47 protein-coding genes and 1 riboswitch (1 of these 48 only partly in view) are annotated in these 57671 nt (G+C 66.6%); of the genes, 23 read left to right on the top strand and 24 right to left on the bottom strand.

Annotated elements, in window-relative coordinates:
- Window positions 1-10 precede the first annotated feature (10 nt).
- The 6 genes from cysD to DVT68_RS06330 all read left to right on the top strand — a co-directional run bounded on the left by cysD (window position 11) and on the right by DVT68_RS06330 (window position 7170).
- Window positions 11-913 (top strand): sulfate adenylyltransferase subunit CysD, encoded by a 903-nt coding sequence (gene cysD / locus DVT68_RS06355; protein WP_114824143.1) that lies wholly within the window; start codon window positions 11-13, stop codon window positions 911-913.
- Window positions 913-2802: a sulfate adenylyltransferase subunit CysN gene (gene cysN, locus DVT68_RS06350; protein ID WP_114824142.1), complete on the top strand. Its 1890-nt coding sequence runs from the start codon at window positions 913-915 to the stop codon at window positions 2800-2802. The genes cysD and cysN overlap by 1 nt, the downstream gene beginning before the upstream one ends.
- A gap of 212 nt (window positions 2803-3014) precedes the next feature.
- On the top strand, window positions 3015-4115 hold the full coding sequence (gcvT, locus tag DVT68_RS06345) for a glycine cleavage system aminomethyltransferase GcvT (RefSeq protein WP_114824141.1): 1101 nt from the start codon (window positions 3015-3017) through the stop codon (window positions 4113-4115).
- A gap of 102 nt (window positions 4116-4217) precedes the next feature.
- Window positions 4218-4613, top strand: coding sequence for a glycine cleavage system protein GcvH (gene gcvH, locus DVT68_RS06340; protein WP_114824140.1), 396 nt, complete (start codon window positions 4218-4220; stop codon window positions 4611-4613).
- 607 nt (window positions 4614-5220) lie between these two features.
- Window positions 5221-5796, top strand: coding sequence for a met regulon transcriptional regulator MetJ (gene metJ, locus DVT68_RS20795; RefSeq protein ID WP_114824139.1), 576 nt, complete (start codon window positions 5221-5223; stop codon window positions 5794-5796).
- A 333-nt stretch (window positions 5797-6129) separates the two neighbouring features.
- Window positions 6130-7170, top strand: coding sequence for an energy transducer TonB (locus DVT68_RS06330; protein ID WP_114824138.1), 1041 nt, complete (start codon window positions 6130-6132; stop codon window positions 7168-7170).
- A 129-nt stretch (window positions 7171-7299) separates the two neighbouring features.
- Here DVT68_RS06330 and DVT68_RS06325 read toward each other — a convergent pair whose 3' ends face one another.
- Together DVT68_RS06325 and DVT68_RS06320 are read right to left on the bottom strand one after the other, a co-directional pair.
- Window positions 7300-8619 carry a serine hydrolase domain-containing protein gene (locus DVT68_RS06325; RefSeq protein ID WP_114824137.1) on the bottom strand — a complete coding sequence of 440 codons (1320 nt, stop codon included), beginning with the start codon at window positions 8617-8619 and terminating at the stop codon, window positions 7300-7302.
- Window positions 8620-8738: 119 nt separating this feature from the next.
- Window positions 8739-10376: a GMC family oxidoreductase gene (locus tag DVT68_RS06320; RefSeq protein WP_233523362.1), complete on the bottom strand. Its 1638-nt coding sequence runs from the start codon at window positions 10374-10376 to the stop codon at window positions 8739-8741.
- A gap of 66 nt (window positions 10377-10442) precedes the next feature.
- On the opposite strand from DVT68_RS06320, the gene DVT68_RS06315 reads away from it, so the two are divergent.
- Window positions 10443-11756 (top strand): NTP/NDP exchange transporter, encoded by a 1314-nt coding sequence (locus DVT68_RS06315; RefSeq protein WP_267897408.1) that lies wholly within the window; start codon window positions 10443-10445, stop codon window positions 11754-11756.
- Between the two features lie 7 nt (window positions 11757-11763).
- On the opposite strand, the gene DVT68_RS06310 is transcribed toward DVT68_RS06315, so the two are convergent.
- From DVT68_RS06310 to mtgA, 3 genes are all read right to left on the bottom strand, one after another.
- Window positions 11764-12192, bottom strand: coding sequence for a CBS domain-containing protein (locus tag DVT68_RS06310; RefSeq protein ID WP_114824135.1), 429 nt, complete (start codon window positions 12190-12192; stop codon window positions 11764-11766).
- Window positions 12193-12288: 96 nt separating this feature from the next.
- Complete coding sequence (locus DVT68_RS06305) at window positions 12289-13242, bottom strand: glycosyltransferase family 2 protein (RefSeq protein WP_199535963.1); 954 nt, start codon at window positions 13240-13242, stop codon at window positions 12289-12291.
- Between the two features lie 65 nt (window positions 13243-13307).
- Entirely contained in the window at window positions 13308-14045 is a 738-nt protein-coding gene (gene mtgA, locus DVT68_RS06300) for a monofunctional biosynthetic peptidoglycan transglycosylase (RefSeq protein WP_114824133.1), read from the bottom strand.
- Window positions 14046-14163: 118 nt separating this feature from the next.
- Here mtgA and hslO point away from each other — a divergent pair, with 118 nt between their 5' ends.
- Entirely contained in the window at window positions 14164-15063 is a 900-nt protein-coding gene (gene hslO, locus DVT68_RS06295) for an Hsp33 family molecular chaperone HslO (RefSeq protein ID WP_114824132.1), read from the top strand.
- Window positions 15064-15251: 188 nt separating this feature from the next.
- Here the strand turns inward: hslO and DVT68_RS06290 are convergent, their stop codons facing one another.
- On the bottom strand, window positions 15252-18152 hold the full coding sequence (locus DVT68_RS06290; RefSeq protein ID WP_114824131.1) for a bifunctional diguanylate cyclase/phosphodiesterase: 2901 nt from the start codon (window positions 18150-18152) through the stop codon (window positions 15252-15254).
- A gap of 256 nt (window positions 18153-18408) precedes the next feature.
- Between DVT68_RS06290 and DVT68_RS06285 the strand changes: the two genes are divergently transcribed.
- Entirely contained in the window at window positions 18409-19332 is a 924-nt protein-coding gene (locus tag DVT68_RS06285) for a hypothetical protein (protein WP_114824130.1), read from the top strand.
- Between the two features lie 81 nt (window positions 19333-19413).
- Here DVT68_RS06285 and DVT68_RS06280 read toward each other — a convergent pair whose 3' ends face one another.
- The 5 genes from DVT68_RS06280 to DVT68_RS06260 form a co-directional block, all read right to left on the bottom strand.
- On the bottom strand, window positions 19414-20316 hold the full coding sequence (locus DVT68_RS06280; RefSeq protein WP_114824129.1) for a DUF4097 family beta strand repeat-containing protein: 903 nt from the start codon (window positions 20314-20316) through the stop codon (window positions 19414-19416).
- Between the two features lie 18 nt (window positions 20317-20334).
- On the bottom strand, window positions 20335-20781 hold the full coding sequence (locus DVT68_RS06275; protein ID WP_114824128.1) for a hypothetical protein: 447 nt from the start codon (window positions 20779-20781) through the stop codon (window positions 20335-20337).
- Window positions 20778-21326 carry an RNA polymerase sigma factor gene (locus tag DVT68_RS06270; RefSeq protein WP_114824127.1) on the bottom strand — a complete coding sequence of 183 codons (549 nt, stop codon included), beginning with the start codon at window positions 21324-21326 and terminating at the stop codon, window positions 20778-20780. Before DVT68_RS06270 ends, DVT68_RS06275 begins: the two co-directional genes overlap by 4 nt.
- Window positions 21327-21449: 123 nt before the next feature.
- A complete protein-coding gene (locus DVT68_RS06265) occupies window positions 21450-23213 on the bottom strand; it encodes a phosphoenolpyruvate carboxykinase (GTP) (protein WP_114824126.1) in 1764 nt (587 codons plus the stop codon).
- 248 nt (window positions 23214-23461) lie between these two features.
- Complete coding sequence (locus DVT68_RS06260; protein WP_114824125.1) at window positions 23462-24040, bottom strand: TetR/AcrR family transcriptional regulator; 579 nt, start codon at window positions 24038-24040, stop codon at window positions 23462-23464.
- Between the two features lie 120 nt (window positions 24041-24160).
- Between DVT68_RS06260 and DVT68_RS06255 the strand changes: the two genes are divergently transcribed.
- The 3 genes from DVT68_RS06255 to DVT68_RS06245 all read left to right on the top strand — a co-directional run bounded on the left by DVT68_RS06255 (window position 24161) and on the right by DVT68_RS06245 (window position 28266).
- On the top strand, window positions 24161-25054 hold the full coding sequence (locus DVT68_RS06255; RefSeq protein WP_114824422.1) for an alpha/beta fold hydrolase: 894 nt from the start codon (window positions 24161-24163) through the stop codon (window positions 25052-25054).
- Window positions 25055-25097: 43 nt separating this feature from the next.
- Entirely contained in the window at window positions 25098-27569 is a 2472-nt protein-coding gene (locus DVT68_RS06250) for an acyl-CoA dehydrogenase (RefSeq protein ID WP_114824124.1), read from the top strand.
- Between the two features lie 226 nt (window positions 27570-27795).
- Window positions 27796-28266 carry a hotdog fold domain-containing protein gene (locus DVT68_RS06245; RefSeq protein WP_114824123.1) on the top strand — a complete coding sequence of 157 codons (471 nt, stop codon included), beginning with the start codon at window positions 27796-27798 and terminating at the stop codon, window positions 28264-28266.
- A gap of 3 nt (window positions 28267-28269) precedes the next feature.
- Here the strand turns inward: DVT68_RS06245 and DVT68_RS06240 are convergent, their stop codons facing one another.
- The 9 genes from DVT68_RS06240 to DVT68_RS06200 all read right to left on the bottom strand — a co-directional run bounded on the left by DVT68_RS06240 (window position 28270) and on the right by DVT68_RS06200 (window position 39061).
- Entirely contained in the window at window positions 28270-29265 is a 996-nt protein-coding gene (locus tag DVT68_RS06240) for a diguanylate cyclase domain-containing protein (RefSeq protein WP_114824122.1), read from the bottom strand.
- Entirely contained in the window at window positions 29262-29831 is a 570-nt protein-coding gene (locus DVT68_RS06235; RefSeq protein ID WP_114824121.1) for a chemotaxis protein CheB, read from the bottom strand. The genes DVT68_RS06240 and DVT68_RS06235 overlap by 4 nt, the downstream gene beginning before the upstream one ends.
- 1 nt (window position 29832) lies before the next feature.
- On the bottom strand, window positions 29833-30702 hold the full coding sequence (locus tag DVT68_RS06230) for a CheR family methyltransferase (RefSeq protein WP_114824120.1): 870 nt from the start codon (window positions 30700-30702) through the stop codon (window positions 29833-29835).
- Window positions 30699-34298: a response regulator gene (locus DVT68_RS06225; RefSeq protein ID WP_233523361.1), complete on the bottom strand. Its 3600-nt coding sequence runs from the start codon at window positions 34296-34298 to the stop codon at window positions 30699-30701. The genes DVT68_RS06230 and DVT68_RS06225 overlap by 4 nt, the downstream gene beginning before the upstream one ends.
- A gap of 132 nt (window positions 34299-34430) precedes the next feature.
- The gene (locus tag DVT68_RS06220; protein ID WP_233523360.1) at window positions 34431-35348 is read right to left on the bottom strand and encodes a CPBP family intramembrane glutamic endopeptidase; all 918 of its coding nucleotides are present in this window, start codon (window positions 35346-35348) and stop codon (window positions 34431-34433) included.
- A 416-nt stretch (window positions 35349-35764) separates the two neighbouring features.
- The gene (locus DVT68_RS06215) at window positions 35765-37366 is read right to left on the bottom strand and encodes a peptide chain release factor 3 (RefSeq protein WP_114824118.1); all 1602 of its coding nucleotides are present in this window, start codon (window positions 37364-37366) and stop codon (window positions 35765-35767) included.
- Between the two features lie 84 nt (window positions 37367-37450).
- Window positions 37451-37951 (bottom strand): GFA family protein, encoded by a 501-nt coding sequence (locus DVT68_RS06210; RefSeq protein WP_114824117.1) that lies wholly within the window; start codon window positions 37949-37951, stop codon window positions 37451-37453.
- A gap of 11 nt (window positions 37952-37962) precedes the next feature.
- The gene (locus DVT68_RS06205) at window positions 37963-38628 is read right to left on the bottom strand and encodes a M24 family metallopeptidase (protein WP_114824116.1); all 666 of its coding nucleotides are present in this window, start codon (window positions 38626-38628) and stop codon (window positions 37963-37965) included.
- 76 nt (window positions 38629-38704) lie between these two features.
- Window positions 38705-39061: a DUF1304 domain-containing protein gene (locus DVT68_RS06200; RefSeq protein ID WP_114824115.1), complete on the bottom strand. Its 357-nt coding sequence runs from the start codon at window positions 39059-39061 to the stop codon at window positions 38705-38707.
- Window positions 39062-39274: 213 nt separating this feature from the next.
- Here DVT68_RS06200 and DVT68_RS06195 point away from each other — a divergent pair, with 213 nt between their 5' ends.
- From DVT68_RS06195 to DVT68_RS06180, 4 genes are all read left to right on the top strand, one after another.
- A complete protein-coding gene (locus tag DVT68_RS06195; RefSeq protein ID WP_233523359.1) occupies window positions 39275-40066 on the top strand; it encodes a hypothetical protein in 792 nt (263 codons plus the stop codon).
- A gap of 149 nt (window positions 40067-40215) precedes the next feature.
- A riboswitch (SAM riboswitch) is annotated at window positions 40216-40333 on the top strand.
- Window positions 40334-40418: 85 nt separating this feature from the next.
- Window positions 40419-41447, top strand: coding sequence for a homoserine O-succinyltransferase MetX (gene metX, locus DVT68_RS06190; protein WP_114824114.1), 1029 nt, complete (start codon window positions 40419-40421; stop codon window positions 41445-41447).
- A gap of 36 nt (window positions 41448-41483) precedes the next feature.
- Complete coding sequence (gene metB, locus DVT68_RS06185) at window positions 41484-42674, top strand: cystathionine gamma-synthase (protein ID WP_114824113.1); 1191 nt, start codon at window positions 41484-41486, stop codon at window positions 42672-42674.
- Window positions 42671-43750, top strand: a complete 1080-nt coding sequence (locus DVT68_RS06180; RefSeq protein ID WP_114824112.1) for a homoserine dehydrogenase family protein — start codon at window positions 42671-42673, stop codon at window positions 43748-43750. Before metB ends, DVT68_RS06180 begins: the two co-directional genes overlap by 4 nt.
- Window positions 43751-43849: 99 nt before the next feature.
- Here DVT68_RS06180 and DVT68_RS06175 read toward each other — a convergent pair whose 3' ends face one another.
- Entirely contained in the window at window positions 43850-45466 is a 1617-nt protein-coding gene (locus DVT68_RS06175; protein ID WP_114824111.1) for an APC family permease, read from the bottom strand.
- A gap of 227 nt (window positions 45467-45693) precedes the next feature.
- Here DVT68_RS06175 and DVT68_RS06170 point away from each other — a divergent pair, with 227 nt between their 5' ends.
- Window positions 45694-46695, top strand: a complete 1002-nt coding sequence (locus DVT68_RS06170) for a tetratricopeptide repeat protein (protein WP_114824110.1) — start codon at window positions 45694-45696, stop codon at window positions 46693-46695.
- Window positions 46696-46924: 229 nt separating this feature from the next.
- On the opposite strand, the gene DVT68_RS06165 is transcribed toward DVT68_RS06170, so the two are convergent.
- Window positions 46925-48307 carry an L-serine ammonia-lyase gene (locus DVT68_RS06165; RefSeq protein ID WP_114824109.1) on the bottom strand — a complete coding sequence of 461 codons (1383 nt, stop codon included), beginning with the start codon at window positions 48305-48307 and terminating at the stop codon, window positions 46925-46927.
- A gap of 331 nt (window positions 48308-48638) precedes the next feature.
- Here DVT68_RS06165 and DVT68_RS06160 point away from each other — a divergent pair, with 331 nt between their 5' ends.
- The 6 genes from DVT68_RS06160 to DVT68_RS06135 all read left to right on the top strand — a co-directional run bounded on the left by DVT68_RS06160 (window position 48639) and on the right by DVT68_RS06135 (window position 56675).
- A complete protein-coding gene (locus DVT68_RS06160; RefSeq protein ID WP_114824108.1) occupies window positions 48639-50975 on the top strand; it encodes a TonB-dependent receptor in 2337 nt (778 codons plus the stop codon).
- A gap of 32 nt (window positions 50976-51007) precedes the next feature.
- Entirely contained in the window at window positions 51008-52996 is a 1989-nt protein-coding gene (locus tag DVT68_RS06155; RefSeq protein ID WP_114824107.1) for a serine hydrolase domain-containing protein, read from the top strand.
- 21 nt (window positions 52997-53017) lie between these two features.
- Window positions 53018-54034, top strand: a complete 1017-nt coding sequence (locus tag DVT68_RS06150; RefSeq protein ID WP_325050415.1) for a dipeptide epimerase — start codon at window positions 53018-53020, stop codon at window positions 54032-54034.
- 24 nt (window positions 54035-54058) lie between these two features.
- On the top strand, window positions 54059-55387 hold the full coding sequence (locus tag DVT68_RS06145) for a peptide MFS transporter (protein ID WP_114824105.1): 1329 nt from the start codon (window positions 54059-54061) through the stop codon (window positions 55385-55387).
- Window positions 55388-55397: 10 nt separating this feature from the next.
- Complete coding sequence (locus DVT68_RS06140; RefSeq protein ID WP_114824104.1) at window positions 55398-56327, top strand: MurR/RpiR family transcriptional regulator; 930 nt, start codon at window positions 55398-55400, stop codon at window positions 56325-56327.
- 108 nt (window positions 56328-56435) lie between these two features.
- Entirely contained in the window at window positions 56436-56675 is a 240-nt protein-coding gene (locus DVT68_RS06135; RefSeq protein WP_114824103.1) for a glutaredoxin family protein, read from the top strand.
- A 195-nt stretch (window positions 56676-56870) separates the two neighbouring features.
- Here the strand turns inward: DVT68_RS06135 and DVT68_RS06130 are convergent, their stop codons facing one another.
- Together DVT68_RS06130 and DVT68_RS06125 are read right to left on the bottom strand one after the other, a co-directional pair.
- On the bottom strand, window positions 56871-57428 hold the full coding sequence (locus DVT68_RS06130; RefSeq protein ID WP_114824102.1) for a YceI family protein: 558 nt from the start codon (window positions 57426-57428) through the stop codon (window positions 56871-56873).
- Window positions 57428-57671: the 3' end of a cytochrome b gene (locus tag DVT68_RS06125; protein WP_114824101.1), read on the bottom strand. Its footprint extends 335 nt past the window's final position; the window shows 244 of its 579 coding nt (coding positions 336-579); its start codon lies beyond the right edge, outside the window; the stop codon is at window positions 57428-57430. Before DVT68_RS06125 ends, DVT68_RS06130 begins: the two co-directional genes overlap by 1 nt.

Raw genomic sequence — 57671 nt, 5'->3', positions numbered from 1 at the left:
GAACCCACGTATGTCTGCCAAGTCCCATCTGGACGCGCTCGAGTCGGAGAGCATCCACATCTTTCGCGAAACGGCGGCCGCCTTCGAGCGCCCGGTCATGCTCTACTCGATCGGCAAGGACTCCTCGGTGCTGCTGCACCTGCTGCGCAAGGCGTTCTACCCGGCGCGTCCGCCGATGCCTCTGCTGCATGTGGACACCACCTGGAAGTTCCGCGAGATGATCGCCTTCCGCGACCAGGTGGCGGCGGCCGGTGATGTCGAAGTGCTGGTGCACGTCAACGAGGAGGGCGTGCGCCAGGGCATCTCGCCGCTGACCCACGGCTCGGCGGTGCATACCGATGTGATGAAGACAGCGGGGCTCAAGCAGGCGCTGGACAAGTACGGCTTTGATGCCGCCATTGGTGGCGCCCGCCGCGACGAGGAGAAGTCGCGCGCCAAGGAGCGCGTGTTTTCCTTCCGCAACGCGCAGCACCGCTGGGATCCCAAGCACCAGCGTCCGGAGCTGTGGCGCACCTACAACACCCAGATCCACAAGGGTGAGAGCGTGCGTGCGTTCCCGCTGTCCAACTGGACCGAGATGGACGTGTGGCACTACATCCGCCGTGAGAATATCCCGGTGGTGCCGCTGTATTTCGCCAAGCCGCGGCCGGTGGTGGAGCGCGACGGCGCGCTGATCATGGTCGACGATGAACGCTTCACCCTGCGCGAAGGCGAGTCGGTTCAGATGCGCCATGTGCGCTTCCGCACTCTGGGCTGCTACCCGCTGACCGGTGCGGTCGAGTCGCACGCCGACACCCTGGACAAGATCATCGAGGAGATGGCCGCCTCGCGCAGCTCCGAACGTCAGGGGCGGGTGATCGACCAGGACGGCAGCGCATCGATGGAACGCAAGAAGCAGGAGGGGTACTTCTGATGGCGGCTTTGGAACCCACCCTGGCTGGCGCACAGGCCGGCACCAGCCTGCTGCGCTTCATCACCTGCGGCAGCGTCGATGACGGCAAGAGCACCCTGCTGGGTCGGCTGCTGTACGACGCCGGCATGGTGCCGGACGACCAGTTGGCCGCGCTGGCCCGTGACAGCCGCAAGCTGCACGCGGAAGATCCTGAAGCCCTGGATTTCTCCCTGCTCACCGACGGCCTCGATGCCGAACGCCAGCAGGGCATCACCATCGACGTGGCCTACCGCTACTTCCACAGCGCGCGGCGCAGCTTCATCGTGGCCGACTGCCCGGGACACGAGCAGTACACCCGCAACATGGCCACCGGCGCGTCCAACGCGGAGCTGGCCGTGGTGCTCGTCGACGCGCGCAAGGGCCTGCTGCCGCAGACGCGCCGGCATACCTACATCTGCGCCCTGATGGGCATCCGTCAGGTCGTGGTGGCGGTGAACAAGATGGATCTGGTCGATTTCCGCGAGGACATCTACGCCGCCATCACCCACGAATACCGCGAGCTGGCTGCACAACTCGGCATCACCAGCGTGCATTGCCTGCCCGTGGTGGCGCCGGGCGGCGACAACGTCGGCCGCCGCTCCGCGCGTTTGCCCTGGTACCAGGGGCCGTGCCTGCTCGAACTGCTGGAGGCCGCCGATACCGAGGCCACGCAGGCCAGGGAGTTCCGCCTGCCGGTGCAGTGGGTGAACCGCCCTGACGCCAACTTCCGCGGTTATGCGGGCACCGTGAGCGGTGGCCGCATCGCCGTTGGCGGCGAAGTGGTGGTGCAGCCGGCGATGCGCCGGGCGCGCATCGAGCGCATCGTCACGGCAGATGGCGACCTGAGCGAGGCCGAGGCCGGCCAGGCCGTGACCCTGACCCTGGACCGTGAAGTCGACGTGAGCCGTGGCGACGTGATCGCCGACGCGGCGCGCCCGGCGCCGGTGGCCGACCAGTTTGCCGCGCATGTGCTCTGGATGGGCGACGAACCCCTGCTGCCCAATCGCGCCTACTGGCTGAAGATCGGCACGCGCACGGTCAACGCACGCATCACCACCATCAAGCACAAGGTGGACGTGAACACGCAGGCCGAGCTGGCGGCGCGCCGGCTGGATCTCAACGAGGTCGGCTACTGCAACATCGACCTCGACCACGCCATCGCCTTCGAGCGCTACGTGGACGATCGCACGCTGGGCGGTTTCATCCTGATCGACCGCCAGACCAACGCCACCGTCGGTTGCGGCATGCTCGACTTCGCGCTGCGCCGCGCCGCCAACGTCCACTGGCAGCACACCGACCTCGACAAGGACGCGCGCAGCACCAGCAAGGGGCAGCGGCCGCGATGCCTGTGGTTCACCGGCCTGTCCGGCGCGGGCAAGTCCACCATCGCCAACCTGGTCGAGCGGCGGCTGCATGCACTGGGCTATCACACCTACATGCTGGACGGTGACAACCTGCGCCATGGCCTGAACAAGGACCTGGGCTTCACCCCGGAGGCGCGCGTGGAGAATGTGCGTCGCGTGGCGGAAGTGGCCCACCTGATGGTCGACGCCGGCCTGATCGTGCTGGTGTGCGTGATCTCGCCCTACCAGAGCGAACGCCGCTTCGCCCGTGGCCTGTTCGGCGACGACGAATTCCTGGAGGTGTTCGTCGACACCACGCTGGAAGAGTGCGAACGGCGCGATCCCAAGGGCCTCTACCGCAAGGCCCGCGCCGGCGAGATCCTCAACTTCACCGGCATCGACTCGCCCTACGAGGCGCCGGAGGCAGCCGAGCTGCATCTGCGCACGACGGGGTTGCGGGCGGAGCAGCTGGCCGAGCAGGTGGTGGAACAGCTCCTGGGCAGCTTGGGGCTGCACACGCCGCACTGATCGCTGCGGCATTAGCGGGATGCAAGGTCCGTTGTCGTCATCCTGGCTGAAGCCAGGATGACGAAACATGGACGAGCGCTTTGCTATGTAGTGCCTGCGACGTGCATGTTGCGCTGCACGAGATACGGCAGCGCACGGCGCGCTGTCGCGCTCGGCTTGGAATGTGTCCATGCGCCCGGCGATAATGTCGTTTTCCCCAGAGCACGACTGCGATGACCGAGAAGACCGTACTCAATGACACCCACCGCGCGCTGGGTGCGCGCATGGTCGATTTCGGCGGTTGGGACATGCCGATCAACTACGGCTCGCAGATCGAGGAACACCATGTCGTCCGCCGCGATGCCGGCATGTTCGACGTCTCGCACATGACCGTGGTCGACCTGCACGGCGCGCGCACGAGGGAGTTCCTGCGCCACCTGCTGGCCAACAGCGTCGACAAGCTCAAGGTGCACGGCAAGGCGCTGTACTCGTGCATGCTCGACGAGAAGGGCGGGGTGATCGACGACTTGATCGTCTACTTCCTGGGTGAGGAATTCTTCCGTCTGGTGGTCAACGCCGCCACCCGCGCCAAGGACCTGGCCTGGATCGAGCAGCAGGCCAAGGCCTTCGACGTGCAGGTCAAGGAGCGCCCGGATTTCGCGATGATCGCCGTGCAGGGCCCGCAGGCCCGCGCCAAGGTGATCGGCCTGCTGGCCGAAGTCGACCACGAGCGCATCGGCAAGCTCGGCAAGTTCGCCGCCGCCGCCGCGCAGGGTCCTCACGGCATGCCCCTGTTCGTGGCGCGCACCGGCTACACCGGTGAAGACGGCTTCGAGATCATCGTGCCGCATGAGCACGCCGTGGCGCTGTGGCAGGCGCTGGTCGCCGCCGGCGTCGCGCCGGCGGGCCTGGGCGCGCGTGACACGCTTCGCCTGGAGGCTGGCATGAATCTTTACGGCCAGGACATGGACGAGTCCGTCTCGCCGTGGGAAGCCAACCTGGGTTGGACCATTGCGCTGGACGAGGGCCGCGACTTCGTCGGCCGCAAGGCGCTGGAATCGCAGAAGGCCGCCGGCGTGAAGCGCGTGATGGTCGGCCTGGTGCTGGACGAAAAGGGCGTGCTGCGTCACGGCCAGAAGGTGCTTACCTCCCAGGGCGAGGGCGAGATCCTCTCCGGTAGCTTTGCGCCGACGCTCAACAAGGCGGTGGCGTTTGCACGCATTCCCGCCGGCGAGCCGGGCGACGTGCGCGTGGATATCCGCGGCCGCGAAGTGCCGGTGCGCGTGGTGAAGTATCCGTTCGTGCGTGACGGCAAGCCCTGCGAAGGCATCTGAGTTTTCACCGACGGCACGGGCGTGCTGCCCGTGTTGTCCATCGGGTGAAGCGGCTAGAATGTGCGCCTCACCCAAGACCCACATCAACGACTGGATTCGATCATGAGCGAGATTCCCGGCGATCTGAAATTCCTCAAGTCCCACGAATGGGCCCGCGTCGAAGACGATGGCCTGGTTCGCGTGGGCATCTCCGACCACGCCCAGGGCCAGCTCGGTGACCTGGTGTATGTGGAGCTGCCGGAGATCGGCGCCAGCGTGCAGGCCGGACACGGCGTGGCGGTGGTCGAGTCGGTGAAGGCCGCCTCCGACATCTACAGCCCGGTGTCCGGCGAGATCGTGGCGGTCAACGAAGCCCTCAACGACAAGCCCGAGACCATCAACGAAGACGCCTTCGGTGACGGCTGGATCTTCCTGGTTCGCGCCAGCGACCGCGGCGAGTTGAACGAGCTGCTGGACGCCGACGCCTACGCCGAACTGGTCGAGAACGAAGACCACTAAGCCTTCATTCCCGACGCTTTACCCGACGCCGGCCGCCAAACGCGGCCGGCGTCTTTTTGCACGGGACGCGCAGCGCCGCGGACAGCATCGGGAGATGCCGTGATGGGGCGCCGCTCGAGATATCGACGCCCATGCCGATGGATGTCCAATCGACCTTCACGTGACCTGGCCGCGCCCCTCGGGTCGGAAGCCTCCGGCCCCCTCGATGCCGGGCAAGGCAGGGAAAGGCGACATCCTGCCCTCCCGGCCAGGCAGGTAATCCAGTCGCGCTTCGTTCATCCCGGAGGGCGGGTTTCAGTGGCTCTGCGGGCGTGAGATACGAGCGCTTTCATGGTGTTGTCGCGGCCCAATGGCATTAATGGCATTGAGTGTCTCAAATGCCTTGTTTTAAGCGGTTTTTATGCAACTGGTAATTAACTGAAAGCGTTTTCGTCTGGCGGTATGGACGTCCGATTGAAAATGCCTGTTAACCCCCTCCAGGCCTTGCTGGGCGGGGGTTTCGACCCTCCTGGGGGTGGGTGAAACGGATTGATTTCATGGCTAAAATCAATTGACAGTTGAAATCTTCAGGAATAGCTTTCGCATCGGAACACGGAGAACGGGTGCCATGGCAACATCGAAATTCATCAAGCCTTATATCGAGCATGGAGAAAAGGCCGGCGCAGTACGCAAGATCACGGTCTCGATCCCGCTGCACGTACTGAGGCCCCTATCTGACGAACGCACCCGTCGCCAGGTGAACAATCTTCGGCACGCCACCAACAGCGATTTGCTGGTGGAGGCGTTCCTACATGCTTTTACTGGGCAACCACTGCCAACTGATGAGGAGCTGAGACGAACTATGGCTACTGCAAAGAAAGCTGCTGCAAAGAAGCCGGCCGCCAAAAAGGCGACCAAGAAGACCGCCGTGAAGAAGGCCGCCGCCAAGAAGCCGGTTGCCCGCAAGCCGGCTGCCAAGAAGGCTGCCGCCAAGAAGGTTGCCAAGAAGGCTGTTGCGAAGAAGCGTCCGGCGGCTGCCAAGAAGGCTGCCGTGAAGAAGGTTGCGACCAAGAAGGTGGCGAAGAAGGCCGCCAAGCGCACCGTGAAGAAGGCTGCTGCCGCCAAGGTGGTCAAGGCCACCAAGGCTGCGAAGGCCCCCAGGGCCGCCAAGGCTGCCAAGGCCCCCAAGGCTGCCAAGAAGTAAGCCTTACCAATAATAGGCAAGACTGAATTTCTCCCCGCGGTGCCCAGCGCGGGGAGAGTCATTCGAAAGAGCGACTCGTCCCGGCCCATGCCGGGACGCTTCGTTTCCGGGGAACGAAAAATTCCTAGGCGCCGTCCATCGACGCATCCTCGCGTCTTTGCGCCACTGATCCACCTGTCCTCGCGCGTCGAACTGAGCACGTGCGATTTGCCGTGGTGCGACATTACGGTTACCTTTCTCACATCCGCGCCGCGGAGAGCCGGGGGAGGTTCTCCGCTCCTGGATCTACAGGGGGAAAAAGCGCGGGTATCTGATGCCACTCGGTGAGAGACCATGGATACCCGATACATTCGTCATGCGCGCCATCGTGCGCGAGGGGCTGTCCGCCCCGCTGCCGTCGCCATCGTCGCTGTCGTTGCCGTGCTTGCGGCAGCCGCGTGGTTCCTCATCATCAAACCGCACCAGGATCTGCTCGACACCGAAGCGGGAGCTCACCCGTCGACCCCGGTGATCGAGGGCCATGCGGCGCCGCCGCCGCCGGCCAACGTCGCGTCGATGAGCCTCAACCAGCTGCTCTCCGAAGCGCGCCGCGCTGTCAACGAGCAGCGCCTGCTCGCGCCGGCCGGCAACAACGCGTTCGAGTTCTACCTCAAGGTGCTCGAGAAGCAGCCGGGGAATCAGGTCGCCACCGATGCGCTGCGCGAGACCTTCCCGGTGGGCGCGAGCCTTGCCGAGCAGGCCATCAACCAGCGTGACTTCAGTGACGCCCAGCGCCAGATCGACCTGCTCGCCAAGGCCGATCCGGCCAACTACACGCTGACCATCCTGCGTTCCAAGCTCGATGCCCAGCGCAAGCTGCAGGATCGCGAGCAGCAGTTGGCCTCGGACAAGGAGAAGCAGGCGCAGTTGGCTGCCCAGAAGGCGGCGGACAAGGCGGACGCCGATCGCCAGGCCGCCGAAGCACAGCAGAAGGCGCTGGCCGACCAGCAGAAGGCGGCGCAGGCGCGAGCCGCGCAGCAGCAGACGGCTGCGGCGGAAACAAGCCGCCAGCAACAGGCCAGCTCCACGGCGGCGGCCGCCAGCACGCCGGCATCGGCGCCCGGCACGCATGCGGCCGTGCTCGTGCGCAACGTCAACCCACGCTACCCGACCACCGCCGTGCGCGCGAACCAGGAAGGCTGGGTGGAAGTGGCCTTCACCATCACGCCGGAAGGCAATGTGGACGACGTGAAGGTCGTCGACGCTGAGCCGCGCCATGTGTTCGACAGCGCTGCTCTCGAGGCGGTGAAGCGCTGGAAGTACCAGCCGGCCACCCAGGACGGCGCCCCGGTCGCTTCTCAGGACAAGCGTCGTATCGTGTTCAAGCTCAACTGACCCGTGGCGGGCGCCGCCCGCCAACGGATCACGTAAAACAGAAGGCGCTGCATGGTGACATGCAGCGCCTTCTTCGTTTTGCGCCGACTGCGCGCGGCGGGTGAATCGATGCGGCTCGCGCCGATGGGCTCAGCGCTGGGTGCCGTCGCCGCTCGAAGCCGTCCTGGACTTTCTGCGCGACTTGCCCTGGGAGGCGGCGGCCGGGGGCGCCTCACTCTCGATGCCGGCCCAGTCCACGTGGGGCAAGCCGAGCAGGCTGTCGAGCACCATCGGCAGCAGGCCCCCGGGCACGGGACCGGCCGAGTTCCACAGCGTGACCACGCCGATGTGGTATCGCGGCAGGAAGCCGATCATGGTGCGATAGCCTTCCACCGCGCCGGCATGGAACAGCAGCGTCTCGCCACCGTATTCGAACACGCGCCAGCCCAGTGCGTAGTAGGCGTCGGTGACCCGGGCGCGCCGCCACGGCGTGGAATGCATCTCGACCGGCGTGGCGACCTCGGGCGTGTGCAGCGTGTCGAGCAGCTTCGGCGTCAACACGTCGGGACGACCGCCCATCTGCGCAATCAGCCACTGCTCCATGTCGCGCAGGCTGGCGTTGACGCCGGCGGCGGGCGCGACGCGGTAATAGGCTTCCTTGGGTTCGAACGGAGCCCAGCCACTGCCATTGGGACGGTGCGGGCGCGCCCAGCTCGGGCTCGCTTCCAACGCCTCGCGGCCATAGCTGGCCGTCTTCATGCCCAAGGGAAAGAACAGGCGCTTGTCGACCTGATGGTTGAAGAAATCGCCGGTCTGCGCGTAGACGATGTCGCCGATCAGGCTGAACGCCACGTTCTGGTAGCCGTAGCACTGGCCCACGTCGCAGGTGAGGCTGACCTCATCGAGCTTGCGGGCCAGCTCCTCGTAGGAGAAGTTTTCCTCGAGCATGTTGTCGAACGTGTTCTTCGGCAGGCCCAGGCGCTGGCCGAGGATGTCGCGCACGGTGGCCTGCTCGGCCGCGTTGTCGCTCTTGAGCCGGAAGAACGGCAGCACCGAGACCAGCTTGGTGTCCCAGCTCAGCTTGCCGTCGTCCACCAGCACGCCGGTCAAGGCCGTGGCGAACGCCTTGGACAGCGAGGCCAGGCGGAACACCGTCTCAGGCGTGATCGGCTCGTGCGTGGCGGCGTTGGCGTAGCCGATGGTGTCCTCGAACACGACCTTGTCGCCCACCACGACCGCGGTGGCCAGGCCGGCCACGGCGTTGCGCTGGTCGAGCCGGTCCAGCCATTGCTGGTAGGCGCTCAACGTGTCCTTGATGCGATCTTCCGGCAGGGGCTGCGCCGGCGCCGCTGCGCTGATCGTCTCGGGTAGCGGGGCGGGAGGCGCGCCGGCGCCGGAGCGCGCGGCCAGCGGCGTGCTGGAACAGCCCAGCGCGACGGCAATGACCCATGAAAGAGTGCGAAACGTCATACTGCTCGGACGTGTGGGTGGCGCCGGGTCGACGCCGATGGAACAGCGATGGCCCTGGGGCGGTTCCGGGCCGAGTAGTGGCGGGCCGCAGCCCGCCATGACGCGGAGCCGAGAGTAACTCAGGCCGGCTCGAAAGTCCTCGCGGCGCCCCTGGGATGGCTGGCTGCCCCCGCCGCCAATGCACTGTCGTTCAGGATCAAGGCGCTGGCGCGTTCGGCGATCATGATCACCGGCGCATTGGTGTTGCCGCTAGGCAGGCTGGGCATTACCGAGGCGTCCACCACGCGCAGGCCGTCGACGCCGCGCACACGCAGTTCGCTGTCCAGCGGCGCGGCCGCATCGCTCCCCATGCGGCAGGTGCCCACCGGGTGGTAGATCGTTTCCGCCTTGCGGCGAATGAACTCGGCGTATTCGGCGTCACTGGTCAAGGCGCGCTCCGGAAACACGTGCGCGCCCCGGTAAGCGGCGAAGGCCGGTTGCGAGAGGATCTCCCGCGACACGCGTGCGCCTTCGATCATCCGCGCCAGGTCGTGGCCTTCCGGGTCGCCCAGGTAATTGGCGTGAATGGCGACGGCTTGCGAAGGGTCGGCCGAGCGCAGTCGCAACCGGCCGCGGCTGCGCGGGTGCAGGTAGCAGGCGTGGACGGTGTATCCGTATCCCGGCAGCCGATGGCGGCCATGATCGTCCAGCAGGGCGGGCACGAAATGGAATTGCAGGTCGCAGCGCTCGTCGTCGGCGAGTCGGCTGCGCACGAAACCGCCGGCCTCGGCGACGTTGGAGCTGCCCGGGCCGTCGCGGTGGCGCAGGAAGCGCCAGCCCGCCGCAAGCTCATTGAGGTGGTCGTAGGTGATCTTCTGCGTGCAGCCGTCGAGCGTGCAGATGTCCAGGTGATCCTGCAGGTTCGCGCCCACCTCGCCGAGGTCGGCCGCCACGCCGATGCCGAATTCGCGCAGATGATCGGCTGGTCCCACGCCGGAGAGCATCAACAACTGCGGCGTGTTGATGGCGCCGCCGGCCAGGATCACCTCGCCGGCCTCGATGATCGTGTCGCTGCCCTGCAACTGCACGCCCACGGCGCGGCCGCCGCGAATCGCCACCCTTGCCACCGTGGCGCGGGTGCGGACTTCCAGGTTCGAACGCTCCCGCACCGGCCGCAGGTAGGCAGCCGCCGTGGAGCAGCGCAGACCTTCGCGCTGGGTCACCTGGTACAGGCCGAAGCCTTCCTGCTGCTCGCCGTTGAAGTCGTCATTGCGCGCGAAGCCGGCGCTGGCCGCAGACTCTACAAACCGGTCGGAGAGTTGGTTGTGGTGGCGCAGGTCGCTGACGCCGAGTGGGCCGCCTTTGCCGTGCAGGGCGCTGGAGCCGCGGCTGTTGTCCTCGCTGCGCATGAACCATGGCAGCACCTCCCGCCACGACCAGCGCGCGTCGCCGGTGGCGTCGGCCCAGCGGTCGTAGTCGCCGGGCACGCCGCGGATGTAGCACATGGCGTTGATCGAGCTGGAGCCACCCAGCGTCTTTCCTCGCGGCCACCACAGCGTGCGGCCCATCAGTTGCGATTCCGGCTCGGTGCGATAGCCCCAGTTGACGCTGCGCTGGTTGGCCAGTCGCGCGATGCCTGCAGGCATGTGGATCAGCGGATTCCAATCAGTGGGGCCCGCCTCAAGCAGCAGCACGCGCTTGCCGGGGTGTGCGCTGAGCCGGTTGGCCAGCACGCAGCCGGCCGAGCCGGCGCCCACGATGATGTAGTCGTAAGTCACTTCGCCCCCTGTCTTTGACCGTTTTGGACCCATGCTAGTCTTTTGCGACCCCACGCTGGAAACGCCGTGAACGCTTCCCGACCCGCCCCAGCGAACGAAGGCCTCGCCTCGACGTTGTCGGCGGTGGCCTTCTTCTTCGTGATGACGGCCTATTACATCATTCGTCCGGTGCGCGACCAGCTCAGCGGCGCGGTCGGTTCGACCTCGCTGCCGTTGTTTTACGGCAGCGTATTCGTGGTGATGCTACTGCTGACGCCGGTGTTCGGCGCGCTGGTGGCGCACTTTCCGCGCAAGCGCCTGTTGGGCTGGTGCTACAGCTTCTTCATCGCCTGCCTGATGGCCTTCGTGCCGGCCTTCCTGGCGCAGGACCGCATTGGCGCGCGTCAGCTGGGCGTGATGTTTTTCATCTGGGTCAGCGTGTTCAACCTGTTCGTGGTGTCGCTGTTCTGGAGCTTCATGGCGGACATCTTCCGCAGCGCGCAGGCGCGCCTGGTGTTTCCGCTGATAGCGCTCGGCGGCACGGCAGGCGCCATCTTCGGGCCGATGGTGACCAAGCTCATGGTCAGGCAGATCGGCGTGGCGCCGCTGCTGGTGGTGTCGGCGGTGGCGCTGCTGGCGGCCATGGTGTTGCTGCTGGCGATCTCGGATCGGCACGACTGCCGCGGCGCCACGCGCACGGAGGAGGTCATCGGCGGATCGTTGTGGGCAGGCATCAAGGAGCTCTGGACGCGCCCCTTCCTGCGTTACATGGCGATCCTGATGGTGCTGGGCGACGGCATCGGGACGCTGACGTACGCGCTGATCGCCGATTACGCCAAAGTGCACCTGCCCGATCGTGTGGAGCGCACTTCGTTCTACAACGACCTGGATCTGTACACGAACCTGCTGGTCGCCTTCCTGCAGCTCACCTTCACGCCCCTGCTGCTGCGAGGGCTGAGCGCCACCTGGGCGCTCGTCGTGCCTTGCCTGGTCAACCTGGCGCTGCTGATCGCGCTGATGCTGCTGGGCAGCGGCCACGTGCTGCTGTGGGGAGCCAGCGTGCCCCTGCTGGCCATCGTGATGGTCTTTACCCGCGGCTTTGCCTACGGCATGACCAAGCCGGCCACGGACTCGCTGTATACCCGGGTGCCGCGCGAGACGCGTTACAAGGGCAAGAATTTCGTGGAGACCACCATCTGGCGACTGGGTGATGTCGTGATCACCAGCGGCGTGAACCTGGCCACCGCCTTGGGCGTGGCGCTGGGAGGCATGGCGGCGGCGGGGGCGCTGATTGCTGGCGCAGCCACCTGGGTGGCCGCGCTCGCCGGCCGTTCGCCGGACCTGCTGCCCGAGCAGCCCGCCGAAGGTCGCAAGGAGCCCTCCGGCGCGGCCGAAGCCTGAGCCGGGCTCAGCTGGTGATGTAGCGCTGCAACTGTTCGATCTGTTCGGCCTGGGCGTCGATCACTTCCTTCACCAGGTCGCCGATCGAGATCACTCCCACCACGCGGTCGCCGCTGACGACCGGCAGGTGGCGTATGCGGCTGTCGGTGCACAGGCGCATGCAATCGAACACATCGGTGTCGGGCCCGACGGTGAGCGCTGGGCTGCTCATGATTTCCGAGACCGCGGTCTGGGCCGAGGAACGGCCCTGCAGGATCACCTTACGCGCATAGTCGCGTTCGGAGACGATCCCGACCAGCCTCTCGCCGCGCATCACCAGCAGCGCGCCGACGCGCCGCTCTGCCATGTGCTTGATCGCTTCGAGCACGGGCGCGTCCGGGGCGACGCTGAAAATGTCGTTGCCCTTGCCCTCCAGCAAATGCTTGACCTGACGCATGCTTGAACCTCCCACGCGGCCGGCGGACGGGCCGCATTGGGGGAGCATAGCGCCGGTGCGTCGCCGTGGTGTTGGGCGGACGTGAAGCGATCTCCGCTAGTGGCGAAAATCGCCGGACCTGGCGCGCGGCCGGCGCTGCTCTTCGATGAAATACAGCGGCCGTTGCTTGGATTCCGCATAGCTGCGGCCCAGGTATTCACCGATCACGCCGAGCGCGAGCAACTGCACGCCGCCCAGGAACAGGATCACCACCATCAGCGAGGGATAGCCGTGCACCGGGTCGCCGAACAGGACGGCCTTGCCGAATACCCACAGCCCGTACACGAAGGCCAGCAGCGACGACAGCACGCCGACCCAGGTGGCAAGTCGCAACGGCGCAGTGGAGAATGACGTGATGCCCTCGATCGCCAGTTGCAGCAGGCGCCAGTAGTTCCATTTGGTGTTGCCTGCCTGGCGCGGCTCGCGCAGGTAGTACACCGCGGTCTGGCGGTAGCCGATCCAGGCGAACAGGCCCTTCATGAAGCGCTGGCGCTCACGCAACTGGTGCAGTGCATCAAGGGCGCGCCGCGAAAGCAGGCGGAAATCGCCGGTGTCGCGTGGCACGCGGGTGTCGGACAGCCGTTCCATGCTTCGATAGAACATCGAGGCGGTGAAGCGCTTGAAGCCCGTCTCGCCAGCGCGCGCCGTGCGGGTCGCGTACACCACGTCGTAGCCGGCGCGCCATTGTTCGACCAGCGAGGGAATCAGCTCGGGTGGATCCTGCAGGTCGGCGTCGATCACTACCGCCGCATCTGCATCGACGTGGTCCAGGCCGGCGGTCAGCGCCGCCTCCTTGCCGAAGTTGCGCGAGAGCTTGAGCGCGCCGACGCGCGGATCACGCGCGGCCAGCTCTTCGATCAGCGCCCAGGTGTCGTCCGCGCTGCCGTCGTCCACGTACAGCACGTTGCAGTCCAGCGGCAGCTCGTCGAGCACGCTGCACAGCCGGGCATGGAAGGTCTTGAGTACGGCGGCTTCGTTGTACGCGGGCACGACAATGGATAGGCGTGACATGGGCAGCGCGTTGTTTCCCCGGGAAGTCGCCGCATGCTAGTGCACCGGCATGTCTGCCGCGAGTCTCAGCGGCGTCGCGCGTCGCGTGGAGGGCGGGTGCTCTGCAGGTACGCGGGGCCGCCAAGCTGGGCCATCTGCCGCTCGATCCAGTTGGCGCGGGCCAGTACATAGGCGCTGGGGTGGTCGACGCGGAAGCGGCGGGGATTGGGCAGCACCGCGGCCAGCAGCGCCGCCTGCTGCGGACCGAGGCGGGAGGGCGGTACACGGAAAAACGCGTCGCTGGCGGCGCCCACGCCGTAAATGCCATCGCCCAGCTCGGCGATGTTCATGTACACCTCGAGGATGCGCTGCTTGGGCCAGGTCAACTCGAGCAGCACGGTGAAGTACGCCTCCAGGCCCTTGCGCACGAAGCTGCGCCCGTTCCAAAGGAACAGGTTCTTGGCGGTCTGCTGGCTGATCGTGCTGGCCCCGCGCAGGCGGCGACCCTCGTCGGCGGCGTCGACCGCGTCCTGGATGGAATCGAAGTCGAAACCGTGGTGGAAGGGAAACTTCTGGTCCTCTGCCGCCACCATCGCCAGTGGCACGTAGGGCGAGACCTGCTCCCGCGGTACCCAACGGTGCTGCAGGCGAAAATGGCGATCTCCCGTGGTCAGCGCGCTGACCTGGCGCTCCATCATCACCGCCGAGGTCCAGGGCGGCACGAAGCGCAGCACCAGCACCACCAGCCAGGTCAATGCCAGCCAGGACGCCAGGAGCAGGACCAGCAGGCGGAACAGGCGGGCGGGCAGTCGTCGGGAGGTCATGGCGGCGCGGGAGCGGAGGTGGCGGGAGTATAAGGTCCCATCCCTGTCCGATCCCCGGTCGTTGAGCCCCGGCCCTGCCGACCCCATGTGGGGATATTGCTTTTGAGAGGTCGCTCCCGTGGAAACCGTACTTGTCGAAGATGTGTTGCATCGCTTCATGCTGGAACGCGCCGGCGTGCGTGGTGTGCTGGTGCGACTGGGCTCGGCGTGGCGCGAGGTCGCCGGCCGCTCGGCCTATCCGGGCATCCTGCGCTCGGTGCTGGGGCAGACCCTGGCGGCCAGCGCCCTGCTGACCGGCAACATCAAGCTGGAAGGCTCGCTCTCGGTGGAACTGAAGAGCGGCGGCCCGCTGCGCCTGCTGTTCGCCGAATGCACCGACCAGGGCCGCCTGCGTGGTCTGGCGCGCTGGACCGACCCGCTGCCTCAGGAGCTGGATCTGGCCGCGCTGCCCAACGCCATCATGGCCATCACCATTGGCCATGCGGAACGCGGCCAGCGCTACCAGGGCCTGGTGGACCTGCAGCATCCGGACCTGGCGTCGGCGCTGGAGAACTACTTCGGCCAGTCCGAACAGCTGCCGGCACGCATCGTGCTGGCGGCCGATGGTGAGCATGCGGTGGGCCTGATGCTGCAGAAGCTGCCCGACGAGGGTGGTCATGACGCCGTGGAGGATGAGGATGCCTGGACGCGCATCCAGCACCTCACGGCGACCCTGGGTCAGGAGGAGCTCCTGGCCACGCCCCCCGAACAGCTGCTGTACCGGCTCTATCACGAGGAATCGGTGCGCCTGTTCGAGCCGCGCCCGCTGGCGTTCGGCTGCAGCTGCACGCGCGAGCGCGTGGAGAACGTGCTTCGCTCGCTGGGACGCGACGAGGTCGAGGCGGCGCTGGAGGCGCGCGACGGCGAAATCGAGGTGATCTGCGAGTTCTGCGCGCAGCGCTACACCTTCGACCGCATCGATGCCGAGCATCTGCTCAGCGCCAGTCCCGGCGCGAACGCGCCGACCACGGCGCAGTAAACACCCGCCGTTGAAACCATGAGGCCGGGCCCGAAGGGGCTCGGCTTTTTTCTGCGCGTCAGTCTGGATGATCTGGTCGTCATTCCCGCGAAGGCGGGAATCCAGCGACTTTCAGGTCATCAAGGTCCAGCCGCTGAAATACCGCCTACGCGTGGACGACGGACGAAAGACGGTTCGTTTCCGCCGATTCAGGGCAGCGCGAAATGATGCTCGCGCTGCAGCCACACCTCGGCCATCTTCGGCGTCGCGAACAGGAAGCCCTGGCCAAAGCGGCAACCGATGCGCAGCAGCGCCTGGCGCTGCTCCTCGTCCTCGATGCCTTCGGCGATCACCTGCATCTGCAGCGAGTTGGCCAGCGCCTGGATCGCGCGCACCACGGCGGCGCCGTGGCCCCCTTCGCGCGGAAGCTCGACGATGAAGGAGCGGTCGATCTTCAGCGTCTCGATCGGGTACTGGTGCAGGTAGCTCAGCGACGAGTAGCCGGTGCCGAAATCATCCAGCGCGATGCTCACGCCCTGCGAGCGAAGGTTGTCGAGCATGCGCTTGACCTGGATGGCGTTCTCCAGCAGCGCGCGCTCGGTGACTTCGATGCGCAGGCAGCGCGGCGGCAGGCGATGGGACTGAATCAGGTCGAGCAGGCGCTTGTCCAGGTCGGGCTGGCGAAAGTGCCGCCCGGAGACATTGATGCTGACGAAGCCGTCGCTGCCGGCCAGCGCCTCGGCCTGGGCGCAGACCTGCTCGAAGATCTGCCAGTCGATGCTTTCGGCGCAGCCACTCTCTTCGGCGACGGCGAGGAAGTCGGCCGGCGTGAGCAGTCCGCGGTCGGGATGGCGCCAGCGCAGCAGTGCTTCATAACCCACCGTGCGCCCGCTCTGCAGCGCCACGATGGGCTGGTAGAACGGCACGAATTCGTTGCGGCCCAGCGCACGTCGCAGGTCGCCTTCCATTTCCAGCAGCGACAGCGCTTCGCGGCGCAGGCGGTCGTCGAACACCGCGGCGCGATGGCGACCCTCGTCCTTGGCCCGGTACATCGCCGCGTCGGCGTCGCGCAGCAATTCTTCCGGCCGCTGGTAATGCGGGCTGGGCAGGGCGATGCCGATCGAGGCCGAGGTGAAGATTTCCTTGGCGCCGAGACGGAACGGCGCCTGCAGTTCATCGATGATGCGCTCGGCGATCAGCAGCGCCATCTTTGGGTCGGTGATGCCCTCGGCCAGCACGGCGAACTCGTCGCCACCCAGACGCGCCACCACGTCGCGCGTCTTCAGGCAGGCGCGGATGCGGCCGCCGACCTGGAACAGCAGGTCGTCGCCCACCAGGTGACCGACCGAGTCGTTGATGACCTTGAAGCGGTCCAGGTCGATGAACAGCACGGAGAACAGCTCCTGCGCATCACCGTGGTAGCGCTGCAGCGCCTGTTCCATGCGTTGCAGCAACAGGGTGCGGTTGGGCAGGCCAGTGAGTGAGTCGTGCAGGGTCTCGTACTTCAGGCGTCGTTCCACGCGCTCGCGCTCGGCGATCTGCTCGCGCAGGTCGCGGTTGGCCAGCGCCAGCGCGCGCGTGCGCTCGGTGACGCGGCGCTCGAGGCTGGCATAGGCCTGCTTCAGCGACTCGGTAGTGTGCTTGCGCTGCAGCGCGTTGGCCACGTGGTAGCCCACGAAGGTCAACAGCTCCTGGTCACGCACGTCGTACGTATGCTCGGGCGAATAGCTCTGCACCGCCAGCACGCCCATCGCGCGATCGCCCCAGATGAGCGGCACGCCCAGCCAGCACACCGAGCGCGAGCCGCGGTGGGACAACTCGCCCTGGCGTTCCAGTCGGTCGAAATCCTCCGGGTTGGCCAGCAGTGGCTTGCCGTGGCGCAGCACGTACTCGGTAACGCCGCGACCGTGCGCACGCGGCAGGCGCACCGTGTCGAATTCATCCACCGAGTAGGGAAAGCTCAGCGCCTTCTGCTCGTCGTCGAGCAAGGCGATATAGAAGTTGCGTGCGTACAGCAGGCCGCCGATGACGCGGTGCACGGCGGCGTAGAAGTTGTCCAGGCTCTCCGAGGCATTGGCCAGCTCGGCGATGCGGAACAGCGCGGCCTGCAGTCGCTCGCCGCGCTGTCGCTGCAGCACCTGCTGGCGCAGCACGCGGTTGGCCTCGCGCAGGGCGGCGGTACGGCTGGAAACGCGGCGCTCCAGCTCCTCGTGGGCCTCGCGCCGCTCCAGTGCGGTCTGCACGTGCTTGGCCACGTAACTGAGCAGCTCGCGGTCGTGCTGGGTGTAGTGGGTGTCGTCGCGATAACTCTGCATGACGATGCCGCCCACCACGCGTCCATCGCGCAGCAGCGGCACGCCCAGCCAGTGTTCGCACACCGGGCCGATCTGCACGAAGCGTCCCCTGAACTGCTCCATCAGCTCGGAGAACGAACCCATGATCGCCTGTCCGGTCTGCAGCAGGTTCCAGGTCAGGCTGTGACGCATCTCCTGCAACGGCACCGCCTCGTCAGGCGAGGGCGGCTCCTTGTCCATGGTGTCCACGTAGTACGGGAAGCGCACGGTGTCCGTGGCCGCGTCGTACAGCGCGATATAGAAGTTCTCCGCGTACATCAGGCTGCCGAGGATGGCGTGCAGCGAGTGCATCATCTCGGTCATGTTGTGCTCGGCGCCCGCCTGGTCGGCGATGGCGTAGAGCGCACGCTGCAGGCGTTCGGCCAAAGCCAGGCGCGAGATCGCCTCGTACAGGCGGGAGGTCTCGGCCTGCTGGCGCAAACGCGCCGCGGCAAGCCGGCCGAGCCAGGCCAGGTGGTCCTGCATGGAATCGGCGGTCGTCCCCAAGGGGAGTTCCAGCACCAGGGAACGCAGACCCTGGGGATCCTCGGCCAGCTCCAACTGGCGGGCGCCAGCTGGAACGGGGTCCGGATCGCCGAGCAGGCGCCAGTGCAGGCGGCCCTCGACTCCCAGCTCGCCCAGCAGCGCCTCGCAGATTTCCAGCACGCTGGCAGCATCCGTCGCGCGGAACAATCGTTCCACGGCGGCGTGCGTGGCAGCCACGTTGCTGCCCGCAGGCCAGGGCGCTGGCGTGTTGCTGGTGACGGGCGAGCTCATCAGTCGCAGCAGATCCGTGCATGGTCGACAGGGCGGACTATATCGCGCCTCCATTCAGCTTTGTCGGCGTTCAGTTCACTCCGGGGAACCCCCGCCGGTTAAGGTTGTCAAAAAAATGTGATGCCGGGTCGTTATCCTCCCGTTTCGAGACCTGGTTCGGGTGTTAGCAAAAAGTAAAACGTGGTATCGTGTGGCTCGATCGTCTCTGGGAGGGGGCGACTTTCCCGTTCACGGTACTGCGGGGGTTTTCGCGTACATGCGTCGTCTGTTGCTGTCATTGCCGCTGCTTTTCATGCCGTTCATCGCGGCAGGGCAGAGTGCTGCCAGCGATCCGTACGACATGGCGGGACGCATGCTGATGCAGCAGCCCGACCAGATGGCCCAGGTGGGGCCTGGTGTGGCGGTGCCGCTGTGGCAAGGCGCCGATGGCCGCTGGCTGGCGCTGCAGGCGAGCAACGACACGTTGACCGCGGCGCAGCGCGCCGATGCGCCGCTGCAGTTCCGCGCGGTGGATGCGGCGAGTGTCCTTTCCAGCGACGTGCAGTATGGCCTGGGTTCGAACCTTCAGGCGCACGTGGGCGTCAGTGAGCACAACTGGGCGAACAACGACGCGCCGCGCATTGTCGGCAGCGAAGTCGGCGCCACCTATAACGCTGGACGCTACAGCGTGGGTCTGAGCCTGGGCGCGGATACCGTGCCGGGCAACAACGCCAACCTTCCGCGACTGTTGCCGGGCGCGACGCCGGGCGTGAATGGCCTGCCGGGTTTCGACAGCAGCACGCAGCTCAATGCGCGTGGCCGGCTGGCGCTGGACAGCAAGAGCGGCATCGACCTCGGCGCCAGCGTGGGTCGCGTGCGCTTGCTGCCGGGCAATCTGCTGGGCGTCAGCACGCTGGACCAGAAGGCGCTGAGCTTTGGTGTCGATCGTGGTCCGCTGAGCGGCAGCATCGTTGGCCGCACCATGCAGCCGGAAGCCGGTGGCATGCCGGGCGCCGCCTATAACCCGGAGCGTCGCTGGAGCAGCATCGACCTGGGCGTGACCTGGCGCCTGCCGTGGCAGGGTCAGTTGAGCATCGGCGCGCAGAACGTGTGGTCCTCGGGCAATGCCGTGAATACGCCGGCGGGTCCGGAGCCGGACCAGGCGCGCACGCCGTACGTGCAGTACCACCAGGACCTGTAAGCCGCCCACGGCGAGCACGCGGGGCAGATACGAAAACGCCGGGCATCGCCCGGCGTTTTCACATGCGGACCGCGGGGACGATCAGTCCTGCTTGCGGATGCGCAGATCGCCGCTGAAGGTCTCGATGTTCATCTCGCCGTTGCCGCCGCCCACGGTGACGCGTAGTTCGCTGCCGGGACCGTGCTCGGCCTTCTGCACCGTGCCGAAGTCGCTGCGCAGGTCGCCGCTGAAGGTGCTGGCGTGAAGGATGGCCGAGAGACCGGAGGGCACGGTGACCTGCACGTCGCCGCTCATGCTGTCGACGGCGAAGGTTCCATCCTTGGCGAGGCCGCCGGCCAGCTGCACGTCGCCCGACACGGTGCTGAGGTTGAACTTGCGCCATGGGCCGCCGTTGACGCGCACGCGCCCGGATACGGTCTGCAGCTCGGCCTCGTCGCCGACGTTCGGCGCCAGGATGTCGCCGCTCACCGTCTGCAGCGCAACCTTGCCGGCACTGCCGGCAAGCTCGATCGTTCCGCTGACGCTGTCGACGTTGACCTGCGGCGCACGCGCATTCACGCGCGCCTTGCCGCTTACCGTGTTCACCTTGATCTTGCCGCCGTCGATGCCATCGATGCTCAACGGCGCGCTCACCACGTCCACGTCCAGCGAGGCGCCCTTGGGGACGCGCACTTCGAGCATGGTGCCGCTCATCGAGGTGTCGCTGTTCCAGCTGAACCAGCCGGACTTGCCCTGCGGCTGCACCTTGATGCTCATGTCGCTGGCGCTGCCTTCGATGGCCAGCGGTTTGGCGCCGTCGCCGAGCCGACCGCCCACCTCGACCTGGTTTCGATCCCACGCAGTTATGGTGACCGCGCCTTTCACGTTGCTGATGCTGACGTGCACGTTGGGCGTGGCGTCATGGCTGAGGTTGATGGGCGTATCGGCCAGGGCCTGGCCGATCGACAGGCAGAGCAGGAGTGGAAGGATGCGTGCGGTTTTCATGTAAAGGCTCCGCTGGACTCAACCAGCCTGGTGTTCCATCTGTCGCAATTGCGTCTGTTGCTGCTGGGTGCGGTAAAGCAGGCGCTGCAGTGCTGGCGAGTTCGGCGCCTGTTCCAGCGCCTGTTTCAGTTCCATGTGGGCGGCGTCCAGTTCCACCGCGGCGCCGGCCAGGCGCGGGTCGGCCGGTCGCCAGCGCGCGATATCCGGCGCGGGCGCCGTGGCGGCGGTGGCGATCGGGCGATCGCGCAGGTGCACGGCCAGGCTGCCGGCGAACAGCGAGATGCCGACAAAGCTTGCCGCCACCAGCCAGTTCTGCAGGCGAGGCGGGGATCGGCGCCCTGACGCTTCGACGTGAGTGCTGGCGTCGGTGTCCAGTGCGGCATCGATGTCCGCCCACAGGTCGCGTCGCGGCGACATGGGTTCGCGCAGTGCGCGCGTCTGGCGGAGCCATTCGAATTCGTTCATGACCGTTCTCCCAAAATCTTGCGCAGCAGGCCTCGAGCGCGATGCAGTTGCGCCTTCGACGAACCTACCGCCATGCCAAGCTCGATGCCGATCTCTTCGTGCCGCCAACCTTCGATGTCGTGCAGCACCAGGACGGCGCGCGCGCGTGGCGGCAGTCTGGCGATCGCGCGTTCCAGCTCTTCGCGTTCGGCGGCGCAGAAGGGTGTTTCACCGTGGTCGGGGATGTCGTCCTCGGCCATCATGCTGACCGGATCGGCGCCGCGCGACCTGATGTCCATCAAGGCGACGTTGACGGCGAGCCGATAAAGCCACGTGCCGAACGCACTCTCGCCGCGAAAGCCGCCGAGCTTCTGCCAGGCGCGCACGAACGCGTCCTGGGTGAGATCTTCCGCACGCGCGTGGTCGTAACCGGCCAGCCGGTACACCGCGCCGTACACGCGATCCACGTGCAGCCGATAGAGTCGATGAAAAGCCTGCCGGTCACCGGCGGCAGCCGCGCGCACGTCGTCCGTGTCAGTGGATTCCGCAGCGGGCGCAGGCGGCATCGGGCTTCCGTTGGCGGGGCAGGCAGCGATCATCTTGCCAGCTTGGATGCGCCCGCGCCTGGCAAGGTTTAGAGGAAACCCGCAAGGATAGGCCCCGCCGGCGAGCCCGGCGGGGCAGGTGCATCAGGAGGCGATGGCGGCCGTGTCCAGCGCCTTGGCCACGCGCTGCTGCTCGGCGTGCAGTGCGTCCGGCATGCGACCGCCGAAGCTCTGCAGGTAGTCGCCGATGGCGGCCAGCTCGGCAGTCCAGCCGGCGTGGTCGACGTCGAGCAGGGTGTCGAGCGTGGCGCCGTCCAAGGCCAGGTCGTCGACCTTCAACTCACCCTTGGCGGGCACGGTACCGATCGGCGTCTCGTTGCCGGCGGCGCGGCCTTCCACGCGGTCGATCATCCATTCGAGCACGCGCAGGTTGTCGCCGTAGCCCGGCCACAGGAAGCGGCCGTCCTCGCCCTTGCGGAACCAGTTGACGTGGAAGATCTTCGGCAGCTTGGCGCCGGGCTGGTCGAACGACAGCCAGTGACGGAAGTAGTCGCCGTAGTGGTAGCCGGCGAACGGCTTCATGGCCATCGAGTCGCGGCGCAGCACGCCTACGGCGCCGGTGGCGGCGGCCGTGGTTTCCGAGCCCATCGCGGCGCCGACCAGCACGCCGTGCTTCCAGTCCTTGGCCTCGAACACCAGCGGGATCAACGAGGGACGGCGGCCGCCGAACACGATGGCGCTGATCGGCACGCCTTGCGCATCCTCCGCACGCGGCGACCAGGTCGGGCACTGCCTGGCGCTCACGGTGAAGCGCGAGTTCGGGTGCGCGGCCGGGCCGTTGGCCGGGTCATACGGACGGCCCTGCCAGTCGGTGACCGGCGTGCCGGGCAGGCCTTCCCACCACGGCTGGTTGTCGGCGGTCACGGCGACGTTGGTGAAGATGGTGTCGCGCGCGATGGTCGACAGGGCATTGGGGTTGGTGGCGGTGCTGGTGCCCGGCGCCACGCCGAAATAGCCGGCTTCGGGGTTGATGGCGTAGAGGCGGCCATCGGCGCCCGGGCGCATCCAGCAGATGTCGTCGCCCACGGTCCACACCTTCCAGCCGTCCTGGCGATAGCCCTCCGGCGGAATCAGCATGGCCAGGTTGGTCTTGCCGCAAGCCGACGGGAACGCGGCGGCGATGTAGTGCGTCTCGCCCCTCGGGTTCTCGATGCCGACGATCAGCATGTGCTCGGCCAGCCAGCCCTCGGACTTGGCCTGGAAGCTGGCGATGCGCAGGGCGTGGCACTTCTTGCCAAGCAGCGCATTGCCGCCGTAGCCGGAGCCGTACGACTTGATGGTCAGCTCCTCGGGGAAGTGCATGATGAAGCGGCGCTCCGGATCAAGTTCGCCGGTGGAGTGCAGCCCCTTCACGAAGCGACCTTCGCGCTCGATGCGCGCCTGCGCGGCGGCGCCCATGCGGGTCATGGTGCGCATGTTGGCCACCACGTACGGGCTATCGGTGATCTCCACGCCGCAGCGGGCCAGCGGCGAATCGATCGGCCCCATGCAGTAGGGGATCACGTACATGGTGCGGCCTTCCATGCAGCCATCGAACAGCGCGTCCATCTTGGCGTGCGCCTCGGCCGGCGCCATCCAGTGGTTGTTCGGGCCGGCCGCGTCCTCTTCCACGGTGCAGACGAAGGTCAGGTGCTCCACGCGGGCGACATCGGAGGGGTTGGAACGGTGCAGGTAGCAGCCCGGGTGGGTCTGCTGGTTCAGCTCGATCAGATCGCCAGTACGCAGCATCTGCTGCACCAGCTGCTGGTACTCGGCGTCCGAGCCGTCGCACCAGTGGATCTGCGCAGGGCGGGTCAGGGCCGCCACTTCGTCAACCCAACGCTGCAGGGCTTCCAGCTTGCTCGACATCACGTTCCTCACTTCTGGTCTTGAGCCAAAAAAGAACGAAAACGGTAACTTGCGAGCACTGGCATGGCAAGTTGTGATGCAGCAAAAGGCAATTGGTTGCACCAGAAATCGTTGCCCGACCCGGTAGTTAGAAGGGGGTGTGCAGACCACTTTCCGGAGTGGGCTACCAGTCGGTTCGGGCACAAAAAACGCCGCCCGAAGGCGGCGTTCTGGTGTCAGCGTGTTTGCTGAGCGGGGTCCGCTGACGCTTACGCCGGCGTCAGCGTGCGGATCATGTGCTCGACGTAGGCGTCGAACTCTTCGTGGCTGATCCGGGGCAGGCCCAGCGTGAAGTTCAGCTGCAGGAAGCCCACATAGGCGGCATAGGTGAGACGGGCGCGATTGAGCGCCTCTTCGGGCGCCAAGCCGGCCTCGCGGTAGATGGAGGTAAGAAATTCCATGCGCCGCTGCGACACGCGGGCCATCACCGGCACCACCTGGGGGTGGTCCAGCGCCTTGAGCAGGGCGGCGTAGACTCGATGCGGCGCCAGTTCATGCGCCACGCGGCGGAACAGTTCCGGCAGGCGCGCACGCACGTCGGGCATGGCCTCGATCTGCGCGATCACTTCGCGTTCGCCGTATTGCTCCCAGCGCTCCAGCGCGGCCTGTAGCAGCGCCTCGCGGGTGCGGAAATGCCAGTAGAAACTGCCCTTGGTGACGCCCAACTGACGGGCCAGGGCCTCCACGGCCAAGGCGCCAACTCCCTGATCGGCGATCAGTCTGAGGGCGGCGTCTTCCCAATCCTCGGCGGAAAGGCGGGTGCGTTCGGGTTTGGCGCTCACATTCATGTGCGCATGGTAACCCACTCTGCGCGTCCGTATGGATGGGGAAGCTCATCCGGCGCATGGGCGTCGGCTCGGGGCAGGACATATTGACGTGGCGGTTTGCCGCAATCCATACTCATGCGTATGGTAACGATTTCGACTACCGAAGAGACTGTTTCCCGCGTGACCGCCGTCGACGGCCTGGGGCTGGCCGTGGAAGTGCGGCAGCCCGCGGGTGTGCCGACCCTGCTGTTCGCCCATGGCTTTGGCCAGACCCGCGGCGCCTGGCGCGGCGCGGCCACCGCGCTAGCCGCGGAGGGCTACCGTTGCGTGACGTTTGATGCGCGCGGGCATGGCGAGAGCGACCGGGTGGCCGGTGGCGAGTACCACATGGAGCAGTTCATCGGCGACCTGCGCCTGTTGGCGCACGCCGAACTGCACCGGCCGATCCTGGTGGGCGCCTCCATGGGTGGCCTTCTGGGACTGATGCTGGCGGGCGAGATCGACCCGGAGGCATTCCGCGCCCTGGTGCTGGTGGACATCACGCCGCGCTGGGAGACGGCCGGCGTCGAACGCATCCTGGCTTTCATGCAGGCCCACCCTGATGGTTTCGCCAGCTATGCCGAGGTGGCCGACGAGATTGCGCGCTACCTGCCGCACCGCGGCGGGCGCAAGAGCGAGGACCAGTTGCGACCGCTCCTTCGCGAGGGCAGCGACGGCCGCCTGCGCTGGCATTGGGACCCGGCCCTGCTGGGTGGCGACCTCGTGCGCGAGAGCGAACGTTATCAGCCACGCCTGATGGCCTCCGCGGCCAAGGTGCGCGTGCCGGTGTTGCTGCTTTCCGGCGGGCGCAGCGATGTCGTGTCGCGCGACACCGTCGATGAATTCCTGAAGCTGGCGCCGCACGCCGAGCATGTGGAGTTGCCGCGGGCGACGCACATGGTGGCCGGTGACGCCAACGATGCATTCACCCGCGAGATCGCAAGGTTTGTCGGCCGGCTTTCCGGCGCCGGTCGCGGCGATGCGGTCGCCCTTTGAACTCCCTGATCAGCCCAGTCGTCATCCGTAACGAGGTGTAGTGATGTCCGTGATCCTGACCCTGCTGGCGGCTCTCATTGCCACTGGCGCCTGTGCTTACCATCGCAGCAGCCTGCGCACGTGGGCGATCGCCACGGTGGCCACCACTGTCGTGGTCGGTCTGCTGGCGGGCGCGCTGTGGACGACCTTCATCCTGCTGGTGATCGAGCTCGCCATCGCCGTGCCGCTGCTGATGGACGGCTTCCGCCGCAAGCAGATCAGCGCGCCGCTGCTGAAGATGTTCACCAAGGTCACACCGAAGCTCTCCGAAACCGAGCAGACCGCGCTGGAAGCCGGCACGGTGGGCTTCGAGGGCGAGTTGTTCTCCGGCAAGCCCGACTGGCATGAGCTGCTCAAGCAGCCCAAGCCGGAGCTGAGCGTGGAAGAGCAGGCCTTCATGGACGGCCCGGTGGAAGAACTGTGCGGCATGATCGACGACTGGCAGATCACCCACGAGCTGGCCGACCTGCCGCCCGAGGTCTGGGCCTTCGTCAAGAAGCACAAGTTCTTCGGCATGATCATCCCGAAGCAGTACGGTGGCCTGGGCTTCTCGGCGCTGGCGCATTCGGCGGTTCTGCAGAAGCTGGCCACCATGTCGGCCACGGTGGCCTCCACGGTCGCAGTGCCGAACTCGCTGGGTCCGGCCGAGCTGCTGCTGCACTACGGCAGCGACGAACAGAAGAATTACTACCTGCCGCGCCTGGCGGTGGGCGAAGAGATCCCGTGCTTCGCGCTGACCGGCCCGTATGCCGGCTCCGACGCCACCTCGATCACCGATTTCGGCATCGTCTGCAAGCAGATGGTGGACGGCGTCGAGACGCTGGGCATGAAGCTCACCTTCGACAAGCGCTACATCACGCTGGCGCCGATCGCCACGGTGGTTGGCCTGGCCTTCCGCCTGTACGACCCCGAGAAGCTGCTGGGTGACACCGAAGACCTCGGCATCACGCTGGCGCTGCTGCCGCGTTCGACCCCGGGCCTGGAGATCGGTCGTCGCCACTTCCCGCTCAACATCCCGTTCCAGAATGGTCCGCTGCATGGCAAGGACGTGTTCGTGCCGCTGTCGGTGCTGATCGGCGGGCCGCACATGGCCGGTCATGGCTGGCGCATGCTGGTGGAGTGCCTGTCGGTGGGTCGCGCAATTTCGCTGCCGTCCAACGCGACGGGTGGCGTGCGCGCCGCGGTCGCCGCGACTGGCGCCTATGCACGCATGCGCAAGCAGTTCGGCCTGTCGGTCGCCCGCTTTGAGGGCGTGGAAGAAGCGCTGGCCCGCATCGGTGGCCTGACCTACGCCACGGCCGCGCTGTCGCGCGCTACCGCTGCGGCGGTGGATCGTGGCGAGAAGCCGGCGGTGCCGTCGGCGATCGCCAAGTACCACGCCACCGAAATGGGACGCGCCATTGCCGGTGATGCGATGGACGTGCATGGCGGCAAGGCCGTGCAGCTGGGCCCGAAGAACTACGCCGGCCGCGCCTGGCAGGGCGTGCCCATCGCCATCACGGTGGAAGGCGCCAACATCATGACGCGCAGCCTGATGATCTTCGGCCAGGGCGCGATCCGCTGCCATCCTTACGTGCTGAAGGAAATGCAGTCGCTGTCGATCGCCGACTATGGAGACCGACTCAAGACCTTCGACCGCGCGCTGTTTGGCCACATCGGCTTTGGCATTTCCAACGCGGTGCGGGCGTTCACCCTGGGCATCACCGGTTCGCGTATCGGCGACACGGCGGGCGATGCCTATGTGCGCCGCTACTACCGCAAGCTCAACCGCTACTCCGCCGCATTGGCGCTGTGCGCCGACACGTTCATGGGTGTGCTGGGCGGCAAGCTGAAGTTCAAGGAAAAGCTGTCGGCGCGACTGGGCGACGTGCTCAGCTACCTGTACATCGCCAGCGCCATGCTGAAGCGCTACGAGGATACCGGTCGTCCGGAAGCGGATCGTCCGCTGCTGGCCTGGGCCTTCCACGAGTGCATGTGGCGCACGCAGATGGCCCTGGACGGCGCCATCCGCAACTTCCCGGTGAGGCCGGTGTCGTGGCTGCTGCGCGCGCTGGTGTTCCCGTTCGGTCGTCGCGAGGTGCCGCCGTCGGATCGCCTGGGTCGTCGCGTGGCCGCCATCATCACCGCGCCGGGCGAAGCCCGCGATCGCCTCACCGAATGGGTTTACCTCACCCCGACGGCTAACAACACCATCGGCCGCATGAACGCCTTGCTGCCGGACGTGATCGCCGCCGAGCCGGTCGAGCGCAAGTTTGGCAAGGCGCAGAAGGCGGGGCAGTTCAAGTCGCACGACTACAACGGCCAGCTTGCCGAGGCGCTGCAGGCGGGCGTGATCAACCCCGCCGAATTCGAGTTGCTCAAGCGCGTGCGTGACGGCGTGGCCGAGTTCATCGCGGTGGATGATTTCGATGCGGCCGAACTGCGCGCCGCGGTGACGCGGGCTGATCGCAAGAAGAAGCTGGCGGACGCGGCCTGAAATGGCTCGTCGTCCCAGCGAAGGATGGGACCCAGCGACTTCAAGGTCTTCCTCAGGCATCGAAGGCACTGGATGACTCGCTGCGCTCGCCCCTTCGGAGCCGCCCTGCGGGCGTTCTGCGCGCTGCGCGCTTGTCCAGCTTCCGTTGGGATGACGTTCGGGCAATTGTGATGGTCTGAGGCATAGCACGACGGGGCTCGCGCCCCGCCCCAGCGGGAGACTTGGCATGAGCGAGGCGCTGTCCCTGTATCGCAAGCTGGTTTCCCTGCCGGGAGGCCGCTGGTTGTATGGCAGGCTGATCTGCTTGAAGGCTCCTTACTTCGCCACCATCGCACCGCGCTTCATGGCGCTTGAGCCCGGGCGATGCGCGGTGGATATCAGTGACCGACGCCGCGTGCACAACCACATCGGTACCGTGCATGCGATCGCGCTGTGCAACGTGGCCGAACTCACCGCCGGCATGATGACGGACGTGACGATTCCGCCCGGCATGCGCTGGATTCCCAAGGGCATGGCGGTGGAATACCTGGCCAAGGCCAAGGGGACCATGCACGCCGAAGCGACTCCGGAAAGTGCGGCGATCGAAGCCCCGAACGGCTACGCCTGGCCCGTGCGGGTCAGCGTGCGCAATGGAACGGGAGAGGAAGTGTTTCGCGCCCGCATCGACATGTGGGTATCGCCGCGCAAGGCGGCCTGACGCTCAGCGGGCCAGCACGCAGCGGTTCTTGCCTTCGGCCTTGGCCTGGTAGAGGGCCTGGTCGGCGGCATGGATGAGCTCCTCGTCGCCCTGGGTTTCACCTTTCCACAGCGCCACGCCAATGCTGGCGCTGACGCGCGCCTCGAATGGTCCATGGCGATCATCCAACTCATACGGACTGGCCAGCAGGGTGCACACCTGCTCGCAGCGCCGGAGCAGCGAGGGAACGTCGCCGACGTCTTCCAGGATCAGGGCGAATTCGTCGCCGCCCAGGCGGGCGACGGTGTCGTTTGCGCGCAGTTCGTCGGTGAGCCGTTCAGCCACGGTGCGCAGCAAGGCGTCGCCGGCGGGGTGGCCGCGGTTGTCGTTCACGGCCTTGAAGCCATCGATGTCCAGCAGGGCCAGCGCGAAGCCCGGGCCATGGCGCGGCACGCGCTGCATGGCGGTGAGCAAGCGGTCGTGGAACAACACGCGGTTGGGCAGGCCGGTGAGCATGTCGTGCGTGGCCTGATGGCGAATCTGCGCTTCGATGCGAAGCCGCTCGGAAATCTCCGCCTGCAGCTGTTCGTTGCTCTCCGACAGCTCGGCCATGGCGGACTTCAATTGCGCGCGCGCGTTGTACAGCTCGAGGAACACGCGCACCTTCGACTGCAGGATCATGTCGTTGATCGGTTTGGCGATGTAATCCACCGCGCCGAAGTGGTAGCCGCGCACGCGGTTGATGTCGTCAGCGTAGGCGGCGGTGACGAATATGATGGGCGTGTCGCGCAGTCGCTCGTCTTCGCCAATCAGGAACGCGACCTCAAAGCCGTCCATCTCCGGCATGTTCACGTCCAGCAGGATCAGGGCGAACTCGTGGTCCAGGCACAGCGCCAGCGCGGCATTGCCGCTGCTGGCTTCGTAGACCTCTGCGCCGCTGTCGGCCAGCAGGTGGCGCATGGCCACCAGGTTGGCCGGGGTGTCATCGACGACGAGAATCTTGGGAGCGAACGTGTTCATGTCAGGCAGAGGCGATTGAGCAGCGGCGCGATGGCCGCGAGAGGCAGACAATGGTCGGCGCCTGCGAGTTCCAGCGCGGCCTGTGGCATCACCGGGACGGCGGCGTCGGCCGGGTCCTGCACGATGGCGACGCCGCCGCAGTGGCGGATCCGCGCCACGCCTTCCGCGCCGTCGCGGTTGGCGCCGGTAAGCAGTACGCCGATCAGGCCGTCGCGGTAGGCTTCGGCCGCCGAGTCAAACAACACGTCGATGGAGGGGCGGGCGAAACTCACGCGCTCGTCCACCGACAGGGCGAAGCGATGGCTGGCCTCGACCAGCAGGTGGTAGCCGCTGGGGGCGATATGGATGACACCGCCCTCCAGCGAGGCACGCTCGCGCGCCTCCACCACCCGCAGGGTGGCATGCTGGCCGAGCAGCTCGCACATCAGGTCGACCGTGGCCGAGCCGGTATGGCAGCACACGGCGATGGGCTGCGGCAGGGCGCGGTCGAGCCCGGCGAACAGCGTCTCCAGTGCGTTCAGTCCGCCCGCCGAACAACCGATCACGATGGCCTGTGGCGAATTCATCTCAGCCACCGCCCCCGTTGCGTGACTCCAGGCGATAGATGCGCAGGGCGGCGTTCATCGGCGTGAAGTCGACGGCCGACGGCGCAAAGGCCAGGCTCTCGCGCGTGCCCAGGCAAAGAAAGCCGCCACGCACCAGGCTGTCGCGGAACAGTCCCAGCGTGCGGTCCTGCAACGGATCGGAAAAATAGATCAGTACGTTCCGGCACAGCACCAAGTGCGCCTCGCAGAACACCTCGTCGGTGACCAGGTTGTGATTGGCGAAGATCACGTTTCTTCGCAGCCGCTGGTCGAGCTTGATCAGTTCGTAGCGCGCGCTGTAGTAGTCCGCCAGAGAGTGGCTGCCGCCCGCGGCCAGGTAATTGCGTGACCACAGCTGCGCGTCGCGGGCCGGGTAAATGCCTTCCTGGGCCTGGTTCAGCGCGCTTTCGTTGAAGTCGGTGGCGTAGATCTGGCTGCGTTCGTACAGCCCGGCCTCTTCCAGCAGGATCGCCAGCGAATAAACCTCCTGCCCATGCGCGCAGCCGGCCTGCCAGATGTTGATCTGCGGGTAGGAGGCCAGCACGGGGAAGACCTGTTCGCGCAGCGCGCGGAACACGTCCGGGTCGCGAAACATTTCCGACACCGGCACCGACAGCCCTTCCAGCACCACCGGCAGGAAATCCGGCTCGTGCAGCAGTCGCGCGGTGATCGCGCTCACCGTATCGGCGTGCTGGGCCTGCACCAGTTGCAGCACGCGGCGCTTCAGCGAGGCGGGGGCGTACTGGCTGAAGTCGTAGCCATAGCGCAGCTTCAACGCCCGTACGAACAACTCGACCTCGATGTCCTCGAGGACCGTGTCGGGCGGGGGCGTCGGGCCGGCCAAGGTATTCATCGATGCAGCCACACGTGCATCATCGACGACAGCTTGTCGATGTCGATCGGCTTGGAAAGGTAGTCGTTGGCGCCGGCGTCCAGGCATTTCTCGCGGTCGCCGCGCATCGCCTTGGCGGTGAGCGCGATGATCGGCAGCTTGTCCAGCCGCGGCTGGGCGCGGATCGCGCGGATGGTGTCGTAGCCATCCATGACGGGCATCATCACGTCCATCAGCACCAGCTCGATGCTCTGGTTCTCGGCCAGCACCTTCAGCGCCTTCTGGCCATCCTGGGCCATGGTCACCTGCATGCCCCAGCCACGCAGCACCTTGGACAGCGCGAACAGGTTGCGCATGTCGTCGTCGACCAGCAGCACCTTGCGTTCGTACAGCTCGCCGTTGGTCGGGGCCGCGGGCGAGGGCGCGCCCCCGGTCGAGGCCGGTCGCTGGCCATCGCCGATGCTGTGCAGGAACAGGCTCACCTCGTCCATCAGGCGCTCCGGCGAGCGCGCGCCCTTGATCACGATGCTGTCGGTGTACTGGCGCAGCTTGAGGCTTTCCTCTCGACTGAGCTCGCGGCCCGAGTACACCACCACCGGAGGGATCCGCCCGCTGGCGGCCAGTCGCTCGAGGAATTCCATGCCCGAGATGCCGGGCAGGCCGAGGTCGAGCACGATGCAGTCGTACTCCGTGCCCTTGAGCAGCTCCAGCGCATCTTCCGCGCTGCCCGCCTCGTCGATGCTGACGTCGTCGCGGCGCAGTAGCGTGCGCATGGCCGCACGCGAGTCGGCGTCATCATCGATCACCAGAAGGTGGCGCGTGTGGCCTTCGGCGAAATGCAGCAACCGTTCGAACGCGTCGTTGATGGCCTCCCGGCTCACCGGCTTGGTGAGGAAGCCCACCGCGCCAAGGTCCCTGCCGCGGCTGGCTTCGTCCACCGCGGAAATGAAGTGCACCGGGATGTGCCGCGTGGCGCCGTCGTCCTTGAGGCGCTCGATCACGGTCCAGCCGTCCATGCCGGGCAGCATCACGTCGAGCAGGATGCCGGTCGGACGATAGCGCCTGGCCAACTGCAGACCGGACTCGCCGTCGGCCGCGGCGAGCACGCGGTAGTCCTTGCGACGCACCATGTCGGCGAGGATGCGGGCGAACACCGGATCGTCCTCGACGATCAGGATGACGGTGTCGTGCGGCGCGATGTGCTCGCGGTCGTCGTCGATGGTCTCCGGCAGCAGCGCCGAAGTCGCGGCCTGCGGGGCTGGCGCCGCGAGCGCGGTCGGGGTGGGCGCCGCGCGGGTGGACGACGGCCCCTGCAGAGGCAGCAGGATGGTGAATGTGCTGCCGTGCCCGACGTCGCTGTGCAGCACGATGTCGCCGGCGAGCAGCTCGATGATGCGCTTGGAAATGGTCAGGCCCAGCCCGGTGCCGCCGTACTGGCGACTGGTGCTGGCATCCACCTGCTCGAACGCCTGGAAGATCTTCTCGGCCTTCTCCGGTGGTATGCCGATGCCGGTGTCGCTCACCGCAATGGCGATCACGTCCTGCCCTTGCAGCGATGGCGGCAGCACGATGGCCGCCGCAGGGCGGGCGACCTGCACGCGAACGGCGCCGTGGTGGGTGAACTTGAACGCGTTGCCGATGAGGTTGTTGGCCACCTGCTCGAGCTTGGCCGCGTCGGTGCGGATGACCGGGGGCAGCGCAGGGTCGATCTCCACCTGGAAATCCAGGTGCTTGTCCTGGGCCACGTGATTGAACGTGCGCTTCAGCGATCGCTCCAGGTCGGCCAGCGGGAAGTCCTCGAGCAGGATCTCCATCTTGCCGGCCTCGACCTTGGACAGGTCGAGGATGTCGTTGATCAGGCGCAGCAGGTTGCTGCCGGAGTCGTGAATGATGCGCGCCGACTCGACCTGCTCGACATCGAGGTTGCCCTCACGGTTGTCGGCCAGGCTTCGCGAGAGGATCAACAGGCTGTTGAGCGGCGTGCGCAGCTCATGCGACATGTTGGCGAGAAATTCGGACTTGTACTGGCTGGCGCGGGCCAGCTCTTCGGCTTTCTCCTGGGTCTCGCGCTGCAGGTCCTCCAGCACGCGCTTTTGATGGTTGAGAGTCTCGGTTTTCTGCCGCAGCTCTTCGTTGGATGCCTGCAGCTCTTCGGTCTGCACGCGCAGCTCCTCTTCCGAGGCGAGCAGCCGCTGCGACTGTTCCTGCAGTTCGCGCGTCCTGGCGTTGAGCTCCTCGTTGGTGACCTGGAGGTCCTGCTGCTGACGACGCAAGATGTCTTCCGACGCGCGCAGTTCGTCGGCCTGCTGGCTGGTACGTTGCAGAAGATCCTGGGTGCGCAGCGCGCGGCCAATGTTCTCGAGCGACAGTGAAGCGATCGGCAGCAGTTCGTCGAGCAGGCGCTGCTGGTGCTCGGTCAAAGGCTGGAAGCTGCCCAGCTCCAGCACGCCGAGCAGCTTGTTGCGCAACATCATCGGCAACAGGGTAATGCTGCGTGGCGTCGCCTCGCCGCTGCCGGAATGGATGCGGACGTAGTCATCGGGCACGTCCCGCAAGGTGATCACCTTGCGCTCCACCGCGCACTGGCCCACCAGTCCTTCGCCGAGCGCGTATTCGGTGCTGAGATGACGTCGTTGCTGGAAACCGTAGCTGCCGATGAGATGCAGGAGTCGCCGCTCTTCATCGTAGAGATAGAAGATGCCTACGCCCGCCTGCAGCAGGGGCACCAGGGTGCTGGTCAGGTATTCGGCAAATTCGCGCTGGTCCGGCGCGGCCTGCAGCTCGCTGGCGATCTGCGAGACGTTGGTCTTCACCCAGGTCTGCGCGCTGGTCTCGATCGCCATCTGCTTGAACACCTGCAGGGCGCGCGCGATTTCGCCGATTTCATCCCTGCGTTCGATCTCGCGGACTTCCACGCTGTGATCGTGCGCGGCCAGCCGTGTCATCAGGTTGGTCATGCGCCGCAGTGGCCACGTGATCAGGCGGAACGTCATGGCGATGACGAAGATGCCGACCAGCAGGCTGAGCAGCATGGTCACCCAGGTGATGGCCTGGACGCCGGTCACGTCGTGTCGCTGCGCCTGCTCACGCTGATCGAGCAGCTGCTGCTCGGTGGCTTCCATCTGCTTGATCACAGCCAGCAGGTCGCTCATCGGAACCGACAGCTGGCTGAGATACGTCGTCTGGATCCGCTCGCGTTGCAACGCGGCGGCGACGGGATCGGTGGCGTCGACGTTCTGGATCGCCTCGATGCCCTTGGTGGTGATCTCCTGCTGCCAGGTGGCGCTCAGTCCCTGCAGGTGGTCGACGCGCATCTGCTGGATGGGATTGTCCGCCGTCATTTGGCGCAGCTCCGCCAGCATGGCGTCGAACCGGCGGTTTTCGCTGTGGAACGCCTCCAGTTCGGCCGGCCGTCGGGTCAGCACATAGGTGCGCGCCGCAATCTGCCTCTGCAGCAGGCTCTGCGCGACATCATCGAGCTTCTGTTCGACGTCGTAGGTGTGCCGGACCCAGTGCCAGCCTTCGGCCTGGCGGGTGACCGATATCAGGGTCACCGCGCCCGAAGTCAGGAACAACAGCAGCAGGATGCCGATGGCCAACAGTATTTTTCGCTGCATCGGCTGATGCGCGAGCCAGGAGTATCTGCGGCGGGTTGGGGCCATGCGTCTTCGTCGATTCGTGGCGGCCCTTGCTGCCGGGCCTTGGGGCCTGGTCAGGTTATACGCACGCCTGTGAAGGCGGTAGCGGCCTCAGGTGGCCGGAATGCCACGTCGACGCCAGGCCGGGGGCACGATGCTGTTGCGCCGGACGGCGATGACGAGCAACACAGCCGAGCACGCCGAGCACACCGCGAGCGCCACCACCGACGCCTCGGCGCCGAATACACCGCCACTCAGCCAGTCCGGCCCGGTGCGGTTGGACACCAGCCAGCCGTGCGCCGCTGTGCCGGAGACGGGGATGCCGTAGACCGTGCCTTGCATGACGTTCCACGCCGCATGCAGGCCGATGCATGGCCACAGCGAACGGGTGACGTGGTAGATCAGGGCGAGCAGCACGCCGGCCTCGATGGCGATGGCCAGCGAACTCCACAGTGTGGCGCCGGGGTTGAAGATGTGCGCGGCGCCAAAAAACAAGGCCGAAATGGCCAGCGCCCACCACGTGCCCAGGCCCTCTTCCACGATGCGGAACAGCACGCCGCGCGTCATGATTTCCTCAGCCACGCCGGCGCCGACACCGACGATCAGCACGGCGGGCAGCCAGTTCACATCGGGGTTGGTTCCGGTCACGTGGTAACTGTCGGCGAGCCAGAGCACAAACACGACCGTGCTGAAGAGCACCGCGCCAGCCACCAGTCCGGCCACGCCCAGCGTCGGCAGGTCGCGTGCTGCGAACTCGTCGAGCGGGCGCCGCTCGATCGCCTTGACCAGCACCACGTAACTGAGGACAGCCGGGAGCAAGGAAAGCGCCAGGATGCCGAGCGAACGGATGAGCGGCGTCACGCCAGGGCCGACGATGCCCATGCCGGTCACGGCCGCGTAGCTGAGCTTGTAGAGCACGAACATCAACGCGGCGAAGAACACGATGCGGGCCGGCGGCGAGAACACCATCCAGCGTTGCCATGGCGTGGCGGTGGCGGGCGTCGTGAAGGCGATCGGGTTGGCTGGCACGAAGGATCACTCCCCTGTTTGGAGCGGGGAGGGTAGCAGTGCGGGTGGAGGTGGGCACGGGCCGGTGGTCACATGCGGCCTGCTCGCGTTGCTCGGTTCAGTGTGGATGACGCCGTGCCCTCGGGTTCGTCATTCCTGCGAAAGCAGGATGTGATTCACAGCACCTAATGGCGGGTCATTCAGCGCTTTGGTTCGAGCGCCGAAAGGCACTGGGTCCCTGCCTGCGCAGGGACGACGGTGAGGGGGATCGAGGATTTCGTCATTCCTGCGAAAGCAGGAGGCGTTTCACAACAGCCAACGGCTGGTCATCCAGCGTCTTGGCTCGCACGCCTGAAGTCACTGGGTCCCTGCCTGCACGGGGACGATGAATGTGTGGCGGCGTGCCCGGGCGTGAGTCCCGGGCATTTATCGGCGACTTAAAGATCGACCGACGTGGCGTGCTCGCGGGTTGCCGAGAACCGCACTGCTGGCGAACGCTCCTGCGCCAGCTGCAGGTTCACACGCGAGGGCGCGAGGTAGACCAGCTCACCCGCCGCGTCGATGGCGAGGTTGTTGGCGTTTTTCTCGCGGAATTCCTCGAGCTTCTTGGCGTCGTCGCAGTGGATCCAGCGCGCGGTGGCGACCGTGACCGGCTCGAAGCTGGCATCCACGCCGTACTCGTCCTTGAGGCGGTAGGCCACCACGTCGAACTGCAGCACGCCCACCGCGCCGAGGATGAGGTCGTTGCTCATCAACGGACGGAAGAACTGCGTGGCGCCTTCCTCGGACAGCTGGGCCAGGCCCTTCTGCAGCGCCTTCATCTTCAGCGGATCGCGCAGGCGAGCGCGGCGGAACAGTTCCGGCGCGAAGTTCGGGATGCCGGTGAAGCTGACCATCTCGCCCTCGGTGAAGGTGTCGCCGATACCGATGGTGCCGTGGTTGTGCAGGCCGATCACGTCGCCGGGATAGGCGTTTTCCACGATTTCGCGGTCGCTTGCCATGAAGGTGAGCGCGTTGGCGATGCGCACGTCCTTGCCGGTGCGCGTCTGCATCATCTTCATGCCCGCGTTGTAGGTGCCCGAGCAGACGCGCATGAAAGCGATGCGGTCGCGATGCGCCGGGTCCATGTTGGCCTGGATCTTGAACACGAAGCCGGTGAGGGCGCCTTCCTCAGGCTTCACTTCGCGCGACAGCGTGGCGCGCGAGCGCGGCGAGGGCGCGTGCTCGACGAAGAAGTCCAGCAGCAGCTGCACGCCGAAGTTGTTCACGGCCGAGCCGAAGAACACCGGGGTGAGCTTGCCGGCCAGGTACTGCTCCACGTCAAACGGATGCGAGGCGCCCTGCACCAGCTCCAGTTCGTCACGCAGCTCGGCCAGCGCCTCGGCGCCGATGGCGGCCTCCAGGCCCGGGGCGTCGAGGCCCTTGAAGATGGTCGAGTCCTGGCGGGTGAAGTTCTTGCCCTGCTCGAACACGTGAACCTCGTCGAGCAGCAGGTGGTACACGCCCTTCAGGCGCTTGCCCATGCCGATCGGCCAGGTCAGCGGCGCGCAGGCGATGCCGAGCACGGACTCCACTTCGTCCAGCAGCTCGATCGGCGAGCGGCCTTCGCGGTCGAGCTTGTTGATGAAGGTCATGATGGGCGTGTCGCGCAGGCGGCACACCTCCATCAGCTTGATGGTGCGTTCCTCCACGCCCTTGGCGCAGTCGATCACCATCAGCGCCGAGTCCACCGCGGTGAGCACGCGGTAGGTGTCTTCGGAGAAGTCGGCGTGGCCCGGGGTGTCCAGCAGGTTGACGATGCGGCCCTCGTAGGGGAACTGCATCACCGAGGAGGTCACCGAGATGCCGCGCTCCTTTTCCAGCGCCATCCAGTCGGAGGTGGCATGGCGGGCGGCCTTGCGGCCCTTCACCGAGCCGGCCATCTGGATCGCGCCGCCGAACAGCAGCAGCTTTTCGGTCAGCGTGGTCTTGCCCGCGTCAGGGTGGCTGACGATGGCGAAGGTGCGGCGGCGGCGGGTTTCGGTGAGATGCGTGGACATGACGGTTTCTGGGCTCGCGAACCCGCCATTGTACCAAGGGTGGGGGAGGGGCGTTTTCGTTCCCTCTTTTGCGGCAGGACGGGGTCAGGCCCGGCCCTGGGCCCGCTTTTCCCGGATGACCTGGCGCCGTTGCAGGCTTTCCGGCGACCACACCCGGTCGATGTCGTAGAACTCGGGCGCGGTCCGGGCGCCTTCGGGTATCACCACCCAGGGCTGCCTGGAGGTGACATGGATGTGGATATCCGGACCGACCCGATCCGGCTCGTCCAGCGTTCCCACCCGCACGAAGGCCACGTCGTCGCCGCCGCCGGCGTAATGGCTCCACAGGGCCAGCCGGCATTCGGGACAGCGCAGGATCTTCTGGCCGCGGCCGCTCTCCGAGGGTGTGACGATGACCTCGGGCATGCCCTGGAGCAGGGTGAGGCGTTCGGTCTCCACCATGGCGTTGAGGGCGAACGAGGCGCCGGTTTCGCGCTGGCACCAGCGGCAGTGACAGCAATGCACGATGAGCGGAGGGCCGATCATCCGGTAGCGGATCCGGCCGCAGTCGCAGCCACCTTCGATCACGGGATTACCGGTCATCATGTTGCGCCCTCCTAATCGATGGTCAGCAGGTCCTCGTAGAACGCGCCGTACGCTTCGGTGGGATGGGTGATCTGGATCTCCAGGATCCACAGACCGCCTGACGGCCGTTCGCCCAGCTCGCCGAGGTCGCCGGCCTTGTGCACCGAGTGCGGGAAGTCGCTGACGCGATGGCCCTTGATCTCATGGTTGAGTCGCCAGCCCATCGCCTCGGCCTGTTGTTCCGCGAAGGCGTACAGGGCTTCGCCGGTGAGGCCGCGGCTTCGCCAGGCGCCGGCGACCAGCTGGAACAGCTCGCGCGCGGCATCGGCGCAGGCCTGTTTTTGCGGTGAGTGGCCGGTGACGAAGGTGTCGCCCGCGTCGCCTTCGTGCCCGGCGAAGACCAGCCCCAGGTCGATGAAGTAGATGTCGTTCTCACCGAGGCGCACGCTGGCATCGGAAGGCTCGCGATAGGTCAGCGTGGTGTTGGCGCCGATGCGGATGATCACCGGGTGCCACAGTCGCTCCATCCCGAGTTCCCGGAACACCTCGGCGGCCGCGATGCGCGCCTCCTCCTCGCTGATGCCGGGCTGCATGCGCTCGCGGATACCGCGCAGCGCCTGCCAGGTGCGCTCGCGTGCGTGCTGCATCAGCTTGGGGTCGAAGCGGCTGCCGACCGCTTCCTGCGGTGTCGAGGTCATGGTGCGTCCGTCGGGATGGCGGGAGGGCGAGCATGGCACAGGCCCGTCGCGGGCACATGCGCCACAGGTCCCGGGCTCAGGCCAGCAGCACCAGCACCAGGCCGAACAGGGCGGGGAGCGCCTGGATCCACAGCACCTTGCGCGTGGCCGTCAGGCCCCCGAACAGGCCGGCCACCAGCACGCAACCGAGGAAGAACAGCTGGATGGCGCGCCCGTCGTGGCCCAGCCACAGGCCCCACAGCAGCCCGGCGGCGAGGAACCCGTTGTAAAGCCCCTGATTGGCGGCCAGTACCTTCGACTGCCGGGCGAACTCCTCGCTGAGGCCAAAGGCGCGACGTCCGGACGGCCGGGTCCACAGGAACATCTCGAGCACCAGGAACCACAGGTGCAACAGGGCGATCAGGGCAACAACGAGGCTGGCGGCTAGGTACATCGGCGATCTTGAGGATGCTTCTGGGGAGGCGAAGTGTCGCAGCGGACACACCGCGCGGCAAACGCCGCTCAGCCATCCAGCCGATGGTTTCCCCGGAAGGGCCCGCGTAGGTTCGTGCGGCCGGGCAATGAACGGAGTCGGGCTGGACAGCGACGTCAGCGCCAGGGGAGGGAGGCCGCGCCCGGCTACATCCACATCCGGGGAGTCGCAAGCATGAAGAACTCACGTTATCCGATCCTGCTGCTGGTCCTGCTGTGTCCCATGGCCGCCGCGGCGCAAAGCGCGTTCGACGGCACCTGGAAGGTCGACATGAGCAAGGTGCAGATGCCCAAACAGCCGGACGTGGTGGTGGTGCAGAACGGCGAGTACGCCTGCAAGACCTGCGTGCCGCCGTTCCAGGTCAAGGCCGATGGCCAGGACCACGCGGTGTCGGGGCATCCCTATTACGACTCCGTGGCGCTCACGGTGGTCGATGCGCGTACCGTCAAGGAGACCGACAAGAAGGCCGGAAAGGTGGTCACCATCGTCACGACTACGGTGGCGCCGGATGGCAAGTCGGCGCATTTCGAATTTACCGACAGCAGCAACACCAACGGTGCGCCGGTCACCGGCAGCGGCGAGATCACCAGGGTGGCCGCTGGCCCTGCGGGCTCCCACGCCGCGTCGGGCTCGTGGGTGACCTCGAGTTTCGACAGCCTGTCCGACAACGGCACGACGTTCACCTTCAAGGAGGAGGGTGGGGTGCTTAGCATGTCCACGCCTGCCGGCCAGTCGTACCAGGCCAAGATCGGCGGCGCCGAGGCGCCCTACAAGGGGGATCCGGGCATCACCAGCGTGTCCGTCAAGGAGAGCGGAAGCAACGTCCTGGTGGAAACCGACAAGCGCGACGGCAAGGTGATTTCCGTGTCCACGTCCACGCTGTCGGCGGACGGCAAGAGCATGAAGATCGCGGTGGAGGACAAGCTGCACAACCGCAGCTCGTCGTACGTGGCCATCCGGCAGTGACGGCAGGTTGCGCCCGCGCCACTTGGTTGCGGGCGCAACCTTTTATGGCCCTTTCGCATGAAATCCATGGGTATGGCAAGGGAAGTGAAGGTGCATAGACGTTTAGACGTCTATTGACAGCAAGGAAGGCTGCGGATAGATTTCTCCACTACTCATCGAGACCGGCTGAGGGACAGGCCCTTTGAAGCCGGGGCAACCTGCGGAGCAGTTCCGCAACGGTGCCAATTCCTGCGGCGGGGCCCTCGGGCGCCAGCCGCGAGATGAGGGCAGATCCGCACCGCCGCGCGTCCGCTGGCCGTGCGCCCGCTCTCCTCTCCGGTCCGCAGGTCGATGCCGACCGGAGAAGAGTGAGATGTCCAGCCAGCCGCAACCCGTCCCGCCCGCTGTGTCCGCCCTCGTCGCGGCAGCCGGCGCCATGCGGCCGGACCTCACCACCCAGCGCAGCGCCCGCCGCGTCACGATTTCTCCCAAGTACGGCAGCGCGCCGTGCGAGGTGGACGTGCGCTACCTGTGGTGCGGCGCTCCGGATGCCCCCACGGTGATCGTGCAGGGCGGCATCTCGGCCAGCCGCGACGTGGTGGCGCTGGATGGCGAAACCGAAGCCGGCTGGTGGCAGGCCCAGGTGGGCGCCGGTCTTCCGGTGGACCTCGATCGTTACCGCGTGCTGTCCATCGACTGGATCACCCCGGCCGACCTCGGCGGCGTGCAGGCCGTGTCCAGCGAGGACCAGGCCGACGCGCTGGCCGCCCTGGTCGAGGCGCTGGGCATCGGCCGCGTGCATGCCTTCATCGGTTCCTCCTACGGCGCCATGGCCGCGCTGGCCTTCGCCGCACGCCATCCCTATGCGCTGGGTCGCCTGGTGCTGCTGGCCGGCGCGCATCGCCCGCACCCGCTGGCCACGGCGCAGCGCTCGGTGCAGCGCGGCATCGTGCGGCTGGGCCTGGATTGCGGCCAGCCCGAGCAGGCGCTGGCGCTGGCCCGCCAGCTGGCCATGACCACTTATCGCGGCAGCGAGGAGTTCGCACGCCGCTTCAACGCGGCCCCCGAGTTCCGCGACGGCCGCTTCCACTTCCCGGTCGAGGACTATCTCGAGCACGCCGGCCGCCGCTTCGTCGAACGCTTCGACGTGGAGCGCTTCCTGGCGCTGTCCGAATCGATCGACCTGCATGACGTGACGCCCGAACAGGTCGCCGCGCCGGCCACCCTGATCGGCTTCCCGTCCGATCGCCTGGTGCCGCTGGCGGACCTGTGCGAGCTGCAGCGCCGCCTGTACGGCCCGGCCACGCTGGAAGTGGTCGAGTCGCCGTACGGCCACGACGCCTTCCTGAAGGAAACCGACCGCCTCGCGCCGCTGCTGCGCGATGCCCTGGCCGGTTGTTGACCCGATACCAAAAAGCGATACGCACGGAGATCCACCATGAGCGACACCCCCGCCCCCAGCACCCGCGCCGTGCGCGCCGGCATCGAATCGGACACCCAGCATGGCGCGGTGGTGCCGCCCCTGCACCTGTCGACCAACTACGCGTTCGAAGGCCTGGGTGGCAAGCGCCCCTACGACTACTCGCGCAGCGGCAATCCCACCCGCGATCTGCTGGGCGAGGCGCTGGCGGAACTGGAGCAGGGCGCCGGCGCGGTGGTGACGGCGAGCGGCATGGCGGCGGTGGCGCTGGCGCTGGAGCTGGTGCCGGCGGGTTCGCTGGTGCTCGCGGCGCACGACTGCTATGGCGGCACCTGGCGTCTGCTTGATGCGTGGGCGAAGAAGGGTCGCTTCCAGGTGCGCTTCGTCGATCTCACCAACAGCCACGCGCTCGCCGAAGGCCTGGCGCTCAAGCCGTCGCTGGTGTGGGTGGAAACGCCTTCCAATCCGCTGCTGCGCATCACCGACATCCGTCACGTGGCGCAGGCCGCGCACGCCGCCGGCGCGCTGCTGGTGGTGGACAACACCTTCCTCTCGCCCGCGCTGCAACAGCCGCTGACGCTGGGCGCCGACGTGGTGGTGCATTCGACCACCAAGTACATCAACGGCCACAGCGACGTGGTGGGCGGCGCCGTGGTGGCGCGTGACCAGGCGGTGGCCGACCAGCTGAAATGGTGGGGCAACTGCAACGGCCTCACCGGCGCGCCGTTCGACAGCTTCCTCACCCTGCGCGGCCTGCGCACGCTCAGCGTGCGCCTGCGCCAGCACCAGGAAAACGCAGTGCGCATCGCCGAGCGCCTGGACGGCCATGCCGCCGTGCGCAAGGTCTACTACCCCGGTCTGGAGAGCCATCCGGGCCACGCGCTGGCGGCGCGCCAGCAGCTTGGCTTCGGCGCCATGCTGAGCTTCGAGCTGCAGGGCGAGGTGTCGCATATCGAGGCGTTCGCGGACGGCCTGCGTTACTTCTCGCTGGCCGAATCGCTCGGCGGCGTGGAAAGCCTGGTGGCGCACCCGGCCTCCATGACGCATGCCGCGATGGCGCCGGAAGCACGTCGCGCCGCCGGCATCGCTGATAGCCTGCTGCGCCTGTCGGTGGGCATCGAGGATGGCGACGACCTGCTGCGCGACCTCGACGCCGCGCTAGAGCGCGCCGAGGCCGTGTCGGTCGCCAAACGCCGGGTGAGCGCATGAGCGCGGTGCTGGCCACGGAAGTTCCGGGCAAGGCGCAGGTGGCCTCCCCGATTGCCGCGGTGCTGCTGGGCACCGGCGTGGTCGGTGGCGCCTTCCTGAAGTTGCTCAACACGCAGGCCGCGGCCTCGATCCGCCTGGTCGGCGCCGCCAACTCGCGACGCCAGCAGATCCGCGCCGAGCACCTGGCCGACCGCGCATTGCGCGAGAAGCTCAAGAATCTCGGCGATCCGCGCAATGACGCGGAGCTGTTGCACGCGCTCGACGCCAACGATGCGCCGGTCAAGGTGATCATTGACGCGACCGCCTGCGGCACGCTGGCCTCGCGGCACGCGGAGTGGCTGGCCCGCGGCTACCACGTGGTGACGGCCAACAAGTCGCTGGCCGGCGGTGATCTCCCGGGCTGGCGCGCCTTGCAGGCGGCGCTGGCGCAGGGCGGCCGCTATGGTGATTCGGCAACGGTGGGCGCGGGCCTGCCGGTGATCTCCACGCTGCGCCGGCTGCGCGGTTGCGGCGACGCGCTGCTCACGCTGGAGGGCGTGTTCTCCGGTTCGCTGTCTTACCTGTTTAACCAGTACGACGGCAGCCAGCCGTTCTCCGCGCTGCTGCGCCGTGCGCGCGAGCTTGGCTACACCGAGCCGGATCCGCGTTGCGACCTTTCGGGCGAGGACGTGGCGCGCAAGCTGCTGATCCTCGCGCGTTGCGCCGGATTTGCCCTGCGTCCCGACGAAGTGGAGGTGGAAAGCCTCGTGCCGGAAAGCCTGCGTGGCGTGGACGTGGAAACCTTCCTCGCACGGCTCGAGGAGCTCGACGAGCCGCTGGCCGCCCGGCACGCCGAGGCGAAGGCGCGCGGTGGTTCGCTGCGCTTTCTGGCCCGCCTCAACCAGCGCGGCCGCGCCCGCGTGGGCCTGGTCGAGGTGCCGGCGGATCATCCGGCCACGCGGCTGTATGGCACCGACAACCAGTTCGCGCTCAGCACCACCCGTTACAACACCCAGCCGCTGGTGATCCAGGGTCCTGGGGCAGGGCCGGAGGTGACGGCGCAGGCGTTGCTCGGAGACGTGCTGGCGCTGGGCTGATCTCCTATGGGGTTGGCGCGCCCGTGGTGCGGCTCGCTCAAAAGAAAAACGCGCGGCTCATCACCGCGCGTTTTTTCATGCAAGCTTGAAGTGCGTTGATCAGTGGTGCGGCGGATTCGCCAGCGCCTCCGCCTCGGCCTGCTCCACCGATGGTGTGCGCCAACCTGACTTGACGCCCCACACGTAGAACACCAGGCCGACCGCGGCGACCACGGCCAGGTCCGAACCGTAGGACAGATAACCCAGGCCGCCGAAATCCGTGCTGCCCAGCCAGGACACCAGGGCCAGCGTGGGCAGGTAGAGGATCAGCCACCAGGCGCCCTTGAGCTGGCGGGCGAAATCGTGCCAGCCGGCCTTGAACTGGAAGTAGAAATACACCGGCAGCGCGACGACCATCAGCAGGATGATCTCGCCGGTGAGCGGCCAGCGCGCCCAATACAGCAGCTCGGTGGCCATGATGAAGGCGACGCCGGCCAGCACCGGCAGGCCCACGATGCGCAGCGGGCGGTGCAGGCTGGGCGCAGTGCGACGCAGCGTCATCGCGCTCACCGGGCCGGTGAGGTAGGAAATGATCGTCGCCACCGAGATCACCGCCGCCAGCGTGCCCCAGCCGCGGAACTTGAACAGGAACAGGTAGGACACGGCGAGGTTGAACCACATGGCCGCGCGCGGCACGCCCCACTTCGGATGCACGCGGCCCAGGAACTTCGGCATGGTGCCGTTGCGCTCCATGCCGTAGATCATGCGGGCGGTGGTGGCGGTATAGGTCATGCCGGTGCCGCTGGGGCTGATGAACGCATCCACGTACAGCAGCATCGCCAGCCAGTGCAGGTTGACGATGATGGCCAGCTCGGCGAACGGCGAGCGGAAATCGATGCCATGCCAGCCGGCCTTGGCCAGCATGTCCGGCGGCACCGAACCGAGGTACGCCACCTGCAGGATCACGTAGACGATGGTGGCCAGCACGATCGAGCCGATCACCGCGAACGGGATGCTCTTGCCTGGGTTGTGCGCTTCGCCGGCCAGGTTCACCGGGCTCTGGAAGCCGTTGAAGCTGAAGACGATGCCGGCGGTGGCCACGGCGGTGAGCACGGCGGCGAAATCGATCGCGTGCGCATCGCCGTGCACGCCCACCGCGAAGTTGCCGCTGTGGAAACCACTGGCGATCAGCGCCAGGCCGGTCGCGGCCGGCACCACCAGCTTGAAGATGGTGATGGTGGTATTGGAGCGGGCGAACAGCTTCACGCTCCAGAAGTTGAGCAGGAAGTAGATCAGCACCAGCACGGCGGCGATGGCCAGTCCCGGCGGGGTCAGTTCGCCATGGCCGTCGGGCAGGTGCATGTACATGTCCTGCGCCCACTGCCACGGCCATGAAGCCATGTACTGCACCGAGGCCTCGGCCTCCACCGGGATCACCGAGACGATCGCGATCCAGTTAGCCCACGCGCCGATGAAGCCCACCAGCGAGCCGTGCGAATAGTGGCTGTAGCGCACCATGCCGCCCGACTCGGGGAACATCGCGCCGAGCTCGGCGTAGGTGATCGCGATCGTCATGATGATCGCGGCGCCCAGCACCCAGGCCCAGACGGCGCCGGGACCCGCCAGGCCGGCCGCGCGCCATGCACCGAACAGCCAGCCGGAGCCGATGATCGAGCCCAGGCCGGTAAGCATGAGGGCGAACGGGCCGACATCGCGGCGGATGGGAGATTGAGACATGCGGGTCCCCAGGTCGTTGGATCGAAAGCCGCCTCCCTGGGCGACACAAGGGGCGGATGATGACAGACCGTTCACCGTGCTGTCAGCCTGTCGGGGCCACGAGGCATGGCGCGGCGCAGCATGCAGGTGCTTGAATCGATGACGGAAACGGTCCATCACGTCGCCCAAATTGGCTGCGCCGGGCGGCGGCGCTAGTATCGAGGTTCCCCGGGAGAGGTGTGCGTGCCATGGTCCGTGCCGCCCAGCTGCTGGCCTTTGCTCTGTCCCTCTTCATCATGGCGGCGCAGGCGTTCGCTCCGCAGGATGCCCAGCGCGCCGACCTGCAGCGACGAGCGGAGGCGGGCGACGCCCAGGCCCAGGTCACGCTCGGTCGCGCACTGCAAGGCGACGCCAAGCCGGAGAACAAGACCGCGGGCGTCGAGTGGTACCGCAAGGCCGCCGTGCAAGGGAGTGCCGAGGGCGCCTGGCTGTTGGGCAGCGCCTACATGGCCGGCGCGGGCATGGCGCGCGACGTGCCCAACGCCATCGAATGGATGCGCAAGAGCGTCACCCTCGATCACAACCCCGACCACATGGCCGTGCTGGCGGTGGCGCTGCTGGCCACGGGCAGTGCGCCGGAGGCTTTGAAGTGGGCGCAGGAGGCCGCGGACAAGGGCGCGCCCAAGGGCATGGAGCTGGTGGCGATGGCGCATCTGTCGGGCGAGATGGGCTTGCCCAAGGACATTGCGGCCGGTGAGCAGTGGCTGCTCAAGGCGGCCCAGAAGGGCGATCCCGATGCCCAGCTCTCGCTCGGACAGTTCTATGTGTCGGGCATGTTCGGGCGGCAGGATCCGGCGGCCGCGGTGCGCTGGCTGCAGGCGGCGGTGGATGGTGGCAGCGCCCGCGCGGCCGGGACCCTCGCGTATTTCCTGATCACCGGCAAGGACGGCGTGCCGGTCGACGCGGCGCGCGGCGTGACGCTGGCGCGCAAGGCCATCGCCAGCAACGACATGCTGGGGCACTACGCGATGGGCGTGGCCTACGTGACCGGCTCGGGCGTGGCGGAAAACCCGGCCGAAGGCTGGTACCAGATTTCGCTCGCGCAGCGCATGGACAGCCAGCAGCAACTCAAGACAGCGGGCGACTATCTGGCAAAGGCGGCGGCAAAGCTGAGCACGACGCAACTGACCGCATTGAAGGCGCGCGTGGATGCCGACGCGGCGAAGGTGGCGACGCCGTCGGGGACGTGAGGGGCGTGATGTTCAGCGCCCTTTAGCTCGTCATCCCAGCGAAAGCTGGACGGAGCGCGAAGCGCGGAGAACGCCCGCAGGGCGGCCCCGAAGGGGCGAGCGCAGCGAGTCATCCAGTGACTTTTAGCGTCTGAGAATCAGAGGCGCTGGACCCCAGCTTTCGCTGGGGTGACGGGTGGGACAGGGCGAGGAACTGTGAAGGCCGCGGCTAGCGCTTTAACAGCGCAGCTCAGCACTCGATCACGTTGACGGCGAGGCCGCCGCGCGAGGTTTCCTTGTACTTGTCCTTCATGTCGCGACCGGTTTCACGCATGGTGGTGATCACCTTGTCGAGCGACACGCGGTGCTTGCCGTCGCTCTTGAGCGCCATGCGGCTGGCGTTGATCGCCTTCACCGAGCCCATCGCGTTGCGTTCGATGCAGGGGATCTGCACGAGGCCGCCGATCGGGTCGCAGGTGAGGCCGAGGTTGTGTTCCATGCCGATCTCGGCGGCGTTCTCCACCTGCAGCACGTTGCCGCCCAGCGCGGCGGTGAGGCCACCGGCAGCCATCGAGCAAGCCACGCCGACTTCGCCTTGGCAGCCGACTTCGGCGCCGGAGATGGAGGCGTTTTCCTTGTAGAGGATGCCGATCGCGCCCGCGGTGAGCAGGAAGTCGACGATGCCACTCTCGTCCGACTTCGGGCAGAAGCGGTGGTAGTAGTGCAGCACGGCCGGCACGATGCCTGCGGCGCCGTTGGTCGGCGCTGTCACCACGCGGCCACCGGCGGCGTTCTCTTCGTTCACCGCCAGCGCGTAGAGGTTCACCCAGTCGAGGATGGTCAGCGGATCCTTGAGCGAGGCTTCGGGCTGGGAGCGCAGGTCCTCGGCCATCTGTGGCGCGCGACGCGCAACCTTGAGTCCGCCGGGCAGCACGCCGGGCGAGCGCAGCCCGCGATTGACGCAATCTTGCATGGCCTTCCAGATGGTGAGCAGGCCGGCGCGCGTTTCCGCCTCACTGCGCCACACCTTCTCGTTCTCCATCATCAGCTGCGCGATGGTGAGGTTGTGCTTGTGGCACAGGTCCAGCATCTGGTCACCGGTGGAGAAGGCGTAAGGCAGCTCGGTGGTGTCGGCGACGATGCGGTCTTCGGCAGCCTCGTCCTGGTTGACCACGAAGCCGCCGCCGACCGAGTAGTAGTCGCGCGTGGCCAGCTCATGGCCTTCGGCGTCATACGCCGTGAAGCGCATGCCGTTGGTGTGGAACGGCAGCTTCTGGCGCTTGTTGAACACCAGGTCGCGCTTCTCGTCGAATTCGATCTCGTGCTTGCCCAGCACGTTCAGCCGATGGGTGGAGCGGATGCGCGCAAGCGTCTCGGGGATATGGTCCGCGTCAACCGTGTCCGGATGCGACCCTTCGAAGCCCAGCAGCACCGCCTTGTCGGTGCCGTGGCCGCGGCCGGTCATCGCCAGCGAGCCGTACAGTTCGGCGCGCACGCGCGCGACGCGATCAAGCACGCCCTTTTCTTCCAGCCAACGCTCGGCAAAACGCGCGGCGGCGCGCATCGGGCCCACGGTGTGCGAAGAGGACGGGCCAATGCCGATCTTGAAGAGGTCGAAAACGCTGACAGCCATGGAAGCACGCAGAGTGGGCGGGGGGACTCTCTATTTTACGCAGGCTGATCCAGCATGCTTGCCGCGCCGCAGCGTCGGTTCAGTGCGGCGGCGTATGGGATCGCAAGGTTTTCGAGGGGGGCTAGCCCCCCATCCGCCTTGAGGGGGCCGCCCCGAGCCGCCTTCCACCACATTCAAGACAGGGCCAACCGCTTCCGCATGCCGATCCACCGCACCTCTGGCGCGGGATCGCGGTGCTGGCGTTGGAAGGTATAGAAATACCATTGACACAAAAATGGTAGTGAGATAACACTGGGAGAGCGGGTACCTAACTCTCCGGGGGGAGAACGTGATGGAACGTCGTCTTTCGCAGTTCAGCCGTCGCTGTATCTGTTCTGCTGTTGCCGCTGTCTTGATGAGCCCGCTGTGCGTCATGGCGCAGCAACCGGATGCGGGGGCATCCAACGCCACACTGAATGCCGATGCCGACAGCAGCCAGTCGGCTGCACCTGTCGCCAGCGGAGACCAAGCCCAGGGCGGACAGACGTCCGCTTCTGCGTCATCGGCCACACAGCTGGGCACGGTCATCGTTACCGCCAACAAGCGCACCGAGCGTCTGCAGGACGTGCCGATGGGCGTGTCGGTGATGGCCGGGCCGCAGCTGGAACGCCAGAACGCCACCAGCTTCTCCGACTACGCCACGCAGATTCCGGGTCTCAACACGATCTCCACTGGCGAGGGCCAGACGCAGCTGGTGCTGCGTGGCGTGACGTCGGGTAGTGGCCAGCCCAACGCGGCTGTCGGCACCTACATCGACGACACGCCGTTCGGGTCGAGCACGGTCTATGCGCTCGGCAGCCTGCTGACGCCGGACATCGATCCTTATGACCTGCAGCGCATCGAAGTGCTGCGCGGCCCGCAGGGAACGCTTTACGGTTCGAACACCCTGGGCGGCCTGCTGAAGTTCGTCACCACGCCGCCGGACACCACGCAGGCCAGCGCTCGCATCGGCGTCGGTTCGAGCACTGTCGATCAGGGCGGCACGGGCTACGCCGCCCACGCCACGGTCAACCTGCCGCTGGTTCCCAACACCCTGGCCCTGCGTGTGAATGTCTACGACCGCAGGGATCCCGGTTACATCGACAACGTCACCACCGGCCAGTCCAACGTCAACCAGGCGGACGTTTCCGGCGCCCGTGCGCAGTTGCTGTGGACGCCTACCGACAAGGTCTCGGTGAACTTCTCCACGCTGGCGCAGAACTTGAGCAGCGATGGCGGCGCCAACAGCGGCGTGGACATCGATCCGAACACGCTCGAGCCGATTTATGGCGACAACAAACAGGCGCGTGCGGCGAGCACGGGCGAGATGAAGCTCAAGTACCGGCTCTACGATCTGGCGGTGAATGCCGACTTCGGCTGGGCCAAGCTGGTCTCCAACACCAGTTACGGCACCCTGGGCCTCAACGAGAACACCGACGTCACCGACGCCTACGGGCCGCTGCTCAATCCGTTGTTCGGACTCGAGAACGGCGGCTACTCGATCCGCCAGCCGGTCAACATGAAGAAGGCCACGCAGGAACTGCGCCTGCAGTCGCCGCAGGAACAGTTGCTGGAGTGGCGCGTCGGCCTGTTCTACACGCATGAACGCAGCACCGATAGCCAGAGCGTGTTGAGCTTCGACGCCAACACCGGCGCACCGATCGCACTGCCGACGCTGGCTGACCTGAGCATTGGCCCGGCGCTGTTCACCGAGTGGGCGGGCTATGGTGACGTGACCTGGCATGCAACCGACAAGCTCAGTGTGCTGGTCGGCGCCCGCTACAGTTACGACAAGACCTCGTACACGCAGAGTGGCACCGGTTTGCTGACCGGTGACAGCCAGTTCAGCACGAACGGCACCGATCGTCCGGTCACCTATCTGCTCAACCCCAGCTACAAATTCAGCGATGACCTGATGGCCTATGTGCGCATCGCTTCCGGCTTCCGTCCCGGCGGCCCGAACGTGGGTGTCCCACCGGGATTGGGCGCGCCGGAGACCTTTGGTCCGGACAAGCTGGTCAGCTACGAGATTGGCCTCAAGTCGTTGATGCTGAATCAGCGCATGAGCGTGGATGTGGACGCGTTCTACATCGACTGGCGCAAGATCCAGCTGGCCGAGACCGCGGGCGGCTTCAGCTTCCTCGGTAACGGCGGCAAGGCGTACAGCAAGGGCCTGGAGGCCAACTGGCGTTACACGCCGGTCGCCGGCCTCACGCTGTGGGCCAATACCACCTACACCCAGGCCGAGCTGGCCGCGGACACGCCGCCGGGTGGCGTGTACGGCAACAAGGGTGACTCGCTGCCTTATGTGCCCAAGTGGAACGTCAACGTGGGCGCCGATTACAACTTCGCGCTGGGTGGTGGCTGGTCCGGCTTCGTCGGCGGCAATTTCAGCTACGTGGGCGAGCGCAAGTCGGACTTCAACACCGTGCCGGCGCCGCAATTCTCGCTGCCCAGCTTCAGCAGCATCGACGTGCACACGGGACTCAACATCGACAAGTGGTCCTTCGGGCTCTACGGCAAGAACCTCGCCAACAAGCGCGGCATCACGGCCATGAGCGGATTGACGCTTGACCCGGTCGCGAGCCCGTTCCAGGCCAACTACCAGACGCCACGCACCTTCGGCGTCGACGCCAGCGTCGAATTCTGAACCAACCCCTGCACCCAACTTTGGAGTGTTGCATGAATCATTTTGTTAAACGGTTGGCCGCGCTGGCCGCTTGCGTCACCGCAAGCGTCGGTCTGGCGCAAACGCCGACCGCTCCTCCGACGCCCACCACCGAGGCCGCGCCGGCGATCAGCCAGGACGCAGGCACGCACGCGCTGACCTCGGAAGACCTGTCCGCGTTCTTCGACGGCATGGTGCCCTTCGCCATGCAGCGCGGCGACATCGCCGGCGGCGTGGTGGTCGTGGTCAAGGATGGCAGCATCCTGTTCTCGCGCGGCTACGGCTATGCCGACCTCTCGGCACGGACGCCGGTCTCGCCGGAGAACACGCTGTTCCGCCCGGGCTCGACCTCGAAGCTGTTCACCTGGACGGCCGTCATGCAGATGGTCGAGCAGGGCAAGATCGACCTCGATCACGACGTCAACGAATACCTGGACTTCAAGATTCCGCCGTTCGAAGGCAAGCCGATCACCATGCGGAACTTGATGACGCATACGGCCGGCTTCGAAGAAGTGGCGCGCGATCTGTTGCCGGCCACCGCCGAGGAAGTCAATCTCGAGCGCTACCTGAAGACCCATCTGCCCACGCGCATCTTCGCGCCGGGTGAGAAGGTGGCCTATTCCAACTACGGCTGCGGCCTGGCCGGCTACATCGTGCAGCGTGTCTCGGGCGAGCGTTTCGAAGACTACATCCAGCGGCATATCTTGCAGCCGCTCACCATGAACCATTCGACCTTCGACCAGCCGCTGCCGCCCGCGCTGGCGCCGCTGATGGCCAAGGGTTACAAGACCGCGTCCGATGGCGTGGCCCAGCCGTTCGAGTTCGTGGATCCGCCGCCGGCCGGCGCGCTCAGTTCCTCGGGCCGCGACATGGCGCAGTTCATGATCGCCCATCTGCAGAACGGTCGCTTTGGCGATACCCGCATCCTGCAGGAGGCCACCGCCAAGCTGATGCACAGCCCGCAGTACACCGCCTCGCCGGGCATGGCGGGCTTTGCCCTCGGCTTCTATCAGGAAGACCGCAACGGCCTGCGCATCATCGGCCATGGCGGCGACACCGAAGTCTTCCACAGCGACCTGCACCTGCTGCTGGACAAGGGCGTCGGCGTCTTCATGTCGTTCAACAGCCTCGGCGTGGAACCGGGCGGCGCCCATACCATCCGTCCGGCGATCTTCTACGCCTTCCTTGATCGTTACTTTCCGGCTCCGCTGAAGGAGCAGCCGGCGATCGCCTCGGCCAAGGCGGATGCGGCGAAGGTGGCGGGCTGGTACGAGTCGAGCCGTCGCAACGAAAGCGCGCTGCGTCCGTTCAACGTGCTGGGCCAGATGCACGTCAATGCAATGCCCGATGGCACCGTGACCATCGCCGCCCTGGCGGACTATGCCGGCAAGCCGTTGCACTGGCGCGAAGTCAGCCCGCTGCATTACGTGGAAGAACACGGCCAGCGCAAGCTCGATTTCGTGGCTGACGCGGATGGCAACATCAAGTACTGGGCGACCGACCATATTTCGCCGGTGTTCGTGTTCGATCGCATTCCGGCCGCCAAGAGCCTGGGTTCGGTCAGCTGGCTGGCGGGTCTCTCGCTGCTGGCCGTGGTCACCGCGCTGCTGTTCTGGCTGCTGGGCTGGTGGGCGCGTCGTCACTACCAGCGCACGCTGGAGCTCGCGCCGGTCCTGCGTCGCACTCGCCTTTACTCACGCGTCGGGGCCCTGTTGTTGCTGGGCGAGATGCTCGGCTGGGTGCTGATGATCGCGGCGATCATGGCCGATGAGGACATCCTGCTGCGCGGCACCGGCACGCCCTGGTTCTACTTCCTGTATGTGCTCGGTGTGGTCGCCATCCTGGGCGCCCTGGCGGTGGTCTGGCACGCGCTGCGCAACTGGCAGCTGGGCTTGCGCAGTCTGTGGGTGCGTGTGGGTGAGACGCTGCTGGCGCTGGCCGCCTTGTACCTGGCCTGGTTCATTCTGGCCTTCGGAATGATCAGCTTCAGCGTTCGCTTCTGAGGCGGGAGAGATTCAATGAACATGCATAAGACAACCTGCGTGACGATGACGGCCTCCATCGAACGCGTCGAGATGACGGCGCCGTTCCGCATCACCGGTTACACGTTCACGCATAACGAGATGCTGGTGGTCCGCCTGGAGTGTGAAGGGAAGGTCGGTGTTGGCGAGGCGCTGGGCGTGTACTACCACCAGGACACGCCAGCCACCATGCTCAAGCAGGTGGAAGCCTTGCGCCCCATCATCGAAGGCGGCGTGTCGCGGCAGCAGTTGCTGACCCTGCTGCCTCCCGGCGGAGCGCGCAATGCCGTCGACAGCGCGCTGTGGGACCTGCAGGCGAAGCTGCAGGGCAAGCCGGTCTGGGAACTGGCGGGCCTGCAGCCGCCCAAGCCGTTGCTGACCACCTTGACGGTCAGCGCGGAAGATCCCGAGGTGATGGCGACGCGCGCGCGTGCTTACACCGAGGCGCGCGCGATCAAGCTGAAGCTGACCGACGACGATCGCAATGCCGAGCGTGTGCGGGCCGTGCGGGCGGCCTGCCCCGACGCGTGGATCATGGTCGACGCCAACCAGGGCTTTACCCCTGATACCTTCAGGGCGCTGCTACCGGCGCTGGTGGAAAGCCGAGTGGCCGTGGTGGAGCAGCCGTTCCCGGTGGGCCAGGAGGCCTGGCTGGATGGACTCGACAGTCCGATCCCGCTGGCGGCCGACGAGAGCGTGCAGGATCACCGCGACCTGCCGAAACTGGTTGGCCGCGTGAAAATCATCAACATCAAGCTGGACAAGTGCGGGGGGCTTACCGAAGGCCTGATCCTGGCGGACAAGGCGCGCGAGCTGGGCTTCGAGCTGATGGTCGGCAACATGGGTGGGACGTCCTGGTCGATGGGGCCGGCCTTCGTGGTCGGCGCCCTTTGCAATGTGGTCGACCTCGACGGTCCGCTGTTCCTGAAGTCTGACCGCTCGCCGGCGGTCAGCTACCAGGACGGGCGGATCTCGTGCCCGGATGCGGTGTGGGGTGGTCCCGCGGGTGTGGGTCCGTAAGTCATGGAGGGAGTGACGTTGCGCATGTCCGAAGTGGGAGTGGGTGCGCGGGTACGGGAGACCAACTGGTTCGGCCATCCGGCTGGACTGAGCATCCTGTTCCTCACCGAAATGTGGGAGATGTTCTCCTTCTTCGGCATGCGCGCGTTGCTGGTCTACTACATGACCATGCACCTGAAGATCGGCCAGGAACACGCCTCGCTGATCTACGGCACGTATGCGGCGTTCGTGTATTTCACGCCGGTGTTCGGCGGCATGGTGGCCGACCGCTGGCTGGGCAAGCGCAACGCCGTGGTGATCGGCGGCGCCACCATGGCGCTGGGCCATTTCATGATGGCGTCGGAGCCGTTGTTCTATCCGGCGCTGGCCACCATCGCGCTGGGCAACGGCCTGTTCCTGCCCAGCCTCGCCAGCCAGATCGAAGGCCTGTACCGGCCCGGCGATCCGCGCAGCAGCAACGCGTACAACATCTATTACATCGGGATCAATCTGGGCGCGTTCCTCGCGCCGCTGGTCTGCGGCACGCTGGGTGAGGCGTTCGGCTGGCACTGGGGCTTCACCGCCGCCGGCATCGGCATGCTGCTGTCACTGGTGATCTACCTGGGCGGCAGCCGATATCTGCCGCAAGAGCCGGCCAGGACGCCGGCGGCGGCGCTCGAGCGGCCGCCGATGGATGGCGCGGTGCTGCAACGGTTTGGTTTCCTGATCACGGTCGCGGCCATCGTCGTGGTGTTCCGTGGCGCCTACGAGCAGGTAGGCAACACCATCGCACTGTGGGCAAGCGATGGCGTCGATCGCCACGTGACGGCGAACTGGGTCATCCCGATGACCTGGTTCCAGTCCCTGGATTCACTGGTCGTTTTCACGGCGACGCCGCTGCTGGTGATGCGCTGGGCGCGCCTTGCCAAGCGCGGCGTCGAAACGCCGTGGCTGCTGAAGATGGCGTTTGGCGCCGCGGTGGTGGCGGCCTCCTATCTGATCCTCGCCGGCGTGGCGGCGTGGTCGGACGCACACGGTACCCGCGCCAGCTGGATGTGGCTGGTGGGCTGGTTCGTCATGATGACGCTGGGCGAGCTCTACATCCTCCCGATCGGACTTGGCCTGTTCGGCCGCATGGCGCCGGAAGGGTTTCGCGCCACCAGCATCGCCACCTGGTTCTTCGCGGGGTTCTTCGGCAACCTGCTGGCGGGTGCGCTGGGCACGCTGTGGAGCGACCTTTCCCACGGATGGTTCTTTGCGCTGATCGGCGTGGTGGCCGGGATCGCCGCGACGCTTTTGTATATCCTAGGTCGCCGGCTGGGCCACGTGGAAACGCGCCACGATGCGAACGCAGCCGTGGTGCTCTCCAGGTAAGCGAGCGACGATGACCAAGGACCTCCAACAAAAGCTGAAAGACCACTGGGAGTCCTTTACTGCATCCGAGCAGAAGATCGCCAGCTATCTGCTGCACAACATGCGGGACGTACCGTTTGAGACCGCCGCATCGTTGAGCAAGCGCGTCGGCGTCAGCCAGATGACAGTCGGGCGTTTCCTGCGCAACCTCGGTTACGAGGGCGTGGGTGACCTGAAGGAAGAGCTGCGGGGAGACGCTTCATGGCGCCATCTCTACAAGGATGTCGAGCGTTCACGCGATCCCGATCCGCTGGCCAGCCACCTGGAGGCGGAAATCCGCGCGCTGACCACCACGCATGCGCTGGCCGGCAGCAGGGAATGGAAGTCGGTGGTGAAGCTGTTGTCGTCGGCTCATCGCGTGACAGTGTCGAGCTTCCACCATGGCACGTTCCTCGGGCTGGGCTTCGCGGCGATGCTGCAGCAGGTTCGCCCGCATGTGTCGTTCAACTCCGGTGTCGACGGCGGCTACATCGACATGCTGCTGGATTCGACCAAACACGACTGCGTCGTGTTGATCGACATGCGGCGCTACTTCAAGCAGTTCCGCGTGCTGGCCGAGGCCGTGGTCGAGCGGGGCATTCCGCTGGTGCTGATCACCGACACCGAGTGCTACTGGGCGCGCGAACTGACGCCGAACGTTTTGATGATCCAGGCCGATCGCGCCTGGCACAGCTTCAGCGCCTACACCAGCCTGTTCAGCCTGCTGACCACGGCGATGGTGCAGGAGGAGAGCGACGTCATGCAGCGCATTGGCGAGATCAACGAGCTGCGCCAGCGCTTCGCCGGTTATGTCGGATCAGGGTCCGGGCGGGAGAAGGACGTCGCAGGCGCCAGCCGCAAGGGCCCCGGCGCGGCGGCATCAAGCAGGAAGGCACGGCGGGGCGGCCCGCGAAAAGCCTGATCGTCGTCTTACCGATTGCCGTTGTGCAGGGCCACTCCAATCCGCGGAGCAAGAGCATGGAGTGGCGCCCTCGCCGGTGAACGCGCACTGAGGTATCGTCCGCCGGCCATGCCGACACGACTCGTGCTTTACCAGCGGGACTACTGCCACCTGTGCGACCAGGCGCTGGCCGTCATGGCCGAAGCCCGCGCGCCCGATTTCGACAGCGTGTGGGTCGACGACGACGAGGCGCTGGAGCTGCGCTACGGCGTGCGCGTGCCGGTGCTGCGGGACAGCCATGACGGGCGCGAGCTGGATTGGCCGTTCGACGCCGAGGCTGTGCGGCGGTTTCTAAGCGAGACTTTGTAGATGCGCACTCAGTGCACATTTGCAGGAACCTTAAAGCAACCTCGCCCTGGCTCGTCATCCCTGCGAAGGCAGGAAGCGCTTCACAACAGCCGAAGGCTGGTCATCCAGAGCCGTTGTTTTTTGGGGTGATTGGACAGGCACTGGATTCCTGCCTTCGCAGGAATGACGATCGCTTGGAACTCGCCCGACGTCGCTTTACTTTGCGGCCAGCACCAGGTGCGCGTTGATCTTCACATCCCCGCCGATCACCGAAGTATCGGCGTAATCGCCCGTACCCACGCCGAAGTCCAGTCGCTTGACCGAGCCGGCCACGTCGAGCGTGGCGCCCGTGCCGACGGGCTTGAAGGTCACGTTGAGGCTCACCGGCTTGGTCACGCCGCGCAGGGTGAGGTTGCCGTCGGCGATCACCTGGGCGCCGTTCTGGCGGAAGCCGGTGGTGACGAAGTGCGCCTTGGGATATTTCGCGACATTGAAGAAGTCCGCGCCGGGCAGGGCGCCGTCACGGTCGCTGTCGCCGGTCTTGACGCTGGCCAGCTCGACTTCGACGTCGAACCTGGAGCTGGCGAGCTTGGCCGCGTCGTACGAGATGGTGGCTGTCCATTGGCCGAAACTGCCATCGAAGGACTGGCCCTGGAAGGTTCCCGTGAAACCGAGCTTGCTGCCGACCGGCTGAAGCGCGTAGTCGGCGGCGCTGGCGATGCCCGGCAGGGCAAGCGTGAGCAGCAGCGGGGCAAGCAGCTTGAGCGGTTTCATCAGCGTTCTCCTTCGGAGCGGGAGTCGGTGCGCAGGCGGCGGAAGGGGAGCATGCGCAGCAGGGTGTTGTCACGGTCGATCAGGTGATGCTTCCAGGCGCCGCCGATGTGCAGCACCAGCACCGCCACGAGGATCCAGAACAGGTTCTCGTGCACGCTGTGCGAGAGGTGCCGCAGATCGTGGTTGGCCGCGCCCAGCGGCGGCAAGTTGAACAGCTTGAAGAATTGCAGCGGCTTGCCGGTG

The sequence above is a fragment of the Dyella solisilvae genome (assembly GCF_003351225.1).
GTDB classification, from domain to species: domain Bacteria; phylum Pseudomonadota; class Gammaproteobacteria; order Xanthomonadales; family Rhodanobacteraceae; genus Dyella; species Dyella solisilvae.
This window is presented reverse-complemented; position numbering and strand designations above follow the sequence as displayed.

Excerpts from the sequence above, each read along its gene's own strand:
- cysD (WP_114824143.1), top strand. The coding sequence starts at position 11 with ATGTCTGCCAAGTCCCATCTGGACGCGCTCGAGTCGGAGAGCATCCAC.
- cysN (WP_114824142.1), top strand. The coding sequence starts at position 913 with ATGGCGGCTTTGGAACCCACCCTGGCTGGCGCACAGGCCGGCACCAGC.
- gcvT (WP_114824141.1), top strand. The coding sequence starts at position 3,015 with ATGACCGAGAAGACCGTACTCAATGACACCCACCGCGCGCTGGGTGCG.
- gcvH (WP_114824140.1), top strand. The coding sequence starts at position 4,218 with ATGAGCGAGATTCCCGGCGATCTGAAATTCCTCAAGTCCCACGAATGG.
- metJ (WP_114824139.1), top strand. The coding sequence starts at position 5,221 with ATGGCAACATCGAAATTCATCAAGCCTTATATCGAGCATGGAGAAAAG.
- DVT68_RS06330 (WP_114824138.1), top strand. The coding sequence starts at position 6,130 with ATGGATACCCGATACATTCGTCATGCGCGCCATCGTGCGCGAGGGGCT.
- DVT68_RS06325 (WP_114824137.1), bottom strand. The coding sequence starts at position 8,619 with ATGACGTTTCGCACTCTTTCATGGGTCATTGCCGTCGCGCTGGGCTGT.
- DVT68_RS06310 (WP_114824135.1), bottom strand. The coding sequence starts at position 12,192 with ATGCGTCAGGTCAAGCATTTGCTGGAGGGCAAGGGCAACGACATTTTC.
- DVT68_RS06305 (WP_199535963.1), bottom strand. The coding sequence starts at position 13,242 with ATGTCACGCCTATCCATTGTCGTGCCCGCGTACAACGAAGCCGCCGTA.
- mtgA (WP_114824133.1), bottom strand. The coding sequence starts at position 14,045 with ATGACCTCCCGACGACTGCCCGCCCGCCTGTTCCGCCTGCTGGTCCTG.
- DVT68_RS06290 (WP_114824131.1), bottom strand. The coding sequence starts at position 18,152 with ATGAGCTCGCCCGTCACCAGCAACACGCCAGCGCCCTGGCCTGCGGGC.
- DVT68_RS06285 (WP_114824130.1), top strand. The coding sequence starts at position 18,409 with ATGCGTCGTCTGTTGCTGTCATTGCCGCTGCTTTTCATGCCGTTCATC.
- DVT68_RS06280 (WP_114824129.1), bottom strand. The coding sequence starts at position 20,316 with ATGAAAACCGCACGCATCCTTCCACTCCTGCTCTGCCTGTCGATCGGC.
- DVT68_RS06275 (WP_114824128.1), bottom strand. The coding sequence starts at position 20,781 with ATGAACGAATTCGAATGGCTCCGCCAGACGCGCGCACTGCGCGAACCC.
- DVT68_RS06270 (WP_114824127.1), bottom strand. The coding sequence starts at position 21,326 with ATGCCGCCTGCGCCCGCTGCGGAATCCACTGACACGGACGACGTGCGC.
- DVT68_RS06265 (WP_114824126.1), bottom strand. The coding sequence starts at position 23,213 with ATGTCGAGCAAGCTGGAAGCCCTGCAGCGTTGGGTTGACGAAGTGGCG.
- DVT68_RS06260 (WP_114824125.1), bottom strand. The coding sequence starts at position 24,040 with ATGAATGTGAGCGCCAAACCCGAACGCACCCGCCTTTCCGCCGAGGAT.
- DVT68_RS06255 (WP_114824422.1), top strand. The coding sequence starts at position 24,161 with ATGGTAACGATTTCGACTACCGAAGAGACTGTTTCCCGCGTGACCGCC.
- DVT68_RS06250 (WP_114824124.1), top strand. The coding sequence starts at position 25,098 with ATGTCCGTGATCCTGACCCTGCTGGCGGCTCTCATTGCCACTGGCGCC.
- DVT68_RS06245 (WP_114824123.1), top strand. The coding sequence starts at position 27,796 with ATGAGCGAGGCGCTGTCCCTGTATCGCAAGCTGGTTTCCCTGCCGGGA.
- DVT68_RS06240 (WP_114824122.1), bottom strand. The coding sequence starts at position 29,265 with ATGAACACGTTCGCTCCCAAGATTCTCGTCGTCGATGACACCCCGGCC.
- DVT68_RS06235 (WP_114824121.1), bottom strand. The coding sequence starts at position 29,831 with ATGAATTCGCCACAGGCCATCGTGATCGGTTGTTCGGCGGGCGGACTG.
- DVT68_RS06230 (WP_114824120.1), bottom strand. The coding sequence starts at position 30,702 with ATGAATACCTTGGCCGGCCCGACGCCCCCGCCCGACACGGTCCTCGAG.
- DVT68_RS06225 (WP_233523361.1), bottom strand. The coding sequence starts at position 34,298 with ATGCAGCGAAAAATACTGTTGGCCATCGGCATCCTGCTGCTGTTGTTC.
- DVT68_RS06215 (WP_114824118.1), bottom strand. The coding sequence starts at position 37,366 with ATGTCCACGCATCTCACCGAAACCCGCCGCCGCCGCACCTTCGCCATC.
- DVT68_RS06210 (WP_114824117.1), bottom strand. The coding sequence starts at position 37,951 with ATGATGACCGGTAATCCCGTGATCGAAGGTGGCTGCGACTGCGGCCGG.
- DVT68_RS06205 (WP_114824116.1), bottom strand. The coding sequence starts at position 38,628 with ATGACCTCGACACCGCAGGAAGCGGTCGGCAGCCGCTTCGACCCCAAG.
- DVT68_RS06200 (WP_114824115.1), bottom strand. The coding sequence starts at position 39,061 with ATGTACCTAGCCGCCAGCCTCGTTGTTGCCCTGATCGCCCTGTTGCAC.
- DVT68_RS06195 (WP_233523359.1), top strand. The coding sequence starts at position 39,275 with ATGAAGAACTCACGTTATCCGATCCTGCTGCTGGTCCTGCTGTGTCCC.
- metX (WP_114824114.1), top strand. The coding sequence starts at position 40,419 with ATGTCCAGCCAGCCGCAACCCGTCCCGCCCGCTGTGTCCGCCCTCGTC.
- metB (WP_114824113.1), top strand. The coding sequence starts at position 41,484 with ATGAGCGACACCCCCGCCCCCAGCACCCGCGCCGTGCGCGCCGGCATC.
- DVT68_RS06180 (WP_114824112.1), top strand. The coding sequence starts at position 42,671 with ATGAGCGCGGTGCTGGCCACGGAAGTTCCGGGCAAGGCGCAGGTGGCC.
- DVT68_RS06175 (WP_114824111.1), bottom strand. The coding sequence starts at position 45,466 with ATGTCTCAATCTCCCATCCGCCGCGATGTCGGCCCGTTCGCCCTCATG.
- DVT68_RS06170 (WP_114824110.1), top strand. The coding sequence starts at position 45,694 with ATGGTCCGTGCCGCCCAGCTGCTGGCCTTTGCTCTGTCCCTCTTCATC.
- DVT68_RS06165 (WP_114824109.1), bottom strand. The coding sequence starts at position 48,307 with ATGGCTGTCAGCGTTTTCGACCTCTTCAAGATCGGCATTGGCCCGTCC.
- DVT68_RS06160 (WP_114824108.1), top strand. The coding sequence starts at position 48,639 with ATGGAACGTCGTCTTTCGCAGTTCAGCCGTCGCTGTATCTGTTCTGCT.
- DVT68_RS06155 (WP_114824107.1), top strand. The coding sequence starts at position 51,008 with ATGAATCATTTTGTTAAACGGTTGGCCGCGCTGGCCGCTTGCGTCACC.
- DVT68_RS06150 (WP_325050415.1), top strand. The coding sequence starts at position 53,018 with ATGCATAAGACAACCTGCGTGACGATGACGGCCTCCATCGAACGCGTC.
- DVT68_RS06145 (WP_114824105.1), top strand. The coding sequence starts at position 54,059 with ATGTCCGAAGTGGGAGTGGGTGCGCGGGTACGGGAGACCAACTGGTTC.
- DVT68_RS06140 (WP_114824104.1), top strand. The coding sequence starts at position 55,398 with ATGACCAAGGACCTCCAACAAAAGCTGAAAGACCACTGGGAGTCCTTT.
- DVT68_RS06135 (WP_114824103.1), top strand. The coding sequence starts at position 56,436 with ATGCCGACACGACTCGTGCTTTACCAGCGGGACTACTGCCACCTGTGC.
- DVT68_RS06130 (WP_114824102.1), bottom strand. The coding sequence starts at position 57,428 with ATGAAACCGCTCAAGCTGCTTGCCCCGCTGCTGCTCACGCTTGCCCTG.